Source organism: Yersinia alsatica (assembly GCF_025133195.1).
GTDB classification, from domain to species: Bacteria; Pseudomonadota; Gammaproteobacteria; order Enterobacterales; family Enterobacteriaceae; genus Yersinia; species Yersinia alsatica.
Genome location: NZ_CP104006.1, coordinates 403,700 through 461,370, shown reverse-complemented (window position 1 = coordinate 461,370; position 57,671 = coordinate 403,700). Strand labels below are relative to the sequence as shown.

Genomic DNA, 57,671 nt, shown 5'->3' with positions numbered 1-57,671 from the left:
ACAGCCATATTGCTTTCGCCTCCCCGGATGAGAACCGGGCCGTTTTATCGGCTTATATCAGCGCTGAAACCAAAAAGCATGGGCAAGTCACTCCACAAGCCGACAATAACTGGCGTCTGGCAACTCTTGAGAGCAAACAACCGCTGGATATCCGCTTTGAAACCTCGCCAAGTGCTAAAGCGGCTGAGTTTATTAAGCAAAAAGCACAATATCCGATGAAAGCGATGGGAACTGACGACATCGGTTTTGAAGTTTACCAAATCGATTTACAGCAGAAATAATCTAAGTCAGTGCTATAAATGCAAAAAGGGCGACATTATGTCGCCCTTTCTCATATCACTGCCGGGGATATTACAGAATTTCCAGCAGTTCCACTTCAAACATCAACGCACTGAATGGTGGAATAGTTGCACCGGCACCACGCTCGCCATAAGCCAGGTTGTGTGGGATGTACAACTTCCACTTAGAGCCCACTGGCATCATAGACAGAGCTTCAATCCAGCCGGGAATGACGCCGCTAACCGGGAACTCTGCGGGTTGGCCGCGCTCAACTGAGCTGTCAAATACGGTGCCGTCAACCAAGCGACCGGTGTAATGCACACGTACGCGGTCTTGGCGGGATGGAATCGGGCCGTCACCTGCCTGCAACACGGAGAACTGCAAGCCAGACTCAGTCGTGGTAACGTCATCACGCTTGGCATTCTCTTCCAGGAAAGTTTTCCCTTCTTCAACCAAAGCCTGCTGGCGTTCAACACGGACTTTATCAGCACGCTCGTGAACTTCACGCAATGCACGGTGCACAACATCAACAGGAACGGTCGGTGTATTCCCTTCCATCGCGTCACGCAAACCTGCCAATAATGCTTCTGGCAATAAACCTTCCAGCCCGGACTCTTGCAATTGTTGCCCGATTTGTAAACCAATTCCGTAGCTTGCTTGCGCTTCAACGCTTTCAAAAGAAGGGGTTGTCATGGATTTTCCTTTAGTCGCTAATCATGTCGAAGCCGCAAGCATAACAGCAGCAGGGGAGCGCGGTAAAATCTTGCTTCGCTAATGATGACTTTTGTCGAAGAAAAAGAAACAATGGCAGCAGGCTAACGGGGAAATTCCCTGTTTAAGTATTATAATGTTCTGCCTTTTGGCATCAATCAGTTAGCCAGTCAGCCCAACTTCAAGTAAGAAGAGTTATACTTAGAAGCCTACTAGTGCATTACCATTTTATTATTTATGTAGTTTTACGTCGTTGAAGAGAGGTCACCATGGGCAGAATCGCGCCCAGGAGAAGGAAAAGTACCCGGGTTTATCAGCCACTGCTGCATACCTGGCTGAATATCAGGCAGCGGATTTTGCCGGATGCTAAAACGACGGAGGAGCAAAATCTGATGTCTGAAGTCAGCGCATCTGAACACATTGCTCCTGCTGAGGATATTGCCTCTACTGAAAGTCATGTTTCCCCTGAATCTGCGGCTACGCCGGCTCAGGAAACAGGTATTAAAGGACTGTTGCTGAAAATCTGGCACTTGCCGGACAATTTTCAGTGGATGGAGCCATTACCTTTCTTCCACCGTCGCTGGATTATCATTGCGACGACGGTATTGCTGCTAGCACTGCTGTGGCCAGTATCACGCGATAACACTAATAATTCATTCCCGGTTAGCGCGCCGTCAACTGAGGTGCCACTACAGGCCCAATTACAAAGCGACCTTCATTTACAAAACAATCTTGATGCTCCGCCACTTCCTACGGTGGCGCCTTCCGTGACACCTGAAGCCACTCCCCCAGTACAGGGAAATTGGCAGAGTTATCAGATTCAATCAGGGAAAACACTGGCGCAACTGTTCCGTGATAATAACTTACCGGTAAACGAAGTGTTTGCGATGGCACAAGTTGAGGGTAACGATAAGCCGCTGAGTAATCTCAAGGCCGGGCAGGAAGTTAAAATCATGCTGGATGCGCAGGGTGTGGTGGCTGCACTGGCTATTGAAACCACCAGTAATGCGCAAGTGCTGTTTACTCGACAAAGTGATGGCAGCTATCGCCGCGATCGTTAAGCGCTATATCCCATCGCCCGCTTTTATCGACCAATTCTCTTCTTTAGTACTGTCTAACTCAGTGCTCCGACGGCTATTTCCCTTGGCGCCAGAAAGCAAAACGCCAGCACGAGGCTGGCGTTTTAGCAGGTTAACAGCCGCGTAACTTACGCTTCTGCAACCACGATCACGTTCAGTTGCGCGAACACGTCGCTGTGTACCTGGAAGTGAACTTCATGATCACCTGTGGTACGCAGAACGCCATTCGGCAGACGAACTTCGCTCTTGGCCACTTCAACGCCAGCTGCAGTTACAGCATCAGCGATGTCGCGAGTACCAATAGAGCCGAACAGTTTGCCTTCATCGCCAGATTTAGATGCGATGGTGACGCTGCCCAGTTCGTTAATTTTAGCTGCGCGAGCTTCAGCAGCAGCCAGAACGCCAGCCAATTTGGCTTCCAATTCTGCACGGCGTGCTTCAAAGAACTCTACGTTTTTCTTAGTTGCCGGAACAGCTTTACCTTGTGGAACCAGGAAGTTACGAGCGTAGCCCGCTTTAACATTCACTTGGTCACCCAGGCTGCCCAGGTTTGCTACTTTATCAAGCAGAATAACTTGCATTACCTTATCCTCTCAAAGTCGTTAATGGACAGTGGCCGATTACTGATGACGATCAGTGTACGGCAACAAAGACAGGTAGCGTGCGCGCTTGATACAACGGGCGAGCTGACGCTGGTATTTTGCGCGAGTACCGGTAATACGGCTCGGGACAATTTTACCACTTTCAGTGATATAGTTTTTCAGCGTAGCGATATCTTTATAATCAATCTCTACAACGCCTTCCGCGGTAAAACGGCAGAACTTGCGACGACGGAAATAACGTGCCATTTGGCTAGTCTCCAGAATCTATAAATTCAATCTGCTCGGCATGCAGAACCAATTTGTTTAGCCCATTGCGGCCTTGATGGCAGCTAATGAAGCCTTCAACGGTTAACTGACTGCCGACCGTTATACTGTGAGTTAATGCTTGTGACTTTTGCCCGCTGACGATGATGGGCATTCTGCACCATGTTTGTCGGCTAAATCCGGCTTCCTGCTGTGTTGATCGGTGCTCAAGCACAAATTGACAATGCGGAATTCCAGAAGGACTTACTTTTCGAACCGGTGTCTTGCACACAGTGCCAGAGAGTACCAGACGATTAGTGGTCACCACGGCAATTACTCTTCAGAATCCCCAGCTTCAGAATCATCATTGGCTTCTGACGCGAAGTCGTGACGCTCACGGCGTTCGTCTTTCGCTTTAACCATTGGTGATGCTTCAGTTACCGCGTGTTTAACGCGCATAACCATGCTACGGATAACGGCGTCGTTGAAGCGGAAGTTTGTTTCCAGCTCATCGATCGCTTCCTGCGGAGCTTCAACGTTCAGCAGAACGTAGTGAGCTTTGTGCAGTTTGTTGATCGGGTAAGCCAGTTGACGGCGGCCCCAGTCTTCCAGACGGTGGATCGTACCAGCAGCATTAGTGATAGTTGCACTATAGCGCTCGATCATGCCCGGAACCTGTTCGCTTTGGTCAGGATGGACCATAAAAACGATTTCGTAATGACGCATCGATTATTGCTCCTTACGGATTATTCAGCCTCCTGATAGGGTCAACCGCGGCCCATGGAGGCAAGGAACGTATTTGTGTGCGGCTGAAAAATGACGCGTAACTATACTTGCGGGCGCTTGGAAACTCAAGGACTGGCGGGGATTTATTCTGGTTCTAACCATTACTCAGCTAAAACCGCACTTTTTGTTCATTAGGCAACCAATGGATGTAGATCCATTAGTCTGATAAATCTTTCAATAAAATCATTAGCTCAGCATAAATGTTGTTCATTTTTTTTGACAAAGTGAATCAATTGCCAGGTATTTTTAAATTAACAAAAGCGACTAGAATTATTTACATCCACCGCAAAACAAGCGGCGCAGCAGATAGATAACTTATTCAAAGTATATAAATAAGATTCTGGAGTCACCTATGAAACATACACTCGCCATCGCAGCTGCACTCGGCTTGGTATTATCAACCAGTGCGTTCGCTGCTAATGAAATAACCGCCCAGCAAGCTATGCAGCAACAGCGCGTCAGTATTGGTGCTCTGTCACTGGGCCACAATGTCGTTTCCCCTGATGATGCCACGGCACAAGTCAGTAAATTAGCGGATGAACGCGGGGCAAGTTCTTATCAGATAATCGCTATGCATGAACCCGGCGACAATAGTTCTATACACGTTAATGCAGTTCTGTATCGCTAAGATTCAATAGACAAATACAACACCAGAGAAATACCGACAAAAAAGAAAGCCCATACTCAATTTCCCCCGCCTGTCGGGGGCTTTTTTTATAAATACTGACTGAAAAACCGTGTCCCGGCAGCCAAGGCGCTTGGGGTGATTTTATGGCCAATGCCCACTTCGGTAAGATATGTCAGGTTCTTATCCCCTCCGATCGCTCTCAGTTCCTGTACCAACCGCGCACTCTCTGCTGCTGGCACGACATCATCAGCTTCGCCATGCCACACCAATAATGGGCGGTCAGTGATTTTGCCCAACTGATGGGAGAGTTCGTAATCAGCCAAAGGAGACAAGCGGCGCCCAAACTCCGCCGGGCTAACCTCGTGCCCCGCCTCTAATGGCGGAAACAGTATCTGTGCTAGCGAGGTAAAATAGCCGGACCCCATAAAATCAGCAGCAGCACTGACCCATGGATAGCGGGTAAAAGCGCCCAGAGTGGTCATTCCCCCCATCGACGCGCCCGCGACGCCAATACGCTCGCCCTCAATTAATCCCGCCTGCTGATAATGTTGTTTAAGGGCTGGCAACTCATCAATATTTGATTTTAAGATCTCCCAGAAATGGGATAACCGTTGAGTTTCATTGCCGTTAAACCGTGCGCCATGCATATCCGCATCTGGCGCTATGGTACGAAAACCAGCTTGGGCAAAAGCATAGGCAAAGTAGGAGTAAACCTCTTTTGACGAGGTATAGCCGTGATAAAAGAAAATAGTCGGTAACGGCTGCTGGCGCTTACCCGCTGGGGCCGCATGGATGACCTCAATACCATTAATATTTTCCAGCGACATCTCAATCATGGCGAAAACCCTTTGTTTATTAGGCCGAGCATAAACAGGAAAAACCGATTTATACCGCATAAATTCAGTGTGCCAAAACCAAGATATAAAGTCTTAAATCAATTTCTTCCAAGATATTACCCACAGACGGGCAGTGGCAGAGTTACACTTGAGCAATAATGGGCTTGGTAGCGACAGCCCTACGGATAAAGAGGCAAAAATGAATATAAAGCGTGCGATGATATTCTTACTGATCACTCTCGGACTCTCGGCTTGCAGTGTTTTTTACGTTACCCCGGTTCCTCCTCCCTCGGTTCAGCCTTATGCGCAAGAAATCACCCGAGCCCAAAGTGTTAACTTACAAAAAGTAGGCACAATTTCGGCTCAGGTATTTGGCAGCCCGATGGATATCGAAGCAGAAATTAAGCGCAAAGCTAATGCCAGCGGTGCGCCTTATTATTTGATTATCATGATGTCCGACAGTGTTTACCCCGGTATCTGGTATGCCAATGCCCTGCTGTATAAGTAATTGGCCCTCGCAACAGAGAGCAATATTGTTAACGTGAGCCGGATGCCCGGCTCAGTAGCAATGAACAAACCGCTTCTGGCAGCATGTACTGGTCACGGTGGTCCAGCGTCATACGACACCAGGCATCGGCTAATGGCGGCGAAGCAAAACGCAATAATTGCGCCGCGCAGCACAAATCAAACAGTTGCTGGGTTAGCGCCCGCCCCTGCTCTTCCTTTGGATTTTTTAGCCGCTGCTGCAACTGCCGCCATGCACGATCAAATAGCCGATTTTGCCCACGTACGGGGTAAAACTCTTGCTGCAGTATTTCTAGCGCGGCGGGCAGCTTACGCAATGTGCGCAACACATCCAGGCACATAATATTGCCGGAGCCTTCCCAAATACTGTTTACCGGCATTTCACGATAGAGCCGCGGCAACTCACTTTGCTCGCAATACCCAATGCCCCCCAGCACTTCCATCGCCTCCGCAACAAAGGCGCTGCCCAATCCACAGACCCGATATTTAGCCGCCGGGGTCAGTAACCGACTGAATATCTGCTCCTGAGGGTCGCCAGTTTTTCCCCATGCACTGGCTAAGCGCATCAGCAATGCAGTATGGCCCTCTAAACGCAATGCCATGCGGCTTAGCACTTGTCGCATCAAAGGTTGCTCTACCAGTGCCTTACCAAAGGCCTGCCGCTGCCAGGCGTGATACAGCGCCACTGAGAAAGCGCGTCTCATCAAGCCGTGGCTGCCCAAAGCGCAATCAAAACGGGTATATCCGCCCATTTTCAGAATTTGGCGAATACCGTCGCCCTCCTCGCCCAATAGCCAGGCGGTGGCATTATCGAACTCAACCTCACTGCTGGCATTGGAGCGGTTGCCGAGTTTCTCTTTTAAGCGCTCTAATCGAACAGCATTATAGCTGCCATCCGGCAATATTTTAGGTAGGAAGAAACAGGATAACCCGCCCTCAGCCTGCGCCAAAACAAGGTGCGCATCACTTTGCGGCACGGAGAAAAACCATTTATGCCCCACCAGTCGATAAGCCTCGCCATTGCCGCGCACCTCCAGCGGTTCTGCCTTGGTGGTGTTGCTGAGCACATCAGATCCTCCCTGTTTTTCTGTCATGCCCATGCCAATCAGCAAACCCCGTTTCTGGCTGGCCGTAACTTGATGAGAGTCATAGCGGTCTGAAAGCAGTGGCGGTAACCAACTACGGAATTGAGAGGGAAGGGTTTGTTGCAGCAGTGGAATCGCGCCAAATGTCATGGTGATTGGGCATAACGAGCCCGCTTCTACCTGTGCATGCAAAATAAACCGGGCTGCGCGTGCCACAAAAGAACCTATCCGGGCATCTTCCTGCCAAGGCAAATTATGTACCCGGTGATTGACCAGCTCTTGCATCAACACATACCAGGCGGGATGAAAGCGCACTTGGTCCAAGCGCTGCCCTGCAGCATCGTAACGTAATAACTCTGGAGGATTGGCGTTCGCCAGCCGCCCTAACTCAAGTGATTCTTGCGAACCTAGTTGTAGTCCAATCCGCGAGAGATCCTCGCCATCCCAGCCAGCATGTTCCCGCATCACTGCTTCCCGCAAGGCGGTATCAGACAGAAATAAATTACTGTTCGATAAAGGCTCTGGCTGATTGAAAACCAAGTGAGTCTGCCACTCCATACCTTCCTCCATTTCGGTACTCATTACGAAACCAGTATCCATAAATCAGGGTTAAGTATGGTGCAGACGAAGCTTTTTGCTGGCGGGCTTATCACAAATAGAGATTAATCTACTCTATATGACTGATAGTGGTGAAAAATTCCTCTATCCGAAAAAAAAGCCAACATCCGAAAATGTGGCCTTTTTGAAATGCAGGAATGAAATGCATATACCCAAGTTATTTCGAGGTACAGGTAGGCGGCAAATGAGCAAGTCCCAGCAGCTTACACCAGTAAGTGACTGGGATGAGTGAAGGCAGCCAACACCCCTGCATTTTGAAGGGCGACGGGAATATTAGGCTTTCAGTGATCGCTGACGTACCGCTTCAAATAAACAGACGCCCGTCGCGACTGACACATTCAGTGAGGAAACACTGCCGGCCATTGGAATACTGATCAGCTCATCACAGTGTTCGCGGGTTAAGCGGCGCATACCCTCGCCTTCGGCTCCCATCACTAATGCCATTGGGCCCGTCATCTTGCTCTGATACAGCGTATGGTCTGCTTCACCGGCCGTCCCGACAATCCATACATTGTGCTCTTGCAACACGCGCAAAGTCCGCGCCAGATTAGTGACTTTAATCAATGGCACATTTTCAGCAGCACCACTGGCCACTTTCTTGGCAATCGCATTAAGCTGTGCAGAGCGATCCCGTGGCACGATGACCGCGTGAACACCAGCGGCATCGGCGCTACGTAAGCAGGCACCTAAATTGTGCGGGTCAGTGACTCCATCCAGCACCAGCAAGAACGGCGTTTCCACGCTTTCCAGCAACGCCGGTAAATCATTTTCCTGATACTGACGCCCTTCACGGACTCGCGCCACGATACCCTGATGGACTCCGCCCTCAACCTGTGAATCCAACCACTGGCGGCTGGCAACCTGAATCACCAAACCGGCAGCTTCCAATTCGGCAATCAACGGCTGTAGGCGACGATCGTCACGACCTTTCAGAATAAAAACTTCCAGAAAACGTTGTGGATCATTGTCTAACAAGGCTTTGACGGAGTGAATGCCGTAAATAATTTCGCTCATGATGCTCTTTTACATGTGTCGGCAGACAAAATAATTTGCTTGCCAATGATTAAATTAATGCGGGCGACCGGGGCCACCCGACAATTCAGTAGTCAAATCATGCAGTGGGCCATTACTGGTCGCTGCTGGTTTTTTTCTTCGCGCGCTTAGCCTTAGTGGCGGCGGCAATTTTCTTGGTCTTGGCTGAGGCTCTTTTCGCCTTGGCTTTGGCCTTTTTCTCGGCCTGCGCTTTCTCATCTAACTGGGCAGCGGCATCCGCGGGGCGGAAAGCACTGTCTGGCTCAAAGTTCGCTGGTTTTTTAGCGCGACGAGGGCGTTTTTGCCCGCTCCCTGCTGGCGCACTATCACGACGCGGCGAACTCGATGAGTTGCTACGACCACCACGGCCAGTGGAAGTATCGCGCATAGTTCGTTGACCATCAGCTTTCTTGGCTTTATCACGCGCCGTTTTACCTTCACCCCGTGGCTTGCGGGTACTGGAAACCAGTGCAAAGTCAATTTTGCGCTCGTCCATATGTACCGCTTCCACCCGGATCTCGACGGTGTCGCCCAAGCGGTAAACCTGGCCCGAAGATTCGCCGATAAGCCGCTGACCAATGTTGTCGTAACGGTAATAGTCATTGTCCAGGCTGGAAACATGCACCAGACCGTCAATAAACAGGTCATCCAGCCGCACGAAGAAACCAAAGCCGGTGACACTGGCGATAATACCGGTGAAGACCTTGCCCACCTGATCCTGCATAAAGTCACACTTCAGCCAATCGGCCACATTACGGGTGGCTTCATCGGCGCGACGTTCGGTCATTGAGCAGTGTTCGCCCAATTGCAGCATGTCTTCGTATTCACTGTGCCAGCCACCGGTAGGTGTCCAGCGCTCTTTAACATTGCCGTGCTCTTTCGCTAACTGATATTTGATAGCGCGGTGCATTGCCAAGTCTGGATAACGACGAATTGGCGAGGTGAAATGTCCATAAGAGGCTAATGCCAGACCAAAGTGACCACGGTTTTCTGGATCGTAAATCGCTTGTTTCATGGAGCGCAGCAACATCGTTTGCAGCATTTCATGATCCGGACGATCGGCAACTTCATCCATTAACACCGCATAATCTTTCGGCTCAGGCTTCAGACCGCCGCCTAACGTCAGCCCCAACTCGCTGAGCACCGTGCGCAGCGCTGAGATATGGTCGTCACTTGGGCGGTCATGCACACGGAACAACGCTGGCTCATTGTGTTTTTCCACAAACCGCGCGGCAGCAATGTTCGCCAGAATCATGCACTCTTCAATCAGCTTGTGCGCATCATTGCGCATAGTTGGTTCAATGCGTTCAATGCGGCGTTCAGCATTAAAGATAAACTTGGCTTCTTCTGTTTCGAAGGCAATACCACCACGTTCCGCACGCGCCTGATCCAGTACTTTGTACATCGCATGAAGTTCTAACAAATGCGGCACTAGCGGCTTATATTGTTCACGCAGTGATTCTTCACCATCGATGATGCGCCAGACTTTGGTGTAAGTCAGACGAGCATGAGAGCTCATTACTGCTTCATAGAACTTATAAGACGAAAGCTTGCCCTGTGAGGAGATAGTCATCTCGCACACCATACACAGGCGGTCTACCTGCGGATTCAGAGAGCAAAGGCCGTTTGACAGCACTTCCGGCAGCATAGGAACCACTTGCGATGGGAAGTAGACCGAGTTACCACGGCTGCGGGCTTCATCGTCCAGTGCTGTACGCGGGCGCACATAATAGCTGACATCCGCAATGGCAACCCATAAACGCCAGCCACCGCCGCGTTTTTTCTCGCAATACACCGCATCATCAAAGTCGCGGGCATCTTCACCATCAATGGTGACCAATGGCAAATTACGTAAATCTACCCGGCCTTTTTTCGCCTCTTCCGGCACCTGTTCTTTCAAGTCTGCCACTTGTTTTTCAACTTGTGGCGGCCAGGTATGTGGAATTTCATGGGTACGCAGCGCGATATCCACGGCCATACTGGTGCCCATGTTCTCACCGAGCACTTCCACTATTTTACCAACCGCTTTCGTACGGCGGGTCGGGCGCTGTGTCAGTTCAACCACCACCACGTAGCCCATACGAGCACCGCTGATAAATTCTGGTGGGATCAGAATGTCAAAGCTCAGACGGCTGTCATCCGGCACCACGAAACCCACGCCAGCATCGGTAAAGTAGCGACCGACAATTTGGCTGGTTTTCGGTACCAAGACCCGCACAATTCGCGCTTCACGGCGGCCTTTACGATCAGCCCCCATGGCTTGGGCCAGCACCACGTCACCGTGGATGGCCATTTTCATCTGCTCGGCAGAAAGGTACAGATCTTCTTTACTTCCCTCTACCCGCAAGAAACCAAAACCATCACGGTGACCAATAACAGTACCGCGTAATAGGTCCAGCCGCTCCGGCAAGGCATAGCACTGACGACGGGTGAAGACTAACTGCCCATCGCGCTCCATTGCGCGCAGGCGACGGCGCAGCGCTTCTAAAGCCTCTTCACCGGATAAATTAAGTTCATTGGCCAGCTCTTCACGGCTGGCAGGTGTTTCGCGCTTCGCGAGATGAGCCAAAATGAATTCCCGGCTAGGGATCGGCGACTCATATTTCTCTGCTTCTCGTTCCAAGAATGGATCTTGTGACATTGCGGTTCCTCCGTTGTCATCAGCAGGTCTTTACCCTGCGTACTTGAAGTTACAAGGGTGTTAGCTGCGCGCTCTCACCCGAATCACTTGCTGGTGTAAGCTCATCAGGATTCGTTTGCGGGCTGTCTACCTGCAACCCCAAGTTCTTTGGGTATATATTTCTTTGATTAAGAAAAAAATTACTCAATAAATAATAGCTTATAGAGCGGAGTATTATCTTGAACCATATCGGCCAAAGTATAGTTATCCAACTCGTTTAGGAAACTTTGTACCGCCTGATTAAGCACTTGTTTCAGACGGCAAGCGGGTGTTATATGGCAAAAATCACTACTGCAATTCACCAGAGAAAGAGGTTCCAACTGGCGTACCACATCGCCAATCCGAATCTGATCAGCCGGTTTACCCAGCCGTATCCCGCCATTTTTCCCTCTTACAGCAGTGACCAACCCTACGCGGCTCAACTGATTGATTATTTTAACCATATGATTGCGAGACACGCCATAGACTTCAGTCACCTGAGAAATGCTGGTCATTTGGCCTTCAGGTAGCGAGGCCATATAAGTAAGCGCCCGCAAACCATAATCAGTAAAACTTGTTAACTGCACGTATACCCCTGAGTATCAGTTTACCCGGCTTAAACCCATCTAAGATGACACGTTTTGGATAGGTTATAAGTGCGATTCTAAGTGCTATTTAGAAAACTTATACTTTGAATGATAAACCAGCCACAAAGCTTGCGGCTAATCATTTAGGTGAAGGGTAGGTCTTTTGATGTAAAAACAGCTTACCGAAGGAACAACAAACCGGGCATTAGCCCGGTTTGGATGTTTTGATAACGTAGATTTGACGATAATGCTGTCAATTACGCATCAAATGGGTCGCGCAGGATCATGGTTTCTTCACGATCAGGGCCGGTAGAGATAATATCAACCGGAACACCTGTCAGCTCTTCTACACGTTTGATGTAGTTCAGAGCTGCCTGTGGCAACTTACTGTGTTCTTTCACGCCAAAGGTCGTTTCTGACCAGCCCGGCATAACTTCGTAAATTGGCTCAATACCTTCCCAGCCTTCTGCAGCCAGTGGTGTGGTATCAACTTCACGGCCATCAGGCATGCGGTAGCCCACACAAATCTTCACTTCTTTCAGGCCATCCAGCACGTCCAATTTGGTCATGCAGAAGCCAGACAAGGAGTTGATTTGCACAGCACGGCGCACAGCAACAGCATCCAACCAGCCAGTACGACGGCTACGGCCAGTGGTCGCGCCATATTCGTTACCTTGCTTACGCAGGAATTCGCCTGTTTCGTCGTTCAGTTCAGTCGGGAATGGACCTGCACCAACACGAGTAGAATACGCTTTTACGATACCCAGCACATAATCAACATAACGTGGGCCCAGGCCTGAACCTGTTGCTACGCCACCAGCGGTGGTGTTAGATGAAGTGACATACGGATAAGTACCGTGGTCGATGTCCAGCAAGGTGCCTTGGGCGCCTTCGAACATGATGAATTCACCTTGCTTACGAGCATTATCCAGCAATTCAGAAACATCAACTACCATAGCGGTCAGAATATCGGCGATAGCCAATACTTCATCCAGCACGGTTTGATAGTCAACTGCATCTTCTTTGTAGTAATGCACCAACTGGAAGTTGTGGTAATCCACGATTTCTTTCAGTTTGATAGCGAAGGTTTCTTTGTTGAACAAATCACCTACACGCAGACCGCGGCGGGCAACTTTGTCTTCATAGGCAGGACCGATACCACGACCGGTAGTACCGATTGCTTTTGCACCACGTGCTTTCTCACGCGCATTATCCAGAGCCACATGATAAGGCAGGATTAATGGGCACGCTTCGGAGAGTAACAGTCGCTCACGTACAGGCACACCGCGCGCTTCAAGTTCTGTCATCTCTTTCATTAAAGCGTCAGGCGCCAGTACCACACCGTTACCGATGATGCTGGTTACGTTTTCACGCAGAATACCTGAGGGAATTAAATGAAGAACGGTTTTCTCACCGTTGATAACCAAAGTATGGCCAGCGTTGTGACCACCTTGATAGCGCACAACATATTTAGCCCGTTCAGTCAGCAGGTCAACGACCTTGCCCTTACCTTCGTCACCCCATTGGGTGCCCAGTACGACGACGTTCTTACCCATCTCAAAAATCACCAGGTTGCTTAAAAAAGGATTCTAACATCTCATTCGGCTGCTTTCAGTACTTTTTAACACATAACTGCACAATTTTTGTGCTTACATTTAGCCACCCATGCGGCTACGCAACATGTAGTAGATAACCACGCCAGCAACCACTAATCCTCCACCCAAACGGCGCAAAGTGGCATCAGGTAATTGAGTCATCGCTTGAATCATTTTGCGCCAGGCTTTGGGATAAAGCATCGGGCCAAGCCCTTCGAGCACCAAAACCAAACCCAATGCTAACAAGATAGTCGAATTCATTGTTTATCTCAGCGGGAAAAGGCTGCCTCAAATAAAAAAGGCCCGCGTGAACGGGCCTTACTGTTACGGTCAAAAATGGGCTGTCACAATCACCGTTATGGGCGTTTGCTAGAGTTATCCGGCGATCTCATGTAGCGGAAGAAATCACTATCCGGGCTCAGAACCATCACATCATTGCCGCTGCTGAAACTGTTTTCATAAGCACGCAGGCTACGAATGAAAGCATAGAAGTCTGGATCTTTACTGAATGCATCAGCAAACAGACGAGCCGCTTCTGCATCGCCGCCACCGCGAGTAATACGCGCCTGACGTTCTGCTTCTGCCAGTGTACGTGTCACTTCATAGTCAGCAGTTGCACGCAACTTCTCGGCTTCTTCCTGACCTTGTGAACGGTGACGACGGGCTACCGCTTCACGTTCAGCACGCATACGCTGGAAGATAGCGTCAGAAACTTCAGCCGGTAAGTTGATTTGCTTGATTCGAACGTCAACCACTTCAATCCCGAGTGCCGCCATGCTGTTTGGGTTAACCGCTGGCTGTTTGCCACGGGTTTCCTGTTCAACACGCGCTGCCGCAGAAGCAATAGCATCATCAGCTTCAGTCGTCACGGCTTCCTCACCATCACCCACACTACCGGTGTTCAGCGCATCACGAACATCTGAAGTCAAACGACCACGGGAGTCAGTGACGATATCGCGAACATTCAGGCGACCAATTTCAGAACGCAAACGGTCACTGAATTTACGTTTCAACAACACTTCAGCCTGAGAAACATCACCACCACCGGTGGCCAGATAGTAACGGCTGAAATCGCTGATACGCCATTTCAAGTATGAGTCAACAATCAGGTCTTTCTTCTCGTTGGTCACAAAACGGTCAGCTTGGTTGTCCATAGTTTGAATACGGGCATCCAAGGTCTTCACTGTTTCGATAAACGGTATCTTGAAGTGCAGGCCTGGTGCATACACCAATGGCTTGTTATCACTATCACGCAATACCTTACCAAAGCGCAGCACGATGCCGCGCTCACCTTCTTGTACCACAAACAGCGAAGCGTAGAGTGCTACCAACACCACAACGACGATAAGTAAAAAAGACTTACGCATTGGTTATTCTCTCCCTACGCGAGTGGAAGTATCACGCTGAGCATTCGCCCGGCGCTGATCCATGATAGAGCCACTAGTTGAGCCGGTGCTTGAGTTACTGGCACTAGACTCTTGGCTGCTATTAGCAGAGGAAGGCGGATTCAAACGAATCAGACTTGTGTCTTTGCTGCCATCCGCTTTATCTGTGCCTTGTCCGCGCATCAGTTGATCCAGCGGTAACACCATCAGACTGTTGCCTTTGTCATTAGCCAGCACTTTGCGGGTATGACCGAGGACCTTCTCCATGGTTTCGATGTACAGACGTTCACGGGTAATTTCCGGTGCAGCCTTATACTCAGGCAGCAACTTGGCAAAACCGGCAACCTCACCTTGTGCTTCCAACACTTTACGTGCGGCATAAGCACGAGCATCTTCTAACAGACGCTGCGCCTGACCATTAGCACGTGGCTGAACTTCATTGGTGTAGGCTTCTGCTTCACGGATATATTGTTGTTCGTTTTCACGAGCAGCAATCGCATCATCAAATGCCGCTTTAACTTCTTCAGGCGGTCGTGCTGCCTGGAAGTTAACGTCCAGCAGAGTAATACCCATTTTGTATGGACGAATAGTTTCTTCCAGTACACGCTGAGTATCGCTACGAACGATGGTACGGCCTTCGGTCAGGATTTTATCCATGGTGTATTTACCAATAACACCACGTACTGCGCTGTCAGTTGCCTGACGCAGGCTGTCATCCGGATTCGTCACGCTAAACAGATAAGCGGCCGGGTCAGTCACGCGATACTGAACGTTCATTTCGATGCGAACGACGTTCTCATCAGAGGTCAGCATGACACCTGAAGCGGCCAATTCACGTACGGATTCGACGTTCACCGGAGTCACTTCATCGATAAAGGTCGGTTTCCAGTTCAAACCAGGTTGCACGATGTGGCTTAATTTACCCAAGCGTGTAACAACACCGCGCTCAGCTTCTTTAATTGTATAGAAACCACTTGCTGCCCAGATAACCACAACCGCAACCACGGCGATGCCAACAATACGACCACTGAAACCAGGGCCTCTTGTGGTACCACCATTATCATTGCCGTTTCCGCCACCTTTGCCACCGAGGCTACTCAGCTTTTTGCTCAGTTTACGGAAGATATCATCCAGATCAGGCGGCCCTTGGTCACGACCACCTTTATTATTGTTATTTCCGCCAGAGTTGCCGCCATTATTATTGCTGCTCCCCCACGGATCGCGGTCCTGTCCGTTATTACCGGGCTGATTCCACGCCATGTTTTAGCTCCATTCTTCTATGATTGGTTTTCTTCAGGCCAAGAGCACATGCCAAAGAAGCTGGCTCTCAATCTCACAAGAAAGATCAGATATTCCCTTCGCATTTGAAATTGCAGAGGTCTTAGCACCGTTCATTCACCTGAATCATTTACTTGTGTAAACTCATCGGGATTTATTCACTTGCTGCCGACCTGCAACCCCAAACTCTTTGGGAATAATCAATTAATTAGCCACAACGGATTAATTAATAATATAACTGATCAACTCCTGCTCTTGTTTACAGAGACGACGCCAATCAACGATAGGCATTCTTATCACCATACCGACGTTCCCGTCCTCGTCTATCCACTCTTTTTCAATTGCCTGAAGCTGGTAAAAACGGCTACGCAAACGGCCTGCCTGAGGTGGCAAACGCAATTCAAAGTGTGCGATCTCACCTGAAAGGCGCTCCGTCAACGCTTGAAAGAGCAACGGGATACCTGCGCCGGTTTGGGCTGAAAGCCAAACTCTGACTGGCAGATTTTCTTCGTTGCGATCAATTCGCGGGACAAAGTCATCCAACAAATCAATTTTATTCATTACTAATAATGTAGGAATTTCATCCGCCTCGATTTCTGCCAATACAGAATCGACTGCGGCCATATTCTCGGCTACCCGAGGATCAGCTGCATCAATAATGTGTAACAGTAATGAGGCTTGCCGCGTTTCTTGTAATGTCGCTTTAAAAGCAGCAACCAGATCGTGCGGCAAATGCCGGATAAAGCCTACCGTATCCGCCAACACTGTATCGCCCACATCAGCCACGTTGATACGGCGTAAAGTAGGGTCCAGGGTGGCAAATAATTGGTCAGCTGCATAAACATCAGCTGCCGTAATTTTGTTAAACAGGCTGGATTTACCGGCGTTGGTATAACCCACCAAAGATACTGTCGGAATATCAGCACGGGTACGCGCACGCCGCCCTTGCTCTCGCTGCTTTGCTACTCGCTCCAACCGGCTTAAAATCAAGCTGATTCGGTCACGTAACAAACGACGGTCAGTCTCCAACTGGGTTTCACCTGGCCCTCTTAGGCCAATCCCCCCTTTTTGACGCTCAAGATGCGTCCAGCCGCGTACTAAACGGGTCGCAATATGGCGCAATTGCGCTAATTCGACCTGTAATTTACCTTCATGGGTACGGGCTCGTTGGGCAAAAATATCTAAAATAAGTCCGGTACGATCAATAACCCGGCATTCGCATAAACGCTCGAGATTTCGCTCTTGCGCCGCAGAAAGGGCATGATCAAACAAGACAACAGACGCGCCACTGGCTTTCACCGCGTCAGCAATTTCTTCGGCCTTTCCCTCACCAACAAAATACTTAGGGTGCGGAGCTTTGCGACTACCCGTCACAATTTGCAAAGCCTCTACGCCCGCAGAAGATACCAGCGCTTCAAATTCACGCAGATCTTCTGTGTTTTTATCTTGTGAGAAATAGATATGAACCAGTACGGCCTGCTCACCGGCTTCATAACGGTCAAACAAACGTGCAACCTCTCAAACGGATCAAAACCGCTAGTGCGGAGAACATAAGCCCGAATCCGTTGCCTATGTTCCCCGTCATGGTTGACCAGCAATGCGCTTTATTCAGCGTCATCGCTATCCTGCTGCGGCTGTTGCGGCGCAGATGGATTACTACCATGATAATTATTGGTGCTACCACTCGGATTATTGCTGTGATGCGAAACCGGGCGAGAAGGCACTACAGTAGAAATGGCATGCTTATAAACCATCTGACTAACTGTATTCTTTAACAGAATGACAAACTGATCAAAAGACTCAACTTGGCCCTGCAGTTTAATGCCATTCACTAAATAAATAGAAACCGGAACCCGTTCACGACGCAATGCGTTCAGGAACGGATCTTGCAAAGATTGCCCCTTAGCCATTCTATATTTTCCTTATTTGCTTGTTGTTATTAACTAAGAACCTATCGGCTCGAAAATAAACTGCGTAAAAAAAATCCGCGCGTTGAGTACTAATCAATTGTACACAATCATTCAACCTATGCACTAACAACCTGTATTACAGAGTCTAAAGCCTCTCCCGGCTTATCACTGTCGAGCCACTGGACTGAGCCCCAGCCCCGCAACCAGGTCATTTGGCGCTTTGCCAGTTGACGTGTCGCACAAATTCCGCGGTAAACCATTTCGTTGTAATCAATCTCACCAGCCAGATAAGACCACATCTGCCGGTATCCCACACAACGAATGGCAGGCATATCCGTATGCAAATCACCACGGTCAAAAAGCGCCCTAGCCTCTGCTTCAAACCCGGCATCCAGCATCTGATGAAAACGTAATTCAATCCGCTGGTGCAAGAGTTCCCGGCTAACAGGCGCAATCGCAAATTGGTGAACCCGGTAAGGTAAGGTTTCACCTGAGATTTTAGTCAGTTCTGTTAGAGTTTTACCTGAAATCAAAAAAACTTCCAGTGCTCTGGAGAGCCGTTGGGGATCATTAGGATGAATTCGCGCCGCTGCGACCGGATCTATTTCGGCCAACTGCTGATGCAATGCTTCCCAACCCAGTTCTGCTGCCTGCTGCTCAATGTGCTCGCGCACTTGAGGATCAGCCGACGGCAACGGCGATAGCCCGTCTAATAAGGCTTTAAAATACAACATAGTGCCCCCCACCAGCAGCGGAATGCGCCCGGCGGCGGTAATCTCGGCCATCTCTTTTAATGCATCTTTACGGAAATCGGCTGCGGAGTAGGATTGCGCAGGATCACGGATATCAATCAGCCGGTGCGGTGCTAATGCCAGCTCTTCAGCGCTAGGCTTCGCCGTGCCGATATCCATGCCACGGTAGATCAGGGCTGAGTCGACGCTAATAAGTTCAACAGGTAGCCGCTGTCTCAGCGCAATGGAGAGCGCTGTTTTACCCGAGGCGGTTGGCCCCATAATAAAGATTGCCGGTGGCCGGTCTAGATTTTCAATGTCATTCATGTTTCAGGGTTGCCAATGCAGCCTTTATATCAATAGGTTGTAATAGCCCAGCAGGCGGTGATTTTACCAACTGTGGACAAAGACGTTCAACATCCGTCAATAACTGTATCGCTTGAGACACATTCCATACCTCATGTTCACTGCCAAGATGGCGAGAAATCCATGTGGCCAGAGCATCTGGCGATATCTCTTCATGTTGCGACAGATAGCCTAACAGTTCCGGTATCAGTTTTTGTAAATTTTGTTGGCGTAATGGTAAAGATACTGCACGTAAGGTCGCTCTTGCGTGTTCAACCGCCAATTCTATCCCCATGGTTGCTAACAATTTCTGATGGCGCTGACATGCGGCGGCCTCATTTTTATCTAATGTCAGTTTTAGTGGGATTAATAAGGGTTGAGGACGCAGTCCTTCGGCTGGCGGGTTCAGTTGAGCTTGTTTCAACCAGCGTTCGGCAACTGTCAGTGCCAGTAATGCCAAACCTTGCTTATATTCAATCAAAGCATAGGAAGGGGGAAATACCGTTAATACTCGGCCAAAGCTGTAGCTATCACCATGAAGTGGCTCTTCCGCTGGTATCTGACGCGCAACTGGGGCCGGAGTGGCTGTGCCAACCGGTTTACTCTCAGTCGCCGGTTGCACCAGTTGACGATATAATTCGCCTTGCTGCTTTTGATAAGGCTGGCCCGGTTGATAGGCCGGAATAGGTTCGCGAGCAGAGGAGCGCCCAGTTGTTATTGACTGCCCCGCAGTAGGTGCCCGTTCTGAAGAACCTGTTTGCGAAGGCCGTGCTGGTAACGATGATGCTCGCTCTACTGTTGCCGGTTCTGGTTGAGCATATTTATTAACTCCCGCCGCAACACGATTTTCCGGCTGCCAGCGCGGAGCCTCTATCTCTTCGCCATCTTCATTAATATTTAATGCCGGAGTGGCAGCTTGCTGCAAGACAGTGGTCACTGCCTGATAAATAAAATCATGCACCAGCCGTGCCTGATGGAAGCGCACCTCATGTTTTGCTGGGTGAACATTAACATCAACCTGATGTGGATCGATATCCAGATACAAAACATAAGCCGGTTGTTGGTCGTCTTTGAGTAAATCCTGATAAGCCTGACGGATTGCGTGGTTTATCAGCCGGTCACGCATCATGCGGTTATTGACGTAGCAATATTGCATTTCACTGAGTGTTCGGCTGGCGGCAGGATCGGCCACCCAACCTCGGATGGTCAAATCGCCATGTTGCCAGGAAATGGCTAATGCATGCTGCAAAAACGCCGGACCACAGATACTGGCCAGACGGCGCTCATGCTGGGAAGGGTCTGGTGCTGCGCGATATTGGCGCATTAACTTACCGTTATGACTGAGATTAATCGCCACATCAAAGCGCGCCAGCGCAATGCGCCGCACCACTTCATCAATATGACCAAACTCAGTTTTTTCAGTGCGCATAAATTTGCGGCGAGCAGGGGTATTATAAAACAGATCCAGCACTTCAAGAGTGCTACCCACTGGATGGGCCGCGGGCTTAATGGTCACGGCCATATCGCGGCCTTCGGCATAAGCTTGCCAGGCCTCATTCTGCTGCGCGGTGCGCGACGTCAGCATCAACCGAGAGACGGAACTGATACTGGCTAAGGCTTCGCCGCGAAACCCCATACTGAGGATAGCTTCCAGATCTTCTAACGAGCTTATCTTGCTGGTGGCATGGCGCGCCAATGCCAATGTCAGCTCGTCTTTACTAATGCCACAGCCATTATCACGGATGCGAATCAATTTCGCCCCACCACGTTCGATGTCAATATCAATCCGTGTGGCACCCGCATCCAGACTATTTTCCACCAACTCTTTCACTACCGACGCAGGCCGCTCTACCACTTCACCGGCGGCAATTTGGTTGGCAAGCTGTGGTGGCAGAATCTGAATTGGCATAGCAGTTCCTTTCGCTTATGACTGTGGGATCGTGAGGGTTTGCCCCAGTTGGACATTACCTGACTTTATCTTATTCGCCCGCTCAATCTCACTCATCGACACGCCATATCTGGCAGCAATGGCCGACAACGTATCACCGCGTTTTACCTGATGTTTCACCGGTTTGGCCTTCGCGACTGCTTTGGGTGCACTAACGGCGACTGCGCTGCCCGATGCCGGAACTTTTAACCGCTGACCAACCCAGACCACATCATTTTTCAGGGTGTTATTTTGCCGCAATACCGCCATGCTGACACCGTATTGGCTGGCAATGCCGGATAAGGTTTCGCCACGCTGCACTTTATGGATCTGGGTTTTTCCCGTAGCGACTGGCTTGGCGGCAGTTGACCTGCCGCTTTGTGCGTTACTAACAACCGGCTCTGGCTGATTAACACTAGATCGCCGTGAAGAAGAATCAACCGCCGCTGTTTCAATGAGCGGGCGGTTTTCGACCTTTGGGTCGGCTTGTAGCGGATGCGCCAGGAAATAACTGCGTAAGCCTTTATAAATGGCATTCGCAATTTTCTCCTGATACGCGCTACTGCCAAGCAGCCGCTCCTCCGTACTATTACTGATAAAACCGGTTTCCACTAACAACGAGGGAATATCCGGTGAACGTAACACCCCAAGACTGGCGTGTTCAGGGCGACGTTTATGAATGTCCCCGATTGATTGCAGCTCATTCAGCACTTTAGTTGCCACGTCATAGCCCACGCGCTGCGAATGACCAAATTGCAAGTCTAGCACTGCCTGACTCAAATAAGGGTCTGATGCCGTGTTTGCCAGCACATCCCCCGCACCACCGAGTAGTTCAGATTGCTTCTCATGCTGCTCTAACCAGTTACCCATTTCACTGTTGGCGCGACGATTTGATAACACCCAGACCGACGCCCCCGTCGCGCTGCGGTTCGGCGCGGCATCAGCATGGATGGAAACCAACACGTTTGCACCCTGCTTACGCGCCACATCAGAACGGCCCATGACTGAAATGAAGTAATCGCCATTACGGGTCAACACCGGTTTAAACATCGGGTCACTGTTAAGTAGAGCCTCAAGCCGACGGGCCACAGCAATAGTGACACTCTTCTCTTGCAGACCATTTTGCCCAATAGCCCCTGGGTCCTGACCACCGTGCCCAGCATCGATGGCGACCACGACGCGATCACTATTTGCCACGCGGGTAGTTTTAATCGGACGAGCGGTATTCGTGGTGGTGCTTTCGCTACTCATCACCACAGTTGGCTTGTTGTTAAACGGATTTTTAGCCACTGACGCCGTATTAACGCTGGTCACCCGCGACTCGGTATTTGCACTTGCCGCCTGTGATGCCAGCCGCCCAGCATTAGGGCTCGGCGTATTGGTTTGGCTGAGTGGCGTATTATTTTGGGCTAATGATGTACTGTTCGGACTTGGCGTAGATTGAACCTGACGAACTGGAGCGCCACCCACGGCGGTCATGGTAATCACCACCGTGTAATTATTACCCGACTGCTGTGTGACAGCGCGGGTTTTCACTTTTTGCGTCAGTTCTAGCACCAGCCGGGTGCTTTGCTCATCTTTTGGAGTACTGGAACGAATTCTTTTCAGCAGATTTTGTCCACTAAACTCTAGCGGCAATCCCGAGAGGTTGCCGCTCTGACGTACATCCAATACTACCCTTTCTGGGGCGTTTAAAGAGAAGAAGGCGTAAATCGGTTGCCCATCAAAACTGAGCGTAACCCGACTTTCGGTCGGGCCATTGTTGACCTTGATATCGGTGAGTTTCATGGCAAATGCAGCAGGCAGAGTGAATAAACTCACTAGCACCAGCATTACCGTGGTCAATGTTCGTTTCCAGCGCATTTTTTGCGTTAAACAATTTATTCTTATTCGCGTCAAGCTATGCGTCATTATCAAATTATCCTTGCACAGCAGCTAAACGGCGCAACACATCAGCACCCGCATCAGAAATAGCCATCAGGCGAGCTTCACGCCCCTCGTCCTGATAAGCCAAATGCAGCTCTACGTCCGCCTGAGGCAAGAATCCAGCCCCTTGTTGCGGCCACTCCACCAGACAGATTGCCTGCTTATCAAAATAATCACGAATACCCATAAACTCCAGCTCCTCAGGATCAGCCAGACGATACAGGTCAAAATGGTAAACCGGCCTTGGCGTCAGCGCATAGGGCTCAACCAAAGTATAAGTGGGGCTTTTAACATGCCCTGAATGGCCGAGGGCTTGAAGAAAGCCGCGGCTGAAAGTCGTTTTTCCGGCACCTAAATCGCCGAACAGATAAATCACGCTGGCACCATTGAAGGCATGGGCCAAAGCGGCCCCTAATGCAACTGTCGCTGCCTCATCAGGCAGAGGTAAAACGAGTTCTTTCATTCTATGATATCTATCTTGCTAACTCAGGATTAACGTACTTCGGAATAACCGGCAGTAAATCTGTCGCCAGTAAACCCCGGGTGCCTTGAACTTCAGCCAGTTTGTCTGCGGCAACGCCATGCACAACACAACCCGCGCAGGCAGCATCATACAGCACCAGCTTTTGTGCTATCAAACTACCAATAATGCCGGACAGAATATCCCCCATACCGCCAGAGGCCATACCAGCATTACCTACATCAGCAATCGCCATCTCGCCCTGTTCACTGGCTATAAGGGTACCAGCCCCTTTCAATACCACCACACCACCATATTGTTTAACAATGTTACGGGCGGAAAGTAAGCGGTCACTCTCAATATCAGCGACGCTGCAACCGAGCAGACGAGCAGCCTCGCCAGGATGAGGAGTCAATACTCGATTCTGACGCCTATGCGGATTTAATGCCAGTAAGTTGAGTGCATCTGCATCCCATAATGCTGGTTTATCACTTTGTTGCAATAAATTCAGAGCATTCCGGCTCCAGTCGGACTGACCTAACCCCGGCCCAACCACCAATACATCAGCCCAACGAATACTTTGCTCGAGCGTTTCATCGGTTAATTCCTGCACCATCAGCTCTGGACGCGCGGCCAGAATCGGCGCGACATGCTCAATGTGAGTGAGTACTCGCACCAATCCCGCGCCGGTGCGCAAAGCGGCTTCCCCTGCCATTCGAATAGCGCCTCCCAGCCCTTTATCGCCGCCAACCAGCAATAAACGCCCGTGTTCACCTTTGTGCGCACAAGGCCGACGGGGTTTTAGCCACTGCGGTAGATGTGCCGCAGTCATGCGTTCAATTTGCACCGGTTGAGCAGCTAACCATGGCGTGAGTCCCAAATCATTGCAGTGCAAATGCCCCACCCAGTCACGCGCCTGCCCCGTGAGTAAGCCGGGTTTTAAGGTGACAAAAGTCAGGGTGTGGTCGGCGCGAATCACTGAGCCAGATGCAGCACCGCTGTCGGCACTCAAGCCAGAAGGAATATCCAACGCAATCTTAGCTGCCCGATGGCGGTTCGCGGTATCAATCAGCGTGGCATAAACACCTTGTGGCGCGGCGCGTAGGCCAATACCCAGTAAGCCATCAATAATCAAATCAACATGCTGTGGCCACGGAATATCTGGCTGATGAATAATACCACCCGCCGCCAACCATTGGGCTTGGGCCTGATGAGCTTCTGCGGGGAGTGGGCGGTTGCCCGGACAGGCGATCAGTGTAACATTCAGACCCGCCGCTAATGCCCGGCGGGCAACGATATAGCCATCACCCCCATTATTGCCGTGACCGCACAAAATCAGCCAGTGACGTGCCGCGGGGTATTGCTTGCGTGCCAGGTCAAATGCAGCATTTCCTGCTCTGACCATCAAATCAAATAGGGTCAGGGAGAAATGTGCGGCAGCGATGGCCTCATTCTGACGCACCCAATCCGCAGAAAAAACAGAGTGTGGTAAACTAACACCGATTTGTTTCTTACTATGGTCCGTCATGGCACACCCCCTCGATCTGAATCAATTAGCCCAACATATCAAGCAATGGGGGCAATCGCTAGGTTTCCAGCAAGTCGGTATCTGCGATACGGATTTGTCTACGGAAGAACCGCGGTTACAAGCTTGGCTTGATAAACAATATCATGGCGAAATGGCCTGGATGGCCCGCCACGGTATGCTGCGCGCGCGTCCCCATGAACTCTTACCGGGAACGTTGCGGGTGATCAGCGTGCGCATGAATTATCTGCCAGCCAAGGCGGCCTTTGCCAGCACCTTAAAAAATTCAGCACTAGGTTATGTCAGCCGTTATGCATTGGGCCGTGATTATCATAAGTTATTGCGCCAGCGTCTGAAAAAATTAGGCGATCAAATCCAAAGCTATTGTCTTGAGCAGCAGGAGTCAGGGGCGGGCAGTGAAGTTAATTTTCGCCCGTTTGTGGACTCGGCCCCGATAATGGAGCGCTCACTGGCAGCAAAAGCCGGGATTGGCTGGGTTGGTAAGCACTCACTGATTTTGAATCGCGATGCAGGTTCCTGGTTCTTTCTTGGCGAGTTGCTCATTGACCTGCCACTCCCTGTCGATAAACCACAAGAAGAGCAATGCGGGCGCTGTGTCGCCTGTATCACCACCTGCCCGACCGGGGCGATTGTCGCCCCCTACACTGTTGATGCGCGCCGCTGTATCTCTTATCTGACTATTGAGTTGGAGGGCGCAATACCCGAAGAATTCCGACCATTAATGGGTAATCGGATTTATGGTTGTGATGATTGCCAGCTAATTTGTCCGTGGAACCGCTTCTCACAATTAACCGATGAAGAAGATTTCAGCCCGCGGGCAGTGCTGCACACACCACAGTTATTGGATTTATTTGCCTGGAATGAAGAGAAATTTTTACGGGTAACGGAAGGTTCTGCCATTCGGCGTATTGGTCATCTGCGCTGGTTGCGCAATATATCGGTCGCACTGGGTAATGCGCCCTATCTTGACCGCATTGTATTAGCGCTGGAAGCTCGCAAAGGTATTAATCCCATGCTGGATGAACATATTGAATGGGCAATATCACAACAATTGAAAAGACGGTCTACACTGATTGTGGACGTGCAAACGCCGCAGAAAAAACGGCTGGTGAGAGCCATTGAAAAAGGTCTGCCGCGAGACGCCTAGCCCCACTTTTACCTGAAGTCGAATGACTTTTGGTGCGGTTTTTTAAACTATTTTTGTAATGAATGAACTCAGAGTTTTCCTGTGCATAAAAATAAAAACACCTTGTCAATCAAGTGCAAAAAAAAGCACAAGTGATCGGCATAACGTTTTCACATAAAAATATATGCAATTAAATCAAATGGATATAAAACAAGAAATTAAACTGGTCAAATTACGAACTGAACACAAAAAGAACAGAATCTGTGGATAACTCTGTTGAAGAAGTTAATACAATGTATGTGAAACGGGGTGCAGCGCGTAACTTGGCTGTGGATAATTAAAACTGAATTGAATGAAAAAATTTGGAGCGGGAAACGAGACTCGAACTCGCGACCCCGACCTTGGCAAGGTCGTGCTCTACCAACTGAGCTATTCCCGCATTGAGATGCTAATACACCCTGCAGTCATCTGACGGCATTTGGTATTCATGGCTGAAGATTGGAGCGGGAAACGAGACTCGAACTCGCGACCCCGACCTTGGCAAGGTCGTGCTCTACCAACTGAGCTATTCCCGCATCACATGTATTAGTGAGTGCTCACCGATACTGTTAGCTTCTGCCACTACGTTTAAAAATTTGGAGCGGGAAACGAGACTCGAACTCGCGACCCCGACCTTGGCAAGGTCGTGCTCTACCAACTGAGCTATTCCCGCTCTGGTGCTCTACTTTCCAGTACTAAATCGGTTTGCGCAAGCTTGCGAATTCTTCATCGGTACGGGGTGCGCATTATACGAGAAATCCGTTTTGCCGCAAGCCCCTGAAAGCAAAAAAATCATTTTTCGGTTTAAGTGCCGATTAAATCGGCAATATGAGCATTTTGCCAGCACTGCCAATAAATTAAAACATCATCGAGACTAATTTATTAAGCAGGGCATAATTTCATAGGAAAAATACAGTATATACCCAAAAATCCTTGGAACCGCAGATGTGCAGCAAACACACGAATCCCGATGAGCCTTTTCAAGTAAAAACAACTACCAGTAAGTGATTCGGGTGAGTGTGCGTAGCTAACGCCCCTGTGGTTTCAAGGATGAAGAGACTTCCCAAAATCCTTGGAATCACAGGTAGGCAGCAAACACGCAAATCCCGATGAGCCTTTTCAAGTAAAAACAACTACCAGTAAGTGATTCGGGTGAGTGTGCGCAGCTAACGCAGTAAGTGATTCGGGTGAGTGTGCGCAGCTAACGCCCCTGTGGTTTCAAGGATGAAGGGGATTAAGACTGAATAAAATGCTCACGATAATAAGCAAGCTCAGCAACTGACTCGCGAATATCATCCAAGGCTTGATGGGTATTCTGCTTTTTGAAGCCGGGCAGGATTTCAGGTTTCCAGCGGCGGGCTAGCTCTTTTAAGGTACTGACATCCAGATAACGGTAGTGGAAGTAGGCTTCCAGTTCTGGCATATAGCGGAACAAAAAGCGCCGGTCCTGACCTACGCTGTTGCCACAAATAGGGGAAATACCCGCCGGAACCCATTGCTTCAGAAATTCAATGGTTTGTAATTCAGCATCATGATCATTAATGGTGCTGGCTTTAACCCGCTCCACCAAGCCACTGCCAGTATGAGTTCGCACATTCCACTCATCCATTAGTGCGAGCTGCTCATCGGACTGATGAACCGCCAATACTGGGCCTTCTGCCAGGATATTAAGATTCGCATCGGTGACCAGAGTGGCGATCTCGATGATCCGATCCCGCTCAGGATCAAGACCGGTCATTTCCAGATCGATCCAGATCAGATTATTTTGATTCTCTGCCATGATATTTCCTGCCTGTTAGCTGGGGAGACTACCGAACAAACGGTTAATTGATAAAATAATGTGTATCATAGCCTTTTTGGTCGCAACGAGCGATATACACAAAGAACTCGGTGTTGCAGCGAATATCGCTAACCTCCCAGCAACATCAAGTCCGAAAGGTATGCCCGGAGTCATTAGGGTTGCAGGTAGGCGGTTGCCGATGAGCTTACTCAAGCGCAGCCAACACCTTTGCAACGTGAGTACGAAGGGTAAAATGTAAGATTCAAGTGAGGCGCAGTGAGCAAGAATAAACTGTCCAAAGGTCAACAACGACGTGTGCAAGCTAACCATCAGCGTCGGCTACGTACTGATAGAAAACCTGAGTTAGATGACTCTCAGCTTGGCGATGCGCAAGAAGGTATCGTTATCAGCCGGTTCGGCCAGCATGCCGATGTCGAAGCCACTGATGGTGTTCAGCACCGTTGTAATATCCGCCGTACCATCAAGTCACTCGTGACCGGTGATCGTGTGGTTTGGCGTCCCGGCCTGCAAGCGCAGGAAGGTGTTCGGGTTAAAGGTATTGTCGAGGCCGTTCATGAGCGGACCTCCGTTCTAACGCGCCCTGATCTTTATGATGGCGTAAAACCGATCGCCGCTAATATCAACCAGATCGTCATCGTATCGGCGATCTTACCCGAACTTTCTCTTAATATTATCGACCGCTATCTGGTGGCCTGTGAAACACTGGATGTCGAGCCATTAATCGTACTGAATAAAATCGATTTACTGGATGCCGATGGCCGTAAATTCGTTGATGGCATGATGGATATTTACCGTCGTATTGGCTACAACGTATTGGAGGTCTCCAGCCAAACCCGCGAAGGGATGGAAGCCTTTGAACAGGCACTTGCCGGAAGAATCAGTATCTTTGCTGGTCAATCTGGCGTAGGTAAATCCAGTCTGTTGAATGCCCTGTTACCACCAACAGACAATGAGATTCTGGTCAATACTGTTTCCGATAACTCGGGCTTGGGCCAACACACCACCACCGCGGCTCGTTTGTATCATTTCCAGCATGGCGGCGATGTTATTGACTCACCTGGGGTACGTGAATTCGGCCTCTGGCATCTGGCTCCGGAACAAATTACGCAAGGATTTGTCGAATTCCGTGATTACCTCGGTCATTGCAAATTCCGTGATTGCAGCCATACCAATGATCCCGGTTGTGCACTGCGCGAAGCCGTGGAGCAAGGCAAAATTGCTGAAGAGCGTTTTGATAATTACCACCGGATTCTGGAAAGTATGGAACAGGCAAAACCGCGTAAGACATCAGATAGCGACGAGAAATGATGTCTTAATGGCAAATGCCATACCCAAATTCACTTGTGGGCGCATAAAGTTATACCCCATAGATTCGAGTTGCAGGTAGGCGGCACCTGGATACCCCCAAGGAGTTGAGATAACTCAATCACTTGGCTCAGAGATGGCAGCCAACAACTTGAAAGATGACGGGGGTATAATGCGCCCCTTAATTTTACCGTTTACCCAAGAGGTCTACGTGCTGGACAGTATCAAAATCAGATTACAGTATTTACTCCCAAAACTTGGCCTGACCCGTTTGGCTGGCTGGGGTGCAGATAAGCAAGGTGGCTGGTTAACACAGCTGGTTATCAAGGCGTTCGCCCGCTATTACCATGTCGATATGAAAGAAGCGCAGGATCCTGAATTCTCTGCTTATCGTACATTTAATGAGTTTTTTGTACGCCCGCTGCGTGCCGGCGCTCGACCAATCGTGGTTGAAGAAAATCTATTAGCCCAACCGGCTGATGGTGCTATCAGTCAGTTAGGCACCATTCATGAGCAACAAATCTTGCAGGCGAAAGGCCACCATTACACTCTGGAAGCTTTGCTGGCGGGTAACTATATGCTGGCAGAAGAGTTCAAAAATGGTCAGTTCGTTACCACCTATTTGGCTCCCCGCGACTACCACCGGGTGCATATGCCTTGTGAGGGTACTTTGCGCGAAATGATTTATGTTCCTGGCGATTTATTCTCCGTCAACCCACTGACCGCCGCCAATGTACCTAACTTATTCGCCCGTAATGAGCGCGTCATTTGTATCTTCGACACCCCAGTTGGCCCAATGGCACAAATTCTGGTGGGTGCCACGATCGTTGGTAGTATAGAGACTGTCTGGGCTGGCACCATTACCCCGCCACGGGAAGGTGTGATTCGCCGCTGGACTTACCCGCAAGCGGGAACTGAAGGGGCAATAACACTGGAGAAAGGGCAAGAAATGGGCCGCTTTAAATTGGGCTCCACGGTGATTAACCTGTTTGCTGAAGGTAAAGTGTATTTAGCGCCACAGTTAAACAGTGGCTCTGTGACCCGCATGGGTGAAGTGCTTGCTGAAGCCGTCCCTGCGACTCCGCCGTGCTAGCCTTTGGCTTACGACGTAATTGATGCTTAAGGAGCCCTGACTTGCGCCCAATTATTTCCCGACCTTTTGGCACGTTACTGTCTTTGAGCAAGCGGCTATCTTTTGCTCTATTAGTGTCATTGACCCTGCTGTTATCCCTGCCGCTACAGGCGGCAACTCAGCCTAATGAAGATCAGCTCAGACAAGAGTTGAAACAGGCTGAAGCCAATAAAGGGATGACAAACCAGGCAGAGATTGTTCAAGCGCTGCAAGGGGCTCTTAGCTGGTTAGCGGATGCTAAAGAGTCCGATATCCGTGCCCAACAGTATCAAAAAGCGATTGATGACTTCCCCAAACTCACCCGCGAACTACGTCAACAACTGGCGCAGGAAGGGGATAAACCCCTGCCTGTACCCAGCAATATGTCGACGTCCGAACTTGAACAGCAAGTGCTGCAAATTAGCAGCCAGCTGTTAGAGTTAAGCCGCCTGTCGCAGCAAGAGCAGGATCGCGCGCGGGAAATCAGTGAATCCCTCAATCAGTTGCCACAGCAGCAATCAGAAGCGCGGCGAATTCTGACCGAAATCAGCACCCGGCTTCAAGCACAAAGCAGCCCTACCACCCCAGCAGCACAAGCTCAGCTAGCGTTATTGCAAGCAGAAGCCGTGGCTCGTAAAGCAAAAGCCAATGAATTAGAGCTTTCCCAACTGTCAGCCAATAACCGGCAGGAACTGTCACGGTTACGTGCCGAGCTATACAAAAAGCGTCAGGAACGGGTCGATGCCCAACTCCAGACCTTGCGTAACAACCTGAATAATCAGCGCCAGCAGGCCGCAGAACAGGCACTTGAACGCACAGAGTTACTGGCTGAGCAAGGTGGGGATTTACCTGAATCCATTACTCAGCAGTTGCAAATTAACCGTGACCTGTCTTTGGCTCTAAATCAGCAAGCACAGCGCATTGACCTCATTTCTTCTCAGCAACGTCAGGCGGTAGCGCAGACTCAGCAAGTTCGGCAGGCACTCAGTACTATTCGTGAACAGGCGCAATGGCTGGGGGTGTCCACCGCATTGGGGGAAGCGCTGCGAGCGCAGGTTGCCAGATTGCCCGAGGTGCCCAAATCCCAGCAGTTGGATCGCGATATGGCCCAACTGCGGGTACAGCGCCTGCAATATGAAGACATGCTGGAGAAGTTGCAGCAGCAAAACGTCAAATTAACCCAAGACGATGGCACGCCACTCACCACGGAACAACAGCGCATTCTCGATGCCCAGTGGCGTACACAGCGCGAGCTGCTTAACTCACTGCTATCAGGTTATGACACCCAGATTCTTGAGTTAACCAAGCTGAAAGTGGCGAATAGCCAGTTAGTGGATGCACTGAGCGAAGTTCGTGAAGCCACTCACCGTTACCTGTTTTGGGTGGCGGATGTTAGCCCGATATCACTCTCTTATCCGATTAACGTCGCCCATGATCTTACCCAGTTACTGTCGCTAGATACTCTCTCGCAGCTCAGTAAAGCGTTCGCTATGATGATGACCAGCCAAGAAACATTGCTGCCAATTATTGGCGCGCTGCTGTTTGTCGGTTTCAGTATTAGCTCCCGCCGCCACTATCATGCTTTTCTGGAGCGCGCCAGCAGCCGGGTTGGCAAAGTCACGCAGGACCATTTCTCCCTAACGTTACGTACCGTGTTCTGGTCAATTTTGATAGCGCTTCCGCTCCCGGTCTTATGGTCAGCAGTCGGTTATGGGCTGCAAAATGCCTGGTCATTCCCGATGGCTATCGCGATTGGTAATGCCGTCACTGCAACGGTGCCGGTGCTATGGGTGTTTATGATAAGCGCCGCATTTGCCCATCCGCATGGCCTGTTTATCACTCACTTCCGCTGGTCACCGGCGCAAGTTGGCCGGGCAATGCGTTTTTATCGAATGTCAGTGTGGCTGATTATCCCGCTGATGATGGCGCTGATTACCTTCGAGAACTATAACGACCGTGAATTTGCCGGAACACTTGGCCGCCTGTGCTTTATTTTACTGTGTATTGCCCTGAGTCTGGTGACCAACAGCCTGAAACGGGCCGGTATCCCGCTCTATCTGGATAAGAAAGGCTCTGGTGAGAATATCGTTAACGTGGCGCTATGGGGGCTGCTGCTGTCCGCACCATTGATTGCGGCCTTAGCCTCTGCACTGGGTTATCTCACTACCTCACAGGCACTGTTGGCGCGGCTGGAAACCTCGGTCGCCATTTGGTTCTTCCTGTTAGTGGTTTATCATATTATCCGCCGCTGGATGCTGATTCAGCGCCGCCGTATTGCCTTTGACCGTGCCAAACAGCGACGAGCCGATATTTTGGCGCAACGTGCCCGTGGCGAAGAGGATACGCCGCACAATAACAGCACCGAAGGGTCGATTGATGTGGAAGAGCCGGTCATTGATCTTGATGTAATCAGTGCACAATCTCTGCGGCTGGTACGATCAATTTTGACCATGATCGCGCTAGTTTCAGTGATCGCCTTGTGGTCTGAGATTCACTCAGCGTTCGGTTTCCTGGAAAACATTCGTCTGTGGGATGTGTCATCCACCATTAACGGTATTGAGTCGGTACAGGCGATCACCATGGGATCATTGCTGATCGCCATTCTGGTGATGATCGTGACCACTCAACTGGTGAGAAACTTGCCCGCCCTGTTGGAGCTGGCGCTGTTACAGCACTTGGATCTAACGCCGGGAACAGGTTATGCCATCTCCACCATCACCAAATATCTATTGATCCTGTTTGGTGGCTTGCTCGGTTTCTCCATGCTGGGGATCGAATGGGCGAAATTCCAGTGGTTGGTAGCCGCCCTCGGTTTAGGTTTGGGCTTTGGTTTGCAGGAGATTTTTGCCAACTTCGTCTCTGGCCTGATCATCTTGTTCGAAAAACCGATCCGGATTGGCGATACCGTGACTATCCGTGATCTCACCGGTAGCGTGACCAAAATCAATACTCGAGCCACCACCATCTCAGACTGGGACCGCAAAGAAATTATCGTGCCAAATAAGGCCTTTATTACTGAGCAATTTATTAACTGGTCACTGTCGGATTCAATTACCCGTGTGGTGCTGACCGTGCCAGCACCGGCTGAAACCAGCAGTGAAGAAGTGACCGAAGTATTACTGACCGCCGCGCGCCGCTGTACGCTGGTGTTGGATAACCCGCCACCAGAAGTCTATTTGGTTGACCTTCAGCAAGGGATTCAGATTTTTGAATTGCGTATTTATGCCGCTGAGATGGGTCATCGTATGCCGCTGCGCCATGAGATCCACCAGCTGATTCTGGCCGGTTACCGCGAACACGGTATTACTCTGCCATTCCCACCATTCCAAGCGCGTCTGGAAACATTGGGCCGTGGGCGGGTGGTATCTTCAAACCGTAGCCGCACACCGGGCAGTTTGTAAGATACAAGATATTATCCAAAGTCATTGGCGTTGCAGCAAGGCGGCTAGCGAACTCATCCCGATGAGCTTACATCAGTAAGTGATTCGGGTGAGTGAGTGCGGCCAACACTGCTGCGGCGCCAAGGACGAAGGATAAAAAGATAACTAGGCGATATCGACAGGAAACGCAATAACATCACTCAACTTCTCTGCACCCAACGCTAGCATCACCAGACGATCAACCCCTAGCGCGACACCAGAGCAATCCGGTAGCCCATGCTTCAAGGCGGCAATCAGGTTCATATCGATGGGGTGTTCTGGCAAACCACGTTTAGCACGGCTACGGTTATCTTGCTCGAAACGTTGCAGTTGTTCATCACCGTCAGTGAGCTCATGGAAACCATTCGCCAGCTCAATACCTTTGAAGTAAACCTCAAAACGTTCTGCTACCCGATGATCTTCCGTGCTAATGACGGCTAAGGAAGCCTGAGATGCCGGGAAGTGATACACAAAAGCAGGTTTATCGCGGCCAATGTGAGGTTCAACGCCGACAGTGAACAGCAATTGCAACAGTGTATCGCGATCTTCTTCGATGTCAGCGATATTACTGAGATCCAGCTTGGCTGCGGCTTCACGCAACTGCGCTTTGTCTGCTGACAATGGATCGATATCCAGATGGCGCAAGAATGCCTGCTGATAAGACAAGGTTTCTGCGCTATTGCAATCCAGTATTTGCTGTAGCAGGTCATCAACCTCATTCATTAAGCGATACATATCATAATGTGGGCGATACCATTCCAGCATGGTGAATTCAGGATTGTGATGGCGGCCAGCTTCTTCATTGCGGAAACTGCGCCCTAATTGATAAATAGAGCCGCTACCCGCCGCCAGCAGGCGCTTCATGTGATATTCCGGGCTAGTCATCATGTACAGCGTCAAGCCATCGGCAGCGCCCGGGCCAATAAACCGGGTTTGGAAGGGGACCAAATGAATGTCCGTTACTGTCGCTTGGCTCATGGTTGGCGTTTCAACTTCTAATACGCCACGATCGGTGAAAAAACGCCGGATCTCTGCCATTATTGCTGCGCGCTTCAACAAATTGGCGATAGGTGCACTCGGCTGCCAGCTTGCCGTTTCGCTCATGGTGGTTAACTCCGAAATCAAACAGGGGGTGCAGTCTACTCGCATCTCCCCACTCAGACAAATCTGTCATCCATTCCGCAGATTTTCCCCTTTAATTCAGCATTTCACTCTGTGAAAGAGACTTTTGCCCAGCATATCCTGTTTGGGATCACGTTTTCGTCAGTAATGCCCTTGAGACGGTTCAAATAAAACAAAACAATCGATCACATCAAATTTCTGCCACTTAGCATTAGGTATAATTATTTCCATACAAAAAGTAAGAAATAGCTATTCTTAATACCATTATTCTCGTTAACGGCTAATAGGTTAGCCAAATAATAATATTAAAAAACATATTAAGAGTAGAGATTCACTTTATATAGCCAAAGTCATGGAGTTGCAGGTAAACCAAACAAACAATCCCCCTGTAGCTTCAATACTAAGGATATAAGATTTTCACTTGAACAATGGAGAAGCGCAGTGCAAACCTTTAACGCCGATCTTGCCATTATCGGGGCCGGAGGCGCTGGTTTACGTGCAGCAATAGCCGCAGCGGAAGCCAACCCTCAGCTGAAGATTGCTCTGATCTCGAAAGTATACCCGATGCGAAGCCATACTGTGGCCGCCGAAGGGGGATCAGCAGCTGTCACACAGGACCACGATACCTTTGACTACCATTTCCACGATACTGTCGCCGGTGGTGACTGGTTATGCGAACAAGATGTTGTTGACCATTTTGTCCACAGTTGCCCGGAAGAAATGGCACAGTTGGAAATCTGGGGCTGCCCATGGAGCCGTAAACCTGATGGTTCAGTTAACGTTCGTCGCTTCGGCGGGATGAAAATCGAACGTACGTGGTTCGCCGCCGATAAAACCGGCTTCCACATGCTGCACACTCTGTTCCAAACCTCTTTAAAATATCCGCAAATTCAAAGATTTGATGAACATTTCGTGCTAGATATTCTAGTCGATGATGGTCAGGCGCGCGGTGTTGTCGCCATGAATATGATGGAAGGCACCCGAGTACAAATTCGGGCGAATGCCGTGGTCATGGCGACCGGCGGTGCAGGCCGAGTTTATCGTTATAACACCAACGGCGGTATTGTTACCGGTGATGGTATGGGGATGGCATTCCACCACGGCGTTCCGCTGCGGGATATGGAATTTGTGCAATACCACCCTACCGGTTTACCGGGCTCTGGTATCTTGATGACCGAAGGTTGTCGTGGTGAAGGCGGTATTCTGGTCAACAAAGATGGCTACCGCTATTTGCAAGATTACGGCATGGGGCCAGAAACCCCGCTCGGTGAGCCAAAAAACAAATACATGGAATTAGGCCCACGCGATAAAGTCTCGCAAGCCTTCTGGCATGAATGGCGCGCTGGCCGCACGGTTGCAACGCCGCGTGGTGATGTGGTCTATCTGGACTTGCGCCATTTGGGTGAAAAGAAACTGCTTGAGCGCCTGCCGTTCATCTGTGAACTGGCAAAAGCCTATGTCGGTGTTGACCCAGTTAAAGAACCTATTCCAGTACGTCCAACCGCGCATTACACCATGGGCGGTATCGAAACCAACCAACAGTGTGAAACTCGCATCAAAGGGCTGTTCGCCGTCGGCGAATGTTCGTCTGTTGGCCTGCATGGTGCCAACCGTTTAGGTTCCAACTCACTGGCTGAACTGGTGGTCTTTGGCCGTGTTGCCGGTGAACAAGCGGCACTGCGCGCCATGGAAAGCAATCCGGCCAACGGCAGTGCACTGGATGCACAGACCCGTGATGTGGAGACCCGCCTAAGTAACCTGATGAAGCAGGAAGGGACTGAAAACTGGGCTAAGATTCGCGATGAGATGGGCCTGTCAATGGAAGAAGGTTGCGGTATTTACCGTACACCGGAACTGATGCAGAAAACCGTGGATAAACTGGCCGAGCTGAAAGAGCGCTTCAAACGCGTGAAAATCACCGATAACTCCAGTGTCTTCAATACGGATCTGCTGTACACCATCGAGCTTGGCTATGGTTTGGATGTGGCTGAATGTATGGCTCACTCTGCACTGAATCGTAAAGAGTCCCGCGGCGCACATCAGCGTCTGGATGAAGGCTGTACCGAGCGTGATGATGTTAACTTCCTCAAACACACTCTGGCCTTCCATAATCCGGGCGGCGCACCACGTCTTGAATACAGCGATGTGAAAATTACCAAGCTGGCACCGGCAAAACGTGTTTATGGTGGTGAAGCTACCGCACAAGACGCGAAAGATGCACAAGATGCGAAAGATTTAAAGGATAAGGAGCAGGCGAATGACTGATATGAAAGTCCTGAAAATGGAAGTCATGCGCTATAACCCGGAACGTGATAGCGAACCCCACTTCGAAACCTTTGAAGTGCCTTACGATGAGCAAACTTCTCTGCTTGATGCTCTGGGCTATATCAAAGATAACCTGGCACCAGACCTCTCTTATCGCTGGTCTTGCCGGATGGCCATTTGCGGCTCGTGCGGCATGATGGTTAACAAGGTGCCGAAGCTGGCCTGTAAGACTTTCCTGCGCGAATATACAGCGGGTATGAAGGTTGAGGCGCTGGGTAACTTCCCAATCGAGCGCGACCTCGTGGTTGATATGACTCACTTTATTGAGAGTCTGGAAGCCATTAAGCCTTATATCATTGGTAATGAGCGCAAAGCGAAAGACGGCCCAACGAAGCAAACTCCAGCTCAGATGGCGAAATACCATCAGTTCTCCGGCTGTATTAACTGCGGTCTGTGCTACGCCGCCTGCCCACAGTTTGGCCTAAACCCTGAGTTTATTGGCCCGGCAGCTATCACTCTCGCGCATCGCTACAATCTGGACACTCGCGACCACGGTAAGAAAGAGCGTATGCCTCAACTTAACGGGAAAAATGGCGTCTGGAGCTGTACCTTTGTTGGCTACTGTTCTGAAGTTTGTCCTAAGCATGTTGACCCGGCTGCTGCTATCCAGCAAGGCAAGGTTGAAAGTGCTAAAGACTTCATGATCGCCATGCTGAAACCACAATAAGGGAGGGGAACAGTAATGACTACTAAACGTAAAGCTTACGTCCGTACCATGGCCCCGAACTGGTGGCAACAGCTCGGTTTCTATCGCTTTTATATGTTGCGTGAAGGTACATCCGTACCCACTCTGTGGTTCAGTATTCTGCTAATTTACGGTGTGTTCGCACTGAAAAGCGGCCCAGCTGGGTGGGAAAGTTTCGTCGGGTTCCTGCAAAACCCACTGGTGTTATTGATTAATATCATTACGTTATTGGCCGCCGTGTTACATACCAAAACATGGTTTGAACTGGCACCGAAGGCCGCCAATATTATCGTTAATAGTGAAAAAATGGGTCCAGGGCCAATTATTAAGGCCCTGTGGGTTGTGACTGTCGTGGCTACCGCGATCATTCTGGCTGTCGCCTTACTCTAACCCGGAGGAGAACAAGATGAATCAAGTCCCTAAGCGCTCCGATGAACCTATCTTCTGGGGTCTGTTTGGTGCCGGTGGTATGTGGAGTGCCATTATTGCACCTGCCGTTATTCTGCTGGTCGCTATTTTGCTCCCACTGGGTGCTTTCCCTGGTGATGCATTGAGCTATGAACGTGTTTTGGCATTTTGTCAGAGTTTCATTGGCCGCATCTTCTTGCTGCTGATGATTATTTTGCCACTGTGGTGTGCTTTACACCGTATCCATCACGCAATGCATGATTTGAAAATCCATGTCCCTGCAGGGAAATGGGTATTCTATGGTTTGGCTGCCATTCTGAGTGTGGTCACCATCATTGGTGTACTGACACTGTAGATTATCGTTGCCAGACTCTATCAACGGCCTGCGCCTCTGCGGGCCATTTTTTTGCTCTTCCGCTAATACATTCTATCAATAACTCAGATTGTTCCATTTGCCTCTTGCCTAGATGATAGCTATTCTCAATTAAAGACTAATCATTGAAATACTAAGGAATGCAGATGCGCCTGTGGTCAAAATTATCCGTATTAACAGCGACCTTGCTCTCTGTTGCCTGTGGAGTTACGCCGCCAAAAGACGTAAAGATCGTCGATAACTTCCAACTACCCCGCTATCTTGGCACCTGGTATGAAATCGCCCGGTTGGATCACTCCTTTGAGCGCGGATTAGATCATGTTACAGCCAATTACTCACTCCGTGATGATGGCGGTGTAAAAGTGGTTAATCGTGGTTATAACGTGAAGAAGCAACAATGGCAGGAGAGTGTTGGGAAGGCTTATTTCATCGGTTCGCCACAGCAAGCTTCACTGAAGGTTTCATTCTTTGGGCCTTTCTATGGTGGCTATAACGTTATTGATTTAGATGATGAATATCAGCATGCCCTGATTGCTGGCCCGAATCGAGATTACCTGTGGATTCTATCCCGCACACCGACGATTGATACTCAGACCCAACAGCGGCTGGTTGCCGTAGCGCAACATTATGGTTTCCCAGTGGATAAGTTGATCTGGGTTGAGCAGGGAGAGATGAGTTTACGCCAATGATCGCGTGAAGAGTGACATTCGGCTATTGACTCAGGGGGGATATCCCCCCCTGATGATTTATGAGGCCAATTTCAAGCCAATAATTCCCGCTAAAATCAGCCCTAGGCTAAATACTCGCGCCAAGCTGGCTGACTCCCCGAGCAACATAATACCTAGAATGGCCGTTCCCACGGCACCAATGCCGGTCCAGACGGCATACGCCGTGCCCGCCGGTAATGTTTTCATGGCATAGGCCAATAGAAAAACACTGGCTGCCATCGCCACCAAAGTCACAATACTGGGTGTCAGTCGTGTAAAACCATGGGAATACTTCAGGCCAATAGCCCAAATGACTTCTAACAGACCTGCAATAACCAGAATAATCCAAGCCATGGTAACCACCTCGCTCAGGCGGGGTCGTCCCCGAGAAAACCGATGCGTGCTGGGTCGTCCCAAGCAGCAGATAGATAAGAATGATACGTTAGCACGCTAGATAATAAGCAGCAATATCATAAGCAACCAAAAATAAATCCGGCGGCCAATGCCGCCGCTAACAATACAAACAGAGGGTTATTCCGCGCTACGTTCAATGGCACTACCAGCGCTTTGAACATCTTTGCCAACACCTTTGGTGGTATTGCAGGCGCTCAACGAAGAGATAACTAACAATGAGAAAATAACTGCGATGCTTTTCTTCAACATTATAAAAATTCCTTATAGTGCGTGAGTAGGTTCGCCCTATAAGGATAGTCAAAAAAACAACATTGCACTTTTTCCGACTTGAAATGCCAGCAGTAGGCCAAGCCCAGATAGCAGAAAACCGCCAATTCAGCGGTTTTCTTTCGTTCTCAGCGTAACCGACTTACTTCACGCGAGAAACGTATTCGCCAGAGCGGGTGTCAACTTTGATGACTTCGCCAACCTGTACGAATAGTGGCACTTTGACCACTGCACCGGTGCTCAGAGTTGCAGGCTTACCACCAGTACCAGCAGTATCACCTTTCAGACCTGGGTCAGTGTCAACAATTTCGAGTTCAATAAAGTTTGGTGGAGTGACAGCGATAGGCTGACCATTCCACAGAGTTACGATGCATTCTGCCTGATCAATCAGCCATTTAGCATTATCGCCAATCGCTTTAGCATCAGCTTGCAGCTGTTCGTAAGTCTCGTTATTCATGAAGTGCCAGAACTCACCGTCGTTATACAGGTAAGTCAGGTTCAGATCGTTAACGTCCGCACCTTCCAGAGAATCGGTTGATTTGAAGGTCTTTTCAACACGTGAGCCGGTCAACAGGCGGCGCATCTTAACACGAGCAAAAGCCTGACCTTTGCCGGGTTTTACGAATTCGCTGGACTCAACTGCATAAGGCTCGCCCTCGAACATGATTTTAAGACCGGGACGAAAATCGTTGCTATAATAACTGGCCATTATGGTCCTCAAGAAACTGGTAGTAAGCCTAAAAAATGGCAAGTATTGTAACCCGAAACATGCCAATTAGAGAAGATTGGTTGCAACAACTCGCCGATGTAATTACAGATCCGGACGAATTGCTAAGAATTTTGTTCTTAAATGAACACCCTAACCTGCAACAAGGCACCGCAGCGCGTCGTTTATTTCCCTTAAGAGTGCCCCGTGCATTTGTCGCACGTATGCAACCGGGAAATCCATCAGACCCTTTACTGCTGCAAGTGCTCACTGCACGCGAAGAATTTATCGCGGCCCCCGGCTTTACCAACGATCCACTCGATGAGCAGCGCAGTGTTGTCCCCGGATTGTTACACAAATACCGCAACCGCGCATTATTGCTGGTCAAAGGCGGCTGCGCCGTCAATTGCCGCTACTGTTTCCGCCGCCATTTTCCTTATCAGGATAACCAAGGCAACAAAGCCAATTGGCAGCAAGCACTGGATTATATCCGCCAGCATCCTGAACTGGACGAGATTATTTTCTCGGGCGGCGACCCATTAATGGCAAAGGACAGTGAACTCAGTTGGTTAGTGGGTGAATTAGAAAATATCCCCCACATCAAACGGTTGCGTATCCATAGCCGCTTGCCGGTGGTGATCCCCGCTCGTATTACTCCAACACTGTGTCAGTTGCTAGGTGATTCACGATTACAGGTATTGATGGTTACACATATAAACCATGCCAATGAAATCGACTCATCTTTCCGTGACAGTATGGCACAGTTGAAACGGGCGGGAGTCACACTGTTAAACCAGAGTGTGTTGCTACGTGGGGTCAATGATGATGCAGACGTATTGGCGACATTAAGTAATGCTTTGTTTGATGCTGGAATTCTGCCTTATTACATCCATGTGCTGGATAAAGTGCAAGGCGCGGCCCACTTTATGGTTGATGATGATGAAGCTCGGCAATTAATGAAAGGGTTACTGAGTCGGGTATCAGGCTATTTGGTACCCCGTTTGGCACGAGAAATTGGGGGGCAGCCCAGCAAAACACCGCTGGATCTTCGATTAATGCAGAGCGAATAAGGGCAAGTCAGGGGATACGACGCGCCCCTGACTTATTTACATTGGCGCTTAAACTATTAAGGGCACTTGTAAACTTCACCGACCATTTTGCTGTCGAGTGGCGCGAAGCTTGATAAGAAGGTTTCGCTTGGGCTGGTTGCACCATAGATAACATTGCCGCCCATGGCTGCTGCTTTGTTGCGCAGGTCATTTGCCGCACCGCGCATCGAGCTGCTTTCACCGCCGCCGCCAGATATCCAATTGCTCTGAGTACCGGTGACCTGACCCACCAACTGGCATTCACTACCCGGTTTTGTATCGGAGAACTTCACTTGCTCGCCCGCCGCACTCAATTGATTAGTGGAGCTACAACCTGCCAGCAACAGCGCTGCTGAAAGACCAAGTAACACTTTAATCCGCATTTTTTTCCCCATTCGAAGTTGAGAATCACGCTAAAGATTACCAGAAAGCACCGCCGCCGCTTAGGCATCCGTTGCCGAAATTATCCAGGTACCCGATTTCGAGACTGATGGTTAATGAGTAACAGTTTACACATTAAATCAGAAACTAAGATAATAAAAAGTCCGGCAATCATCACTCTGGCAAAATAAAGCCACTTTTACAGCACCGAGTTGCAAAATATGAGTCAGAGAAAATCTTGTTTCCAGATAAGGCCAAGTATAAGGCTTTGTTGGGGCGAGGTTATGACAGGTTTGATTTATTGCCGGTTTTTCTTTTCATAAAAAATAAGAGTGAATCTCACCAAAAATAAAAGCGAGCAGGTTTCCCCACTCGCTTTCATCAACAGCTTGTCCCTTAGGCTACCAAACTTATGGTCGCTCAAAGGGTTGGCAGCATTACATCATGCCGCCCATGCCGCCCATACCACCCATGCCGCCAGCGCCCATATCAGCACCTTTGTCATCACGTGGCAGGTCAGTGATCATGCACTCGGTGGTGATCATTAGGCCAGCAATAGAGGCTGCGTACTGCAGAGCAGAACGAGTCACTTTAGTTGGATCCAGGATACCCATCGCGATCATGTCGCCGTATTCTTCGCTGTATGCGTTGTAACCGTAGCTACCTGAACCCGCTTTAACGTTGTTCGCGATAACAGAGGCTTCTTCACCGGCGTTAACTACGATCTGACGCAGTGGAGATTCCATCGCACGCAGAGCAACTTTGATACCCACGTTCTGGTCTTCGTTGTCGCCTTTCAGGCCAGAAGCAGTGATAGCAGATGCAGCACGAATCAGTGCAACACCACCACCAGCAACCACGCCTTCTTCTACCGCAGCACGAGTTGCGTGCAGAGCATCTTCAACGCGAGCTTTCTTCTCTTTCATTTCAACTTCAGTTGCGGCGCCAACTTTGATAACGGCAACGCCGCCAGCCAGTTTAGCAACACGCTCTTGCAGTTTTTCTTTGTCGTAGTCAGAAGTCGCATCTTCAATTTGCTGACGGATCTGAGTAACACGGCCCTGGATTGCAGCTTCGTCACCTACACCATCGATGATGATAGTGGTGTCTTTGTTGATAACAACACGTTTTGCCTGACCCAGATCTTCCAGAGTGGTTTTTTCCAGTTCCAGACCGATTTCTTCAGAAATAACAGTACCAGAAGTCAGAGTCGCGATGTCTTGCAGCATGGCTTTACGACGATCGCCGAAACCAGGTGCTTTAACTGCAGCCACTTTAACAATGCCGCGCATGGTGTTAACCACCAGAGTTGCCAGCGCTTCGCCTTCAACGTCTTCTGCGATGATCAGCAGTGGTTTACCGGCTTTCGCTACTGCTTCCAGAACTGGCAGCATTTCACGGATGTTAGAGATTTTCTTGTCAGCCAACAGGATGAATGGGCTTTCAAGTTCAATTGAACCAGTTTCTGGTTTATTGATGAAGTAAGGAGACAGGTAGCCACGGTCGAACTGCATACCTTCTACAACGTCCAGCTCGTCTTGCAGGCCTGAACCTTCTTCAACGGTGATAACGCCTTCTTTACCGACTTTTTCCATCGCTTGTGCAATCAGCTCACCAACAGTTGAGTCTGAGTTTGCAGAGATGGTACCTACCTGGGCGATAGCTTTAGAATCAGAGCAAGGCACAGACAGTTTTTTCAGTTCTTCAACCGCAGCGATAACAGCTTTATCGATACCGCGTTTCAGATCCATTGGGTTCATGCCGGCCGCTACAGCTTTCAGGCCTTCAGTGATGATGGATTGAGCCAGAACAGTTGCAGTGGTAGTACCGTCACCTGCCGCGTCATTCGCTTTAGAGGCAACTTCTTTAACCATCTGTGCACCCATGTTCTCAAACTTGTCTTCCAGTTCGATCTCACGTGCAACAGATACACCATCTTTGGTGATAGTTGGAGAGCCGAAAGACTTGTCCAGAACTACGTTACGGCCTTTCGGGCCTAGGGTCACTTTCACTGCATCAGCAAGGATGTTTACGCCGCGTAGCATTTTGATGCGTGCGTCGTTACCGAATTTTACGTCTTTAGCTGCCATTGGTATTTCCCTTAACTCGTTCAGTTCAGAAGATTAGAGAGCGTGATTACGCTTCAACAATTGCCAGAATGTCGCTTTCGGACATGATCAACACTTCTTCATGGTCGATCTTCTCTGACTTCACGCCGTAACCATCGTTGAAAATAACGACGTCGCCAACTTTCACATCCAGCGGCTTAATTTCACCGTTATCCAGGATGCGACCATTGCCGACAGCCAGAACTTCACCACGGGTAGATTTACCCGCTGCAGTGCCAGTCAGAACGATGCCGCCAGCAGACTTGGATTCAACTTCTTTGCGCTTGACGATAACGCGGTCATGCAATGGACGAATTTTCATTGATAGCTCTCCTATGAGAAGGTCCGTATCAGATTTAGGATTAATATCGGCATGCCTTCATAACCGATACCGTGCCTTCCTTAATGGGGGCGGCTTCTCATCCCTTCAAGGGAGACGACAAAAAAAAATTCATTTTTTTCTCGTCCTAAGATGGCTGTTTTGAGCCACCTCACCGCCCACAGTGAAAAGAAAACACTGTGATTTACTTTATAAATTTATGATTAATAAACAGGCTATTAGAGTGAACCTTCGGTTTACTTATCATCTTTAAAACGATTATCTGTCGATTTATCATCCTCATCCGGACGATGCTCGACAATGAAGCTCTCATCAGCTTTGCGCTGAAACTCACCGTCAAAAGTATTTCCGCCGCCCATTGGGCCGCTACCGGTGCCAAAACTACCGCCACGGTAAATGTGCAAATGTGGCATCAACTTTAATGTTAATGACTTTTGAATCGGGGGTAAGAGCAGCAGCAAACCGAGGAAGTCGGTGAAAAAGCCCGGGATCAACAGCAAGAAACCCGCCAATACCAGCGAGACACTTTTGACCATTTCTGCCGCCGGGCTTTCACCCGCAGCCAGTTTTTGCTGCATCTGCATAAAGGTTTTGATGCCCTGGTTACGCACCAGAGAGATCCCCACACAGGAGCTCAGGATCACTAGCAGCAGGGTAACCAGCACACCCAGTACGGCTGCGACCTTGATAAATATCGATATTTCTATATATGCCAATAAAAATATCAGCGCTAACGGTAACCAACGCACCGCATTCTCCTTATTTCAATCATTCAATATCCCTCATCAGGTTAAACCTGCCTGACAGATACCATGAAAACCTTGACCCAGTTGGCGCTGACACGACCTTTTCCCCTCATACTTCAAACTGCATATGCGTTGGCTGCATTCAATCACCCGAATCACTTACTCAAGTAAGCTCATTGGACTCATTCGCTTGCCGCCTTCCTGCAACTCGAATTATTTGGGGTATATATCTAGATTTCGGCGTCAGCTCCCCTCTTCGACGTGGGTCGACAATCATAAAGTGGTGGTGGTCGAAGTACTTTTCAAGTTGAGGGCATACTTTTATTACTCATTTGTGCAACTGTGAGAGAAATCACAGATATCAGATCCTCTTAATTAATTCCGACCATATAGTGATCCTAGTTCAAGGCTTTTTCTCGCTAAGCAGCATATGATCCTGTTAGCAACATGATGAATGGTTAATCTTTCCGCACTAAAGGTTCATAGCGGCATCAATGTTGCCCACGGCGACATAATTTAGTTAACAAATACAAAACAAGACAGCACATTAGAGAAGGTTCTCATGTCAAATAACATTCGTATTGAAGAAGACCTGTTAGGTACACGAGAAGTCCCCGCAGAGGCTTACTACGGTGTTCATACCCTGCGTGCGATTGAAAACTTCTATATCAGCAACAGCAAGATCAGTGATGTTCCCGAATTTGTACGCGGCATGGTTATGGTAAAAAAAGCGGCGGCAATGGCGAACAAAGAGCTACACACTATTCCACGCAAAATTGCAGACATCATTATTCAGGCATGTGATGAAGTTCTGGATAAAGGCAAATGCATGGATCAGTTCCCGGTTGACGTGTTCCAAGGCGGCGCCGGTACCTCTTTAAACATGAATACCAACGAAGTTCTGGCCAATATCGGTCTGGAACTGATGGGGCACCAAAAAGGGGAATATCAATATCTCAACCCTAATGACCATCTAAACAAGTGCCAATCCACCAACGATGCCTACCCAACCGGCTTCCGCATTGCGGTCTACGCCTCCATTATGAAATTGATCGACGCGATCAACGAATTGGGCGAAGGTTTCGGTAGAAAATCCAAAGAATTCGAAAAAATTCTGAAAATGGGTCGTACCCAGCTACAGGATGCAGTTCCAATGACTCTGGGGCAGGAATTCCGTGCCTTCCAGGTATTGTTGAACGAAGAAACCAAAAACCTGCAACGTACCGCAGAGTTACTGCTGGAAGTTAACCTGGGTGCAACGGCTATCGGTACTGCCTTGAACACACCAGAAGGTTATCAGCAACTGGCTGTTCAAAAACTAGCTGAAATCAGTGGGCTGGCATGTGTACCAGCAGAAGACTTGATTGAAGCAACATCTGACTGTGGGGCTTACGTAATGGTGCACAGTGCGCTGAAACGTCTGGCAGTTAAGATGTCGAAAATCTGTAATGACTTACGTTTGCTCTCCTCTGGCCCGCGTACTGGTCTGAATGAAATCAACCTGCCAGAATTGCAGGCCGGTTCCTCAATCATGCCAGCCAAAGTTAACCCGGTTATTCCTGAAGTTGTTAACCAGGTTTGTTTTAAGGTGATCGGCAACGACACTTGCATTACTATGGCGGCCGAAGCAGGCCAGCTCCAGTTGAACGTCATGGAGCCAGTGATTGGCCAGGCTATGTTTGAGTCCATTCATATCCTGACAAATGCTTGCTATAACCTGTTGGAAAAATGCATTAATGGCATTACGGCCAACAAAGAGGTCTGCGAGCGTTACGTCTTTAACTCTATCGGTATCGTTACCTATCTTAACCCATTCATTGGCCACCATAATGGTGACATTGTCGGTAAGATCTGTGCGGAAACCGGTAAGAATGTGCGGGAAGTGGTTCTGGAACGCGGTTTGCTCACTGAAGCCGAGTTAGACGATATTTTCTCTGTCGAGAACCTGATGCATCCTGCCTATAAGGCGAAACGTTATACCGATGAAAATGAACAATAAAATAATCATCCGGTAGCCCTATAAGGCACGTATGCTCCTCTGGACAACGTGCCTTTTTAGTTTCTGGTAAACACAATTATTTAACGTTTAAAGTTCAATTTAAACAAGTTGTTTCAAATTATAAACAAGGGGTAAAGCTATGATAGCCGTAGAATTAGTCATCGTTCTGCTGGCCATTTTTTTAGGGGCCAGATTAGGCGGTATCGGTATCGGATTTGCGGGCGGGATTGGTGTTTTGGTGTTGGCGATCATTGGCGTCAAACCAGGCAGCATTCCCTTTGACGTTATTTCAATCATCATGGCTGTTATCGCCGCAATCTCTGCAATGCAGGTGGCGGGCGGTATGGATTATCTGGTGCAGCAGACTGAAAAATTGCTGCGTAAGAATCCAAAACACATCACCATCCTTGCTCCGCTGGTCACCTATTTTCTGACCATCTTTGCCGGGACAGGTAATATTTCTCTGTCAGCCCTGCCGGTTATTGCTGAAGTGGCGAAAGAACAAGGCATCAAACCTTGCCGCCCTCTGTCAACCGCAGTTGTCTCCGCGCAGATTGCTATCACCGCCTCACCTATTTCTGCGGCAGTTGTCTATATGTCTTCTGTCATGGAAGGCCACGGCGTCAGCTACTTACATTTACTGATGATAGTTATCCCATCCACCCTACTTGCGGTGTTTGTGATGTCACTGATCGTCTCTTGGTGCTTTAACTCCAAACTTTCCGATGACCCAATCTATCTGAAACGTTTAGAAGAAGGTTTGGTAACACTACGTGGTGACACGGTAAAAGTGATTAAACCACGGGCTAAAACCTCAGTATTGCTGTTCCTGGCAGGTGTATTGTGTGTTGTGGCTTATGCCATCATCAACAGCCCAAGTGTCGGTCTGGTGGCAACACCGCTGATGAATACCACCAATGCTATTTTGATCATCATGCTGAGTGTGGCGACTATCACCACTATGGTGTGTTCGGTTGATACCGACTCAATCCTGAACTCCAGCACTTTTAAAGCGGGTATGAGTGCTTGTATCTGTATCCTCGGTGTAGCTTGGTTGGGTGATACCTTTGTACAACACAATCTGGAGTGGATTAAAGAAACTGCGGGTAGCTTGATTCAGGCTCACTCATGGTTGCTGGCTGTTATCTTCTTCTTCTGTTCAGCCCTGTTGTACTCTCAGGCGGCAACTGCCAAGGCATTGATGCCAATGGCAATGGCACTGAACGTATCACCACTGGCCGCGATTGCTTCTTTCGCAGCGGTTTCTGGTCTGTTCATTCTGCCTACCTACCCAACACTGGTTGCGGCAGTACAAATGGATGACACCGGCACCACCCGTATTGGTCGCTTCGTGTTCAACCATCCGTTCTTCATCCCTGGCACCATCGGGGTGGCACTGGCTGTTTGCTTCGGCTTTGTGATGGGCGGTTTGGTGTTGTAATCACTTAAGTAATTTCATCGGATTGGGGCGCATCATGCGCCCTATTTCCTCAGCTATATCCCATCGTTACACAAATCATCTTCTGACCCAGCCAAGCTTCGCGTTATAGTACTTTTGCTATCCATGTAACTTATCGTCATATAAGCCACGCGACCTACGAGGTTAAAATGTCTGATTGTGATACAACTGACTGTGATGCAATTGTGGTATTGTGCACCGCTCCCGATGAAGCCAGCGCACAAGACTTAGCCGCGCAGGTTTTAGGGGAGAAATTGGCCGCCTGCGCTACCCTGTTGCCAGGTGCGACCTCGATTTACTACTGGGAAGGTAAGCTTCAGCAAGAGTATGAAGTCCAGTTATTGTTCAAAAGCAATACGGATCATCAGCAGGCGCTTCTCAGCTATATCAAACAACATCACCCCTACCAGACACCGGAATTACTGGTGCTGCCGGTAAGGGATGGAGATAAAGATTACCTGTCATGGCTCAACGCTTCATTACTCTGATTCTGCTGCTGTGCAGCGTTTTACTCGCACCGCACAGCGCACAGGCTTCACTGTTTGGTGAAAAATCCTCTTTTGGCCAGCAAAGCAGCCAGAGCCGGTTTATCCCTGTCGATCAGGCGTTTGCCTTTGATTTTCGTCAGCAAGGTGACCAGCTCACCCTAAGCTGGCAGATTCATCCCGACTATTATCTGTATCGCCAACAAATCAAAATCGTGCCGCAGAATGCTTCTCTGGGTACATTTACGCTGCCAGAAGGCATTGCTCATCATGATGAATTTTATGGTGAAGTCGCGATTTTCAAGCAACAGCTCACACTGAAAATCCCCATTATGCAGGCCGGTGAACAAGCCAGTGTCAGTGTGACTTATCAGGGCTGCGCTGAGGCCGGTTTCTGTTACCCGCCAGAAACCCGTGTCGTTCCGCTCTCCGCCGTGATCGCTGGGTCATCCGCGGCGACGGGTACAGAAGCTGTGGTTTCTCCTGCGGCCAATAATGTGGCCCCAGTGCCTGCGGAACTGCCGTTTTCACCCCTCTGGGCGCTGCTCATTGGTATCGGTATCGCCTTCACCCCTTGCGTGTTGCCGATGTATCCGCTGATTTCAGCCATTATCCTCGGGCGCGAAAAGCCCCATAGTCAGCGGCGGATATTGCTGTTGGCGGTGGTGTATGTGCAAGGGATGGCACTGACCTACACCTTACTTGGCCTGGTGGTTGCCGCCGCAGGTTTACAATTTCAGGCGGCATTACAACACCCTTATGTCTTGATTGGGTTATCCATCTTGTTTGTGCTGCTGGCGTTATCCATGTTCGGCCTGTATTCCTTGCAATTACCGTCCTCACTGCAAACCCGGTTGGTGCAGTGGAGCAGTACTCAACGCGGAGGCTCACTGGCTGGCGTCTTTGCCATGGGCGCACTGGCGGGGCTGATTTGCTCACCTTGCACCACCGCCCCACTCAGCGCCATTCTGCTGTATATCGCCCAAAGCGGTAACATGCTGGCCGGCGGTGGTACGTTGTATCTATATGCCTTAGGGATGGGCATCCCATTGGTGATTGTGACGTTGTTTGGCAATAAGCTCCTCCCGCGCAGTGGCCCGTGGATGCAGTACGTCAAAGAAGCTTTTGGTTTTGTTATTCTGGCACTGCCGGTGTTCTTGCTAGAAAGAGTGCTGGGCGATGTCTGGGGTTTACGTTTATGGAGCTTACTGGCGATTGCCTTCTTCGGCTGGGCATTTGTATTAAGTCTGAAAGCGCACTCCGGCTGGGCGCGGGTTTGCCAGCTATTACTGCTGGCCGCCCTGCTGATTGCCGCCCGCCCACTACAAGACTGGGCTTTTGGCAGTAACACACAACAGAGTGAAATTAAGCATTTAGCCTTTAAACAGGTGGCTGATTTACCACAGTTGCAAGCGGCATTAGCTCAAGCACGGGGTAAGCCAGTGATGCTGGATCTGTACGCTGACTGGTGTGTCGCCTGCAAAGAGTTTGAGAAATATACCTTCAGCGATGAGCAGGTTCAGCGCCAGTTAGCCAATACCGTGCTGCTGCAAGCTGACGTGACAGCGAATAACGCAGAACATGCGGCACTATTGAAGCAGTTAAATGTGTTGGGCTTGCCGACCATCCTGTTTTTCGATGCTCAGGGCAATGAAGTTAGCGATGCCAGAGTTACCGGCTTTATGAATGCCACCGAGTTCTTGCAGCATTTACAGAATAAGACGCGGTAAACCACCTTGGTGGCCTACCGCAATGAACAGACTGATGGCTACTGGACGGCGGCATCTGACAGCCGTTTTTTCAGTTGGTAATATTGTTGCTCAACATATTGCTCTGCCGCGCGTTGGTCACTAATGGCCTCTACTTTGACCGCACAATGCTTGAATTCCGGTGTTTTTGACACCGGATCGACATGATCCACCGTCAGCTCATTACAAGCACCAATCCACCACTGATAAGTCATATATACCGCGCCAAGATTTGCCCGCTCAGTAACACTGGCGCGAGCAATCACTTTACCGCGCCGGGAAGAAATCCAGATCAGCGCTTGATCGACAACCCTTAGCTCACCGGCATCTTGCGGGTGAATTTGTACATAACCTGGCTCATCTGCCAGAATTTTCAATGTGGTACAGTTGCCGGTCATTGAGCGGCAGCTGTAGTGCCCCACTTCACGCACCGTACAGAGCGCCAGCGGATACTCACTGTTAGTCTGTTCATGAGGCGGCTGCCACGGCGCACAACTGAGCAAACCTTTGCCATCCTCGGTAGCAAATTGATTACCGGTATACAGGTAAGGAGTGCCGGGGTGATCTTCACTTGGGCAGGGCCACTGCACATAACCCAACCCCGCCATTTTTTCATAGGTTGCGCCAAAGAAGGGTGGGCACAAGCCGCGCATTTCATCCCATATTTGTTGGGTATTTTGGTAAGCCATCGGATAACCCATCGCCGTGGATATCAGGCTGATTATCTCCCAATCGGGCTTCACATCGCCCTTTGGCTCAATGGCTTTATTAAAGTGCTGGAAGCCGCGATCGGCGCTGGTATATACCCCTTCATGCTCCCCCCAAGACGTGGCCGGGAGAACTACATCCGCCAGCGCGGCGGTTTTGGTCATAAAGATATCCTGCACCACCACCAGCTCCAGTGCTTCAAACGCGGCGCGCATTGCGGCTAAATCTGGCTCGGTTTGGATCGGGTCTTCACCAAACACGTAATAGGCTTTAAGTTTTCCTTCGGCTACTTTATGTGGAACATCGGTAATCGAGTACCCCACATGAGCCGGCAATTCAGGGACTCCCCAGGCAGCGGCGAAGCGGCCTCTGGCCTCATTATCCGTCACTTTCTCATAGCCGGGGAAGGTGTTGGGCAGCACCCCCATATCACAAGCGCCCTGAACATTGTTCTGACCACGAACTGGGCCGACGCCGACATTGGGCCGCCCAAGATTACCGGTTAACAGAGCCAACGAAGACAGCCCTTTCACCACATCCACGGCCTGCCCCCATTGGGTGACGCCCATCCCCCACAGAATCGTCGCCGCCGGTGCTGCGGCATAGGTACGCATCGCCTGACGAACAGCTTGCGCAGGCAAGCCAGTAATGTGCTCGACATCCTCCGGGCGATAATCTGCAACTCCCGCTTTCAGTTCATCAAAGCCACGGGTATGTGCGCGCACATAATTATCATCAAAGAGTTTTTCTTCAATCAATACATAAATAAAGGCATTCACCAACGCCATGTTTGCGCCATTTTTCAATGCCAGCCATTGGTCAGCAATGCGCGCAGTTTCAATGTGCCGAGGATCGCAGACAATCAGTTTGGCACCTTTGTTTTTGGCTTTGATAATTCGTCTGGCGACAATCGGGTGGGAATCAGCGGCGTTATAGCCAAACACCAAGATGCAATCGGTATTCTCAAGTTCGCCGATGGAATTACTCATCGCGCCATTGCCCAGAGTCTGCTGTAAACCAGCCACCGACGGGCCATGGCACAAGCGGGCGCAGCAATCGATATTGTTAGTGCCAATCGCGGCGCGAGCAAACTTTTGCATCACATAATTGGCTTCATTACCCGGCCCACGAGAGGAGCCGGTCATCATGATGGCATCCGGCCCATGGCGTTTTTTAATAGCTTTGAATTTAGTAGTGATGAAAGCAATAGCTTCTTGCCAGCTCACACTCTCAAATGGCTCGCCCCGTTTGCGACGCAATAGTGGGGTCGTCAGCCGAGGGGTAAGCAGGCGGGTATCATTGAGAAAGTCCCAGCCATAGTAACCTTTTAGGCACAGCTCCCCTTGGTTGGTGACACCATTGGCTGGCTGTGCGCCTACAATTTCGCCGTCTTCAACCAGTAAATTTAATTTGCATCCGGAGCCACAATAGGGGCAGACCGTGAGGATCTTTTCCATTTTTCTATCCTTATGACCACCGACGTTACCGAGCAATACCCGGCACAGCGCCACGAGCAGCGCGCAATTGTCTGTCCCGCTGTAGAGTTTCCAACGCCATCGGCGTCACCAATTTCAGTGCCTTCGTTGGGCAGACCTCAATACAGGCCGGGCCTGCTTCACGCTGATGACATAAATCACATTTATGCGCCTGCGCGCTCACCGTGGTGTTATGGCTAATCTGCTCAACCATATTCATCGCGCCAAACGGGCAGACCAACATGCAGGTTTTGCAACCAATACAACGAGATGCCATCACCTGCACACCATGATCGCCGGTGACAATCGCCCCATTTGGGCAAGAGTTTTCACAGGGCGCATCTTCACATTGATGGCAGAGGATTGGCGCACTAACCGCAAAACTTTTCATCACACTCAGACGCGGGTGAAACTGATCCGCCGTAATGCTGCTGACCTTATTATCTGTGCTATGCGCCACCACGCAGGCGATTTCGCAGGTGCGGCAACCAATACACTGAGTCATATCAGCGATAACAAATCGGTTCATCTTTTCTCCTGACCGCTGGCGTTATAAAACATCAAGATAATAAGCAATGCTTTCCGCCGCTTTACGCCCTTCGGCAATGGCGGTGACGATTAAGTCAGCACCACGCACAATGTCGCCACCGGCAAAGATTTTGGGGTTACTGGTTTGATATGGATAACCGGAGATCGTCGGGGCAACCACTCGCCCCTGTTTATCCAGCACCACATTGTGTTCAGCCAGCCACGACATCCGGTGTGGGCTAAAACCAAAGGCCATAATGACCGCATCGGCGGGAATAATGTGTTCAGAACCGGGGATAGGCCGCGCCTGCCGCCGCCCTTTGGCATCTGCCTGGCCCATTTCAGTTCGTATCATTTTGATGCCGGTAACCTGCCCCTGTTCATCAACTTCAATTCGCTGCGGTTGCAGGTTAAACATAAATTCAGCACCTTCCTCACGAGCATTTTTCACTTCACGTTTGGAGCCGGGCATATTCTTTTCATCACGGCGATAAGCACAAATCACATTGGCAGCACCATGGCGCAGCGAGGTACGAACACAATCCATCGCCGTATCCCCACCGCCCAGCACCACTACCCGCTGATTTTCCATACTGGTATAAGGATGAGCACCACTGGCGCTATACCCCATCAAATGTTGGGTATTACCAATCAGGAATGGCAAGGCATCAAACACACCGGGAGCATCTTCATTTTCCAATCCGGAGCGCATCGAACGGTATGTCCCAACGCCGAGGAAAAGGGCATCAAACTCACCAAGCAGACTTTCCATGGTGATATCGCGGCCAATTTCGGTATTCAGGCAAAACTCGACACCCATCTCGCTAAAGATCTCGCGGCGGCGGGTCATCACCCCTTTTTCCAGCTTGAAGGCCGGAATACCAAAGGTCAGCAAGCCACCGATTTCGGGATAACGGTCAAATACCACGGGCGTGATACCGTTGCGAACCAGAATATCCGCGCAGCCCAGACCCGCTGGGCCTGCGCCGATAATAGCCACGCGCTTGCCCGTCGGCTTAACGTCGGACATATCGGGCCGCCAACCTGTCGCCAGTGCTGTTTCAGTAATATGCCGCTCAATCTGGCCGATAGTGACTGCGCCATCGTGGTCATTCAAGGTACAAGCTTGTTCACACAAGCGGTCTTGCGGGCATACCCGGCCACAGATTTCCGGCAAACTGCTGGTTTGATGTGACAGCTCCGCCGCCTCATGGATGCGCCCTTGATGCGCCAACGAGATCCATTGCGGAATGGCGTTATGTAGCGGGCAAGTCCACTGACAAATGGTTTTATCACCACAATTCAGACAGCGCTCCGCCTGTTCAAGAATCTGGCCTTCGGTGAAAGGCAGATAGATTTCAGCAAAACTGGTTTTACGCTCTTCCAGTGGGATTTTTTTCGCTTCCAACCTTGGCGTACGTGGCCGTAGCAATAAATTGACGGGAGCGGCATCACGGATATTTTTGCTTAGCGGGCTAAAAGAGTGAGAAACCCCGGCAGCGGTGGTGGTGCTAAATAAGCGGCCATTGTGGTCATTCAATGCCGAACGCTGACGCTTTTGTCGCTGTTGATTCAGTAAATAATTCTGATCAACCAGAGTCAGCGCTTGAGTGGGACACGTTTTGATGCAGGCTGGGCCATCAGGTTGGTCAATACATAAGTCGCATTTTTGCGCTTCAGTACGTTGATAGGCATCTGCCAAACGATGACTGGCGGGTTGTACAGTTTCGGTCACCACAGTCATCATGCCGAATGGGCAGGCAATCATGCAGGTTTTGCAGCCGATACATTTTTCCTGAATAACCTGAATGCTATTATTCATTTCAACAATGGCCCCATTCGGGCAGGTGCTGGCACAAGGAGCATCTTCACAATGGTGGCAAAAGACCGCTGTCGCACTGTCATTATTTTTAAACACTTTAACGCGGGGCGTGAAATAGTCTGGTTTATCAGGGAACCGACCCTCATGATGCGCGACAACACAGGCAACTTCACAGCTGCGGCAACCAATACAGCTTTCGGCATCTGCAACAATAAATGGATTCATATTATTTCTTCCCAGAAGTCATATCATTGCCGATAAATAATTATTATTTTCAACAACCATTCACAACTCTACAAAATCATTAACCTTACAAACATAGTGGCTATGATATTTTATTATTACAATTAATTTTTAATGCAAAAGAATCGTGCTTTTGTTGATATTTATGACTAATTAAATTGGCAAATGCACGAGAGCATCATAATAAATAACGGGAAGAATCGATTAAGCACAGGGGATTATTTTTATTAATGCCAACAATAAAGGGAATTACTTGGCGCAGTGTTAATTAAAAGTTGATTTCACCAATACAATCATTCGATACAAAATTGATCCAGATCAGTTTGATATTAAAATCCAAAACAATTTCTTTAGAAAATAACCAAAGCCATGGGTGTAACAATCAGGCAGCACGCGAATAAACTCCAGCGAACTGACGCAAGCCAGAGATGCGAATATCTGAGAGAAGCGAACCAGGCTATCGCACCAGGAATGCTGGGTATTTGTGATGATAGCCCCACTTTGCTGTACAGCAACACAACAATTAGATAATTTCCCCGCATTTTTTTGGGCCGATGCACAATGCGAATTATTTCCCCACTCCATATAATGGATACAGCGCTAACAAAGACATTAATGAGAATTAACTTTTGTATTTATATAACACCAAATAAAAAATAGGTTATTGCATCTTATTCATAAGGAATTTAAATGCGGCAACCTAAAAAATGATTTATAGAGGGTATAAAAATGAGTCTGGATGCCGCTGTGACCGAAAAACGGACCCATGTCCGATATATAATATTATTAATTATCTTTATTGTAACTGCAATTAACTATGCTGACCGGGCAACATTATCAATTGCAGGCACTGAAGTGGCAAAAGAGCTGCAATTAGATGCAGTTGCAATGGGATATATTTTCTCTGCTTTTGGTTGGGCTTACCTATTAATGCAAATACCCGGCGGCTGGTTGTTAGACCGTTACGGCTCAAAACGCGTTTATACCTATAGCCTGTTCTTCTGGTCGCTCTTTACCTTTACCCAAGGCTTTGTTGACATGTTCCCGATAGCTTATGCCGCTATCTCCATGTTTATCATGCGCTTTATGTTAGGTTTCGCTGAAGCGCCCTCCTTCCCGGCTAACGCCAGAATTGTTGCCGCCTGGTTCCCAACCAAAGAGAGAGGAACGGCATCGGCAATCTTTAACTCGGCCCAATATTTCTCGCTGGCTATCTTCTCTCCATTATTAGGTTATTTAACCTTTGCCTGGGGCTGGCAGCATGTATTTACTGTCATGGGTGGGTTAGGTTTTGTATTAACCATTGCTTGGGTCAAATTTATTCATAACCCGACAGATCATCCAGATATGTCAGCATCTGAACTGGAATATATCAAACAAGGTGGTGCAGTTGTTGATATGGACCACAAGAAAGCAGAGGGTCATAAAAGTGGTCCTAAATTAGATTATCTTAAGCAATTGCTAGCCAGTCGAATGATGTTGGGCGTGTTTTTCGGCCAATACTTTATTAATACCATCACTTGGTTCTTCCTGACCTGGTTCCCCATTTATTTAGTACAAGATAAAGGGATGTCTATTTTAAAAGTTGGGATGGTGGCATCTATTCCAGCATTGTGCGGATTCGCCGGTGGGGTGTTAGGGGGCGTATTCTCTGATTCATTAATTAAACGAGGCCACTCACTGACTTTCGCACGTAAAGTCCCTATCGTGTTAGGCATGTTATTGGCATCAAGTATTATTCTGTGTAACTACGTCGATAGTGATGTGGTGGTGGTTGCGCTGATGGCATTAGCCTTCTTTGGTAAAGGCTTTGGTGCCTTGGGCTGGCCGGTCATTGCCGATACCGCGCCAAAAGAGATCGTCGGTCTGTGTGGTGGCTTGTTCAACGTATTTGGTAACGTGGCCTCCATCGTAACCCCATTGGTCATCGGCTATCTGGTGAAAGAATTACACTCCTTTA

General features: G+C 49.5%; 52 protein-coding genes and 3 tRNA genes (2 of these 55 running past the window's edge). 19 read left to right on the top strand and 36 right to left on the bottom strand.

Features of this window, described 5'->3' with window-relative positions; all coding sequences use genetic code 11:
• Positions 1-281: the end of a bifunctional 2',3'-cyclic-nucleotide 2'-phosphodiesterase/3'-nucleotidase gene (locus tag N0H69_RS02110; protein ID WP_050152053.1), read on the top strand. The gene continues 1,705 nt to the left of window position 1, outside the view; only the last 281 of its 1,986 coding nucleotides appear in the window; its start codon lies off the left edge, out of view; the stop codon is at positions 279-281.
• A gap of 70 nt (positions 282-351) precedes the next feature.
• On the opposite strand, the gene bamJ is transcribed toward N0H69_RS02110, so the two are convergent.
• Entirely contained in the window at positions 352-972 is a 621-nt protein-coding gene (gene bamJ, locus N0H69_RS02105) for a BamJ family beta-barrel-assembly machinery protein (protein WP_050110933.1), read from the bottom strand.
• A 287-nt stretch (positions 973-1,259) separates the two neighbouring features.
• Here bamJ and N0H69_RS02100 point away from each other — a divergent pair, with 287 nt between their 5' ends.
• A complete protein-coding gene (locus N0H69_RS02100; RefSeq protein WP_050152052.1) occupies positions 1,260-2,051 on the top strand; it encodes a LysM-like peptidoglycan-binding domain-containing protein in 792 nt (263 codons plus the stop codon).
• A 146-nt stretch (positions 2,052-2,197) separates the two neighbouring features.
• On the opposite strand, the gene rplI is transcribed toward N0H69_RS02100, so the two are convergent.
• Genes rplI through rpsF form a run of 4 tightly spaced genes read right to left on the bottom strand, consistent with a single transcriptional unit; the run spans position 2,198 to position 3,640 of the window.
• Positions 2,198-2,650 (bottom strand): 50S ribosomal protein L9, encoded by a 453-nt coding sequence (gene rplI, locus N0H69_RS02095; protein WP_004707026.1) that lies wholly within the window; start codon positions 2,648-2,650, stop codon positions 2,198-2,200.
• 39 nt (positions 2,651-2,689) lie between these two features.
• Positions 2,690-2,917, bottom strand: coding sequence for a 30S ribosomal protein S18 (gene rpsR / locus N0H69_RS02090; RefSeq protein ID WP_002210155.1), 228 nt, complete (start codon positions 2,915-2,917; stop codon positions 2,690-2,692).
• Positions 2,918-2,921: 4 nt separating this feature from the next.
• The gene (gene priB / locus N0H69_RS02085; protein ID WP_020282467.1) at positions 2,922-3,242 is read right to left on the bottom strand and encodes a primosomal replication protein N; all 321 of its coding nucleotides are present in this window, start codon (positions 3,240-3,242) and stop codon (positions 2,922-2,924) included.
• Positions 3,243-3,247: 5 nt separating this feature from the next.
• A complete protein-coding gene (gene rpsF, locus N0H69_RS02080) occupies positions 3,248-3,640 on the bottom strand; it encodes a 30S ribosomal protein S6 (RefSeq protein ID WP_002210153.1) in 393 nt (130 codons plus the stop codon).
• Positions 3,641-4,052: 412 nt separating this feature from the next.
• On the opposite strand from rpsF, the gene N0H69_RS02075 reads away from it, so the two are divergent.
• On the top strand, positions 4,053-4,328 hold the full coding sequence (locus tag N0H69_RS02075; protein ID WP_050110930.1) for a YdgH/BhsA/McbA family protein: 276 nt from the start codon (positions 4,053-4,055) through the stop codon (positions 4,326-4,328).
• Positions 4,329-4,414: 86 nt separating this feature from the next.
• Here N0H69_RS02075 and yjfP read toward each other — a convergent pair whose 3' ends face one another.
• Positions 4,415-5,164 (bottom strand): esterase, encoded by a 750-nt coding sequence (yjfP, locus tag N0H69_RS02070; protein ID WP_050152051.1) that lies wholly within the window; start codon positions 5,162-5,164, stop codon positions 4,415-4,417.
• A 199-nt stretch (positions 5,165-5,363) separates the two neighbouring features.
• On the opposite strand from yjfP, the gene bsmA reads away from it, so the two are divergent.
• On the top strand, positions 5,364-5,672 hold the full coding sequence (bsmA, locus tag N0H69_RS02065) for a biofilm peroxide resistance protein BsmA (RefSeq protein ID WP_050152050.1): 309 nt from the start codon (positions 5,364-5,366) through the stop codon (positions 5,670-5,672).
• Positions 5,673-5,700: 28 nt separating this feature from the next.
• Here the strand turns inward: bsmA and N0H69_RS02060 are convergent, their stop codons facing one another.
• The 15 genes from N0H69_RS02060 to nnr all read right to left on the bottom strand — a co-directional run bounded on the left by N0H69_RS02060 (position 5,701) and on the right by nnr (position 24,755).
• Positions 5,701-7,344 (bottom strand): isovaleryl-CoA dehydrogenase, encoded by a 1,644-nt coding sequence (locus N0H69_RS02060; protein WP_050152049.1) that lies wholly within the window; start codon positions 7,342-7,344, stop codon positions 5,701-5,703.
• A 321-nt stretch (positions 7,345-7,665) separates the two neighbouring features.
• Entirely contained in the window at positions 7,666-8,406 is a 741-nt protein-coding gene (rlmB, locus tag N0H69_RS02055) for a 23S rRNA (guanosine(2251)-2'-O)-methyltransferase RlmB (protein WP_050152048.1), read from the bottom strand.
• Between the two features lie 112 nt (positions 8,407-8,518).
• Entirely contained in the window at positions 8,519-11,065 is a 2,547-nt protein-coding gene (rnr, locus tag N0H69_RS02050; protein ID WP_050152047.1) for a ribonuclease R, read from the bottom strand.
• Positions 11,066-11,244: 179 nt separating this feature from the next.
• Positions 11,245-11,670, bottom strand: a complete 426-nt coding sequence (gene nsrR, locus N0H69_RS02045) for a nitric oxide-sensing transcriptional repressor NsrR (protein ID WP_050110919.1) — start codon at positions 11,668-11,670, stop codon at positions 11,245-11,247.
• Between the two features lie 257 nt (positions 11,671-11,927).
• Positions 11,928-13,226: an adenylosuccinate synthase gene (locus N0H69_RS02040; protein WP_050152046.1), complete on the bottom strand. Its 1,299-nt coding sequence runs from the start codon at positions 13,224-13,226 to the stop codon at positions 11,928-11,930.
• A 99-nt stretch (positions 13,227-13,325) separates the two neighbouring features.
• A complete protein-coding gene (locus N0H69_RS02035; protein ID WP_050152045.1) occupies positions 13,326-13,526 on the bottom strand; it encodes a DUF2065 family protein in 201 nt (66 codons plus the stop codon).
• A 95-nt stretch (positions 13,527-13,621) separates the two neighbouring features.
• Entirely contained in the window at positions 13,622-14,632 is a 1,011-nt protein-coding gene (gene hflC, locus N0H69_RS02030; RefSeq protein ID WP_004707014.1) for a protease modulator HflC, read from the bottom strand.
• Positions 14,633-14,635: 3 nt separating this feature from the next.
• Positions 14,636-15,910: an FtsH protease activity modulator HflK gene (hflK, locus tag N0H69_RS02025; protein ID WP_050152044.1), complete on the bottom strand. Its 1,275-nt coding sequence runs from the start codon at positions 15,908-15,910 to the stop codon at positions 14,636-14,638.
• 240 nt (positions 15,911-16,150) lie between these two features.
• Entirely contained in the window at positions 16,151-17,434 is a 1,284-nt protein-coding gene (gene hflX / locus N0H69_RS02020) for a ribosome rescue GTPase HflX (RefSeq protein ID WP_050110913.1), read from the bottom strand.
• Between the two features lie 98 nt (positions 17,435-17,532).
• Positions 17,533-17,838: an RNA chaperone Hfq gene (hfq, locus tag N0H69_RS02015; RefSeq protein ID WP_004392473.1), complete on the bottom strand. Its 306-nt coding sequence runs from the start codon at positions 17,836-17,838 to the stop codon at positions 17,533-17,535.
• 116 nt (positions 17,839-17,954) lie between these two features.
• Entirely contained in the window at positions 17,955-18,896 is a 942-nt protein-coding gene (gene miaA / locus N0H69_RS02010) for a tRNA (adenosine(37)-N6)-dimethylallyltransferase MiaA (RefSeq protein ID WP_050110912.1), read from the bottom strand.
• Positions 18,889-20,823: a DNA mismatch repair endonuclease MutL gene (mutL, locus tag N0H69_RS02005; protein WP_050152043.1), complete on the bottom strand. Its 1,935-nt coding sequence runs from the start codon at positions 20,821-20,823 to the stop codon at positions 18,889-18,891. The genes miaA and mutL overlap by 8 nt, the downstream gene beginning before the upstream one ends.
• Positions 20,824-20,838: 15 nt before the next feature.
• Positions 20,839-22,674, bottom strand: coding sequence for an N-acetylmuramoyl-L-alanine amidase AmiB (amiB, locus tag N0H69_RS02000; protein WP_050121753.1), 1,836 nt, complete (start codon positions 22,672-22,674; stop codon positions 20,839-20,841).
• Positions 22,675-22,759: 85 nt separating this feature from the next.
• Positions 22,760-23,230: a tRNA (adenosine(37)-N6)-threonylcarbamoyltransferase complex ATPase subunit type 1 TsaE gene (gene tsaE, locus N0H69_RS01995; RefSeq protein WP_050110906.1), complete on the bottom strand. Its 471-nt coding sequence runs from the start codon at positions 23,228-23,230 to the stop codon at positions 22,760-22,762.
• 10 nt (positions 23,231-23,240) lie between these two features.
• Positions 23,241-24,755, bottom strand: a complete 1,515-nt coding sequence (nnr, locus tag N0H69_RS01990; RefSeq protein WP_050152042.1) for a bifunctional ADP-dependent NAD(P)H-hydrate dehydratase/NAD(P)H-hydrate epimerase — start codon at positions 24,753-24,755, stop codon at positions 23,241-23,243.
• Between nnr and queG the strand changes: the two genes are divergently transcribed.
• Complete coding sequence (gene queG / locus N0H69_RS01985) at positions 24,754-25,920, top strand: tRNA epoxyqueuosine(34) reductase QueG (RefSeq protein ID WP_050152041.1); 1,167 nt, start codon at positions 24,754-24,756, stop codon at positions 25,918-25,920. The genes nnr and queG overlap by 2 nt on opposite strands.
• A gap of 342 nt (positions 25,921-26,262) precedes the next feature.
• Here the strand turns inward: queG and N0H69_RS01980 are convergent.
• From N0H69_RS01980 to orn, 4 genes are all read right to left on the bottom strand, one after another.
• Positions 26,263-26,338, bottom strand: a tRNA-Gly gene (locus tag N0H69_RS01980).
• Between the two features lie 60 nt (positions 26,339-26,398).
• Positions 26,399-26,474 (bottom strand) — tRNA-Gly (locus N0H69_RS01975).
• Between the two features lie 61 nt (positions 26,475-26,535).
• Positions 26,536-26,611: transfer RNA gene (locus tag N0H69_RS01970), tRNA-Gly, on the bottom strand.
• Between the two features lie 561 nt (positions 26,612-27,172).
• Entirely contained in the window at positions 27,173-27,718 is a 546-nt protein-coding gene (gene orn, locus N0H69_RS01965) for an oligoribonuclease (RefSeq protein ID WP_050110979.1), read from the bottom strand.
• A 276-nt stretch (positions 27,719-27,994) separates the two neighbouring features.
• Here orn and rsgA point away from each other — a divergent pair, with 276 nt between their 5' ends.
• The 3 genes from rsgA (at position 27,995) to mscM (ending at position 33,556) form a co-directional block, all read left to right on the top strand.
• Positions 27,995-29,047, top strand: coding sequence for a small ribosomal subunit biogenesis GTPase RsgA (gene rsgA / locus N0H69_RS01960; protein ID WP_050110978.1), 1,053 nt, complete (start codon positions 27,995-27,997; stop codon positions 29,045-29,047).
• 208 nt (positions 29,048-29,255) lie between these two features.
• Positions 29,256-30,137, top strand: a complete 882-nt coding sequence (gene asd / locus N0H69_RS01955; RefSeq protein WP_050110980.1) for an archaetidylserine decarboxylase — start codon at positions 29,256-29,258, stop codon at positions 30,135-30,137.
• 41 nt (positions 30,138-30,178) lie between these two features.
• Positions 30,179-33,556, top strand: a complete 3,378-nt coding sequence (gene mscM, locus N0H69_RS01950) for a miniconductance mechanosensitive channel MscM (RefSeq protein ID WP_172665469.1) — start codon at positions 30,179-30,181, stop codon at positions 33,554-33,556.
• A gap of 144 nt (positions 33,557-33,700) precedes the next feature.
• Here the strand turns inward: mscM and epmA are convergent, their stop codons facing one another.
• The gene (epmA, locus tag N0H69_RS01945; protein ID WP_050152039.1) at positions 33,701-34,678 is read right to left on the bottom strand and encodes an elongation factor P--(R)-beta-lysine ligase; all 978 of its coding nucleotides are present in this window, start codon (positions 34,676-34,678) and stop codon (positions 33,701-33,703) included.
• Between the two features lie 459 nt (positions 34,679-35,137).
• Between epmA and frdA the strand changes: the two genes are divergently transcribed.
• The 5 genes from frdA (at position 35,138) to N0H69_RS01920 (ending at position 39,176) form a co-directional block, all read left to right on the top strand.
• On the top strand, positions 35,138-36,961 hold the full coding sequence (gene frdA, locus N0H69_RS01940) for a fumarate reductase (quinol) flavoprotein subunit (protein WP_050110975.1): 1,824 nt from the start codon (positions 35,138-35,140) through the stop codon (positions 36,959-36,961).
• Positions 36,954-37,688: a succinate dehydrogenase/fumarate reductase iron-sulfur subunit gene (locus N0H69_RS01935; protein WP_050110974.1), complete on the top strand. Its 735-nt coding sequence runs from the start codon at positions 36,954-36,956 to the stop codon at positions 37,686-37,688. Before frdA ends, N0H69_RS01935 begins: the two co-directional genes overlap by 8 nt.
• A gap of 15 nt (positions 37,689-37,703) precedes the next feature.
• The gene (frdC, locus tag N0H69_RS01930; RefSeq protein ID WP_050110973.1) at positions 37,704-38,096 is read left to right on the top strand and encodes a fumarate reductase subunit FrdC; all 393 of its coding nucleotides are present in this window, start codon (positions 37,704-37,706) and stop codon (positions 38,094-38,096) included.
• A 16-nt stretch (positions 38,097-38,112) separates the two neighbouring features.
• Positions 38,113-38,469, top strand: a complete 357-nt coding sequence (gene frdD / locus N0H69_RS01925; RefSeq protein WP_050110972.1) for a fumarate reductase subunit FrdD — start codon at positions 38,113-38,115, stop codon at positions 38,467-38,469.
• Between the two features lie 164 nt (positions 38,470-38,633).
• Entirely contained in the window at positions 38,634-39,176 is a 543-nt protein-coding gene (locus tag N0H69_RS01920; RefSeq protein WP_050110971.1) for a lipocalin family protein, read from the top strand.
• A 57-nt stretch (positions 39,177-39,233) separates the two neighbouring features.
• Here N0H69_RS01920 and sugE read toward each other — a convergent pair whose 3' ends face one another.
• The 3 genes from sugE to efp form a co-directional block, all read right to left on the bottom strand.
• The gene (sugE, locus tag N0H69_RS01915; RefSeq protein ID WP_050099755.1) at positions 39,234-39,548 is read right to left on the bottom strand and encodes a quaternary ammonium compound efflux SMR transporter SugE; all 315 of its coding nucleotides are present in this window, start codon (positions 39,546-39,548) and stop codon (positions 39,234-39,236) included.
• A 177-nt stretch (positions 39,549-39,725) separates the two neighbouring features.
• Positions 39,726-39,857 (bottom strand): entericidin A/B family lipoprotein, encoded by a 132-nt coding sequence (locus N0H69_RS01910; protein ID WP_004706993.1) that lies wholly within the window; start codon positions 39,855-39,857, stop codon positions 39,726-39,728.
• 160 nt (positions 39,858-40,017) lie between these two features.
• A complete protein-coding gene (gene efp, locus N0H69_RS01905) occupies positions 40,018-40,584 on the bottom strand; it encodes an elongation factor P (RefSeq protein WP_032910408.1) in 567 nt (188 codons plus the stop codon).
• Positions 40,585-40,619: 35 nt separating this feature from the next.
• On the opposite strand from efp, the gene epmB reads away from it, so the two are divergent.
• Positions 40,620-41,651: an EF-P beta-lysylation protein EpmB gene (epmB, locus tag N0H69_RS01900; RefSeq protein WP_050110970.1), complete on the top strand. Its 1,032-nt coding sequence runs from the start codon at positions 40,620-40,622 to the stop codon at positions 41,649-41,651.
• Positions 41,652-41,707: 56 nt separating this feature from the next.
• Here the strand turns inward: epmB and N0H69_RS01895 are convergent, their stop codons facing one another.
• The 4 genes from N0H69_RS01895 to N0H69_RS01880 form a co-directional block, all read right to left on the bottom strand.
• Complete coding sequence (locus N0H69_RS01895; RefSeq protein WP_050110969.1) at positions 41,708-42,052, bottom strand: DUF4156 domain-containing protein; 345 nt, start codon at positions 42,050-42,052, stop codon at positions 41,708-41,710.
• Positions 42,053-42,487: 435 nt separating this feature from the next.
• A complete protein-coding gene (gene groL / locus N0H69_RS01890) occupies positions 42,488-44,140 on the bottom strand; it encodes a chaperonin GroEL (RefSeq protein WP_004706989.1) in 1,653 nt (550 codons plus the stop codon).
• A 46-nt stretch (positions 44,141-44,186) separates the two neighbouring features.
• Positions 44,187-44,480 (bottom strand): co-chaperone GroES, encoded by a 294-nt coding sequence (locus N0H69_RS01885; RefSeq protein WP_048618980.1) that lies wholly within the window; start codon positions 44,478-44,480, stop codon positions 44,187-44,189.
• A gap of 254 nt (positions 44,481-44,734) precedes the next feature.
• A complete protein-coding gene (locus tag N0H69_RS01880) occupies positions 44,735-45,247 on the bottom strand; it encodes an FxsA family protein (protein WP_050110968.1) in 513 nt (170 codons plus the stop codon).
• Positions 45,248-45,806: 559 nt separating this feature from the next.
• Here N0H69_RS01880 and aspA point away from each other — a divergent pair.
• The 4 genes from aspA (at position 45,807) to N0H69_RS01860 (ending at position 50,917) form a co-directional block, all read left to right on the top strand.
• A complete protein-coding gene (gene aspA, locus N0H69_RS01875; RefSeq protein ID WP_004706985.1) occupies positions 45,807-47,243 on the top strand; it encodes an aspartate ammonia-lyase in 1,437 nt (478 codons plus the stop codon).
• A gap of 139 nt (positions 47,244-47,382) precedes the next feature.
• On the top strand, positions 47,383-48,684 hold the full coding sequence (locus N0H69_RS01870) for an anaerobic C4-dicarboxylate transporter (RefSeq protein WP_050110967.1): 1,302 nt from the start codon (positions 47,383-47,385) through the stop codon (positions 48,682-48,684).
• A gap of 167 nt (positions 48,685-48,851) precedes the next feature.
• The gene (gene cutA, locus N0H69_RS01865) at positions 48,852-49,190 is read left to right on the top strand and encodes a divalent cation tolerance protein CutA (protein ID WP_050135645.1); all 339 of its coding nucleotides are present in this window, start codon (positions 48,852-48,854) and stop codon (positions 49,188-49,190) included.
• The gene (locus N0H69_RS01860) at positions 49,166-50,917 is read left to right on the top strand and encodes a protein-disulfide reductase DsbD (RefSeq protein WP_050152038.1); all 1,752 of its coding nucleotides are present in this window, start codon (positions 49,166-49,168) and stop codon (positions 50,915-50,917) included. Before cutA ends, N0H69_RS01860 begins: the two co-directional genes overlap by 25 nt.
• A gap of 38 nt (positions 50,918-50,955) precedes the next feature.
• On the opposite strand, the gene fdhF is transcribed toward N0H69_RS01860, so the two are convergent.
• The 3 genes from fdhF to aegA are packed head-to-tail and all read right to left on the bottom strand — an operon-like array spanning position 50,956 to position 55,693.
• Positions 50,956-53,100 (bottom strand): formate dehydrogenase subunit alpha, encoded by a 2,145-nt coding sequence (fdhF, locus tag N0H69_RS01855; RefSeq protein ID WP_050152037.1) that lies wholly within the window; start codon positions 53,098-53,100, stop codon positions 50,956-50,958.
• 25 nt (positions 53,101-53,125) lie between these two features.
• Entirely contained in the window at positions 53,126-53,647 is a 522-nt protein-coding gene (locus N0H69_RS01850) for a 4Fe-4S dicluster domain-containing protein (RefSeq protein WP_050110963.1), read from the bottom strand.
• Positions 53,648-53,668: 21 nt separating this feature from the next.
• Positions 53,669-55,693, bottom strand: coding sequence for a formate-dependent uric acid utilization protein AegA (gene aegA / locus N0H69_RS01845; RefSeq protein ID WP_050135653.1), 2,025 nt, complete (start codon positions 55,691-55,693; stop codon positions 53,669-53,671).
• A gap of 747 nt (positions 55,694-56,440) precedes the next feature.
• Here aegA and N0H69_RS01840 point away from each other — a divergent pair.
• Positions 56,441-57,671 carry the 5' portion of an MFS transporter gene (locus tag N0H69_RS01840; protein ID WP_050110961.1) on the top strand. It continues 101 nt past the right edge of the window, so only the first 1,231 of its 1,332 coding nucleotides appear in the window; it begins with the start codon at positions 56,441-56,443; its stop codon lies beyond the right edge, outside the window.

Excerpts from the sequence above, each read along its gene's own strand:
- frdC (WP_050110973.1), top strand. The coding sequence starts at position 37,704 with ATGACTACTAAACGTAAAGCTTACGTCCGTACCATGGCCCCGAACTGG.
- sugE (WP_050099755.1), bottom strand. The coding sequence starts at position 39,548 with ATGGCTTGGATTATTCTGGTTATTGCAGGTCTGTTAGAAGTCATTTGG.
- N0H69_RS02035 (WP_050152045.1), bottom strand. The coding sequence starts at position 13,526 with ATGAATTCGACTATCTTGTTAGCATTGGGTTTGGTTTTGGTGCTCGAA.
- N0H69_RS02075 (WP_050110930.1), top strand. The coding sequence starts at position 4,053 with ATGAAACATACACTCGCCATCGCAGCTGCACTCGGCTTGGTATTATCA.
- epmA (WP_050152039.1), bottom strand. The coding sequence starts at position 34,678 with ATGAGCGAAACGGCAAGCTGGCAGCCGAGTGCACCTATCGCCAATTTG.
- N0H69_RS02100 (WP_050152052.1), top strand. The coding sequence starts at position 1,260 with ATGGGCAGAATCGCGCCCAGGAGAAGGAAAAGTACCCGGGTTTATCAG.
- N0H69_RS01885 (WP_048618980.1), bottom strand. The coding sequence starts at position 44,480 with ATGAAAATTCGTCCATTGCATGACCGCGTTATCGTCAAGCGCAAAGAA.
- hflK (WP_050152044.1), bottom strand. The coding sequence starts at position 15,910 with ATGGCGTGGAATCAGCCCGGTAATAACGGACAGGACCGCGATCCGTGG.
- miaA (WP_050110912.1), bottom strand. The coding sequence starts at position 18,896 with ATGAATGACATTGAAAATCTAGACCGGCCACCGGCAATCTTTATTATG.
- orn (WP_050110979.1), bottom strand. The coding sequence starts at position 27,718 with ATGGCAGAGAATCAAAATAATCTGATCTGGATCGATCTGGAAATGACC.
- rlmB (WP_050152048.1), bottom strand. The coding sequence starts at position 8,406 with ATGAGCGAAATTATTTACGGCATTCACTCCGTCAAAGCCTTGTTAGAC.
- N0H69_RS01895 (WP_050110969.1), bottom strand. The coding sequence starts at position 42,052 with ATGCGGATTAAAGTGTTACTTGGTCTTTCAGCAGCGCTGTTGCTGGCA.
- bamJ (WP_050110933.1), bottom strand. The coding sequence starts at position 972 with ATGACAACCCCTTCTTTTGAAAGCGTTGAAGCGCAAGCAAGCTACGGA.
- bsmA (WP_050152050.1), top strand. The coding sequence starts at position 5,364 with ATGAATATAAAGCGTGCGATGATATTCTTACTGATCACTCTCGGACTC.
- N0H69_RS01850 (WP_050110963.1), bottom strand. The coding sequence starts at position 53,647 with ATGAACCGATTTGTTATCGCTGATATGACTCAGTGTATTGGTTGCCGC.
- frdD (WP_050110972.1), top strand. The coding sequence starts at position 38,113 with ATGAATCAAGTCCCTAAGCGCTCCGATGAACCTATCTTCTGGGGTCTG.
- groL (WP_004706989.1), bottom strand. The coding sequence starts at position 44,140 with ATGGCAGCTAAAGACGTAAAATTCGGTAACGACGCACGCATCAAAATG.
- rpsF (WP_002210153.1), bottom strand. The coding sequence starts at position 3,640 with ATGCGTCATTACGAAATCGTTTTTATGGTCCATCCTGACCAAAGCGAA.
- N0H69_RS01860 (WP_050152038.1), top strand. The coding sequence starts at position 49,166 with ATGGCTCAACGCTTCATTACTCTGATTCTGCTGCTGTGCAGCGTTTTA.
- N0H69_RS01920 (WP_050110971.1), top strand. The coding sequence starts at position 38,634 with ATGCGCCTGTGGTCAAAATTATCCGTATTAACAGCGACCTTGCTCTCT.
- N0H69_RS02040 (WP_050152046.1), bottom strand. The coding sequence starts at position 13,226 with ATGGGTAAGAACGTCGTCGTACTGGGCACCCAATGGGGTGACGAAGGT.
- N0H69_RS01910 (WP_004706993.1), bottom strand. The coding sequence starts at position 39,857 with ATGTTGAAGAAAAGCATCGCAGTTATTTTCTCATTGTTAGTTATCTCT.
- N0H69_RS02060 (WP_050152049.1), bottom strand. The coding sequence starts at position 7,344 with ATGGAGGAAGGTATGGAGTGGCAGACTCACTTGGTTTTCAATCAGCCA.
- nnr (WP_050152042.1), bottom strand. The coding sequence starts at position 24,755 with ATGACGGACCATAGTAAGAAACAAATCGGTGTTAGTTTACCACACTCT.
- mutL (WP_050152043.1), bottom strand. The coding sequence starts at position 20,823 with ATGCCAATTCAGATTCTGCCACCACAGCTTGCCAACCAAATTGCCGCC.
- tsaE (WP_050110906.1), bottom strand. The coding sequence starts at position 23,230 with ATGAAAGAACTCGTTTTACCTCTGCCTGATGAGGCAGCGACAGTTGCA.
- amiB (WP_050121753.1), bottom strand. The coding sequence starts at position 22,674 with ATGCTGGTGCTAGTGAGTTTATTCACTCTGCCTGCTGCATTTGCCATG.
- aspA (WP_004706985.1), top strand. The coding sequence starts at position 45,807 with ATGTCAAATAACATTCGTATTGAAGAAGACCTGTTAGGTACACGAGAA.
- queG (WP_050152041.1), top strand. The coding sequence starts at position 24,754 with ATGGCACACCCCCTCGATCTGAATCAATTAGCCCAACATATCAAGCAA.
- N0H69_RS01870 (WP_050110967.1), top strand. The coding sequence starts at position 47,383 with ATGATAGCCGTAGAATTAGTCATCGTTCTGCTGGCCATTTTTTTAGGG.
- hflC (WP_004707014.1), bottom strand. The coding sequence starts at position 14,632 with ATGCGTAAGTCTTTTTTACTTATCGTCGTTGTGGTGTTGGTAGCACTC.
- fdhF (WP_050152037.1), bottom strand. The coding sequence starts at position 53,100 with ATGGAAAAGATCCTCACGGTCTGCCCCTATTGTGGCTCCGGATGCAAA.
- cutA (WP_050135645.1), top strand. The coding sequence starts at position 48,852 with ATGTCTGATTGTGATACAACTGACTGTGATGCAATTGTGGTATTGTGC.
- aegA (WP_050135653.1), bottom strand. The coding sequence starts at position 55,693 with ATGAATCCATTTATTGTTGCAGATGCCGAAAGCTGTATTGGTTGCCGC.
- rplI (WP_004707026.1), bottom strand. The coding sequence starts at position 2,650 with ATGCAAGTTATTCTGCTTGATAAAGTAGCAAACCTGGGCAGCCTGGGT.
- efp (WP_032910408.1), bottom strand. The coding sequence starts at position 40,584 with ATGGCCAGTTATTATAGCAACGATTTTCGTCCCGGTCTTAAAATCATG.
- epmB (WP_050110970.1), top strand. The coding sequence starts at position 40,620 with ATGGCAAGTATTGTAACCCGAAACATGCCAATTAGAGAAGATTGGTTG.
- rnr (WP_050152047.1), bottom strand. The coding sequence starts at position 11,065 with ATGTCACAAGATCCATTCTTGGAACGAGAAGCAGAGAAATATGAGTCG.
- rpsR (WP_002210155.1), bottom strand. The coding sequence starts at position 2,917 with ATGGCACGTTATTTCCGTCGTCGCAAGTTCTGCCGTTTTACCGCGGAA.
- N0H69_RS01935 (WP_050110974.1), top strand. The coding sequence starts at position 36,954 with ATGACTGATATGAAAGTCCTGAAAATGGAAGTCATGCGCTATAACCCG.
- yjfP (WP_050152051.1), bottom strand. The coding sequence starts at position 5,164 with ATGATTGAGATGTCGCTGGAAAATATTAATGGTATTGAGGTCATCCAT.
- hfq (WP_004392473.1), bottom strand. The coding sequence starts at position 17,838 with ATGGCTAAGGGGCAATCTTTGCAAGATCCGTTCCTGAACGCATTGCGT.